This window comes from Streptomyces odontomachicola, from assembly GCF_039605595.1.
Classification (GTDB): Bacteria; Actinomycetota; Actinomycetes; order Streptomycetales; family Streptomycetaceae; genus Streptomyces.
On the sequence record NZ_JBCFOK010000021.1, the window covers coordinates 57,672 to 115,342 of the forward strand.

General features: G+C 72.9%; 45 protein-coding genes and 1 pseudogene (2 of these 46 cut by a window edge). 27 read left to right on the plus strand and 19 right to left on the minus strand.

The window, feature by feature from the left end; translation table 11 throughout:
- The 4 genes from ABEE00_RS31160 to ABEE00_RS31175 form a co-directional block, all read left to right on the plus strand.
- A protein-coding gene (locus tag ABEE00_RS31160) for an LAETG motif-containing sortase-dependent surface protein (RefSeq protein WP_345749108.1) crosses the window boundary here: on the plus strand, nt 1-127 show its final stretch. 1,535 nt of this gene lie to the left of the window's left edge; the window shows 127 of its 1,662 coding nt (coding positions 1,536-1,662); the start codon falls outside the window, past its left edge; the stop codon is at nt 125-127.
- Between the two features lie 283 nt (nt 128-410).
- Nucleotides 411-2,075 carry an energy-dependent translational throttle protein EttA gene (ettA, locus tag ABEE00_RS31165; protein WP_345749109.1) on the plus strand — a complete coding sequence of 555 codons (1,665 nt, stop codon included), beginning with the start codon at nt 411-413 and terminating at the stop codon, nt 2,073-2,075.
- A 13-nt stretch (nt 2,076-2,088) separates the two neighbouring features.
- Nucleotides 2,089-2,547, plus strand: coding sequence for an acyl-CoA thioesterase (locus ABEE00_RS31170; RefSeq protein WP_345749110.1), 459 nt, complete (start codon nt 2,089-2,091; stop codon nt 2,545-2,547).
- A complete protein-coding gene (locus ABEE00_RS31175; protein ID WP_345749111.1) occupies nt 2,492-3,190 on the plus strand; it encodes a DUF8185 domain-containing protein in 699 nt (232 codons plus the stop codon). Before ABEE00_RS31170 ends, ABEE00_RS31175 begins: the two co-directional genes overlap by 56 nt.
- A 113-nt stretch (nt 3,191-3,303) precedes the next feature.
- Here ABEE00_RS31175 and ABEE00_RS31180 read toward each other — a convergent pair whose 3' ends face one another.
- Nucleotides 3,304-3,708, minus strand: a complete 405-nt coding sequence (locus tag ABEE00_RS31180; protein ID WP_345749112.1) for a globin — start codon at nt 3,706-3,708, stop codon at nt 3,304-3,306.
- A gap of 140 nt (nt 3,709-3,848) precedes the next feature.
- Here ABEE00_RS31180 and ABEE00_RS31185 point away from each other — a divergent pair, with 140 nt between their 5' ends.
- From ABEE00_RS31185 to ABEE00_RS31220, 8 genes are all read left to right on the plus strand, one after another.
- Complete coding sequence (locus tag ABEE00_RS31185; RefSeq protein WP_345749113.1) at nt 3,849-4,910, plus strand: methyltransferase domain-containing protein; 1,062 nt, start codon at nt 3,849-3,851, stop codon at nt 4,908-4,910.
- A gap of 189 nt (nt 4,911-5,099) precedes the next feature.
- Nucleotides 5,100-6,575 (plus strand): hypothetical protein, encoded by a 1,476-nt coding sequence (locus tag ABEE00_RS31190; protein ID WP_345749114.1) that lies wholly within the window; start codon nt 5,100-5,102, stop codon nt 6,573-6,575.
- Nucleotides 6,572-7,780 carry a glutamate ABC transporter substrate-binding protein gene (locus ABEE00_RS31195; RefSeq protein ID WP_345749115.1) on the plus strand — a complete coding sequence of 403 codons (1,209 nt, stop codon included), beginning with the start codon at nt 6,572-6,574 and terminating at the stop codon, nt 7,778-7,780. The genes ABEE00_RS31190 and ABEE00_RS31195 overlap by 4 nt, the downstream gene beginning before the upstream one ends.
- 65 nt (nt 7,781-7,845) lie before the next feature.
- Nucleotides 7,846-9,273 carry a hypothetical protein gene (locus ABEE00_RS31200; RefSeq protein WP_345749116.1) on the plus strand — a complete coding sequence of 476 codons (1,428 nt, stop codon included), beginning with the start codon at nt 7,846-7,848 and terminating at the stop codon, nt 9,271-9,273.
- Between the two features lie 83 nt (nt 9,274-9,356).
- Nucleotides 9,357-12,137, plus strand: a complete 2,781-nt coding sequence (locus ABEE00_RS31205; protein WP_345749154.1) for a serine/threonine-protein kinase — start codon at nt 9,357-9,359, stop codon at nt 12,135-12,137.
- Between the two features lie 2 nt (nt 12,138-12,139).
- Entirely contained in the window at nt 12,140-14,098 is a 1,959-nt protein-coding gene (locus ABEE00_RS31210) for a PP2C family protein-serine/threonine phosphatase (RefSeq protein ID WP_345749155.1), read from the plus strand.
- 139 nt (nt 14,099-14,237) lie between these two features.
- Nucleotides 14,238-15,635: a vWA domain-containing protein gene (locus ABEE00_RS31215; protein ID WP_345749117.1), complete on the plus strand. Its 1,398-nt coding sequence runs from the start codon at nt 14,238-14,240 to the stop codon at nt 15,633-15,635.
- A 41-nt stretch (nt 15,636-15,676) separates the two neighbouring features.
- Nucleotides 15,677-17,149: an FHA domain-containing protein gene (locus ABEE00_RS31220; protein WP_345749118.1), complete on the plus strand. Its 1,473-nt coding sequence runs from the start codon at nt 15,677-15,679 to the stop codon at nt 17,147-17,149.
- Here the strand turns inward: ABEE00_RS31220 and ABEE00_RS31225 are convergent.
- From ABEE00_RS31225 to ABEE00_RS31240, 4 genes are all read right to left on the minus strand, one after another.
- Complete coding sequence (locus tag ABEE00_RS31225; RefSeq protein ID WP_345749119.1) at nt 17,130-18,155, minus strand: N-acetylglucosamine kinase; 1,026 nt, start codon at nt 18,153-18,155, stop codon at nt 17,130-17,132. The two genes, ABEE00_RS31220 and ABEE00_RS31225, sit on opposite strands and share 20 nt — an antisense overlap.
- Nucleotides 18,146-19,432 (minus strand): family 4 glycosyl hydrolase, encoded by a 1,287-nt coding sequence (locus tag ABEE00_RS31230; RefSeq protein ID WP_345749120.1) that lies wholly within the window; start codon nt 19,430-19,432, stop codon nt 18,146-18,148. The genes ABEE00_RS31225 and ABEE00_RS31230 overlap by 10 nt, the downstream gene beginning before the upstream one ends.
- A 64-nt stretch (nt 19,433-19,496) precedes the next feature.
- Nucleotides 19,497-20,828 carry an ROK family transcriptional regulator gene (locus tag ABEE00_RS31235; RefSeq protein ID WP_345749121.1) on the minus strand — a complete coding sequence of 444 codons (1,332 nt, stop codon included), beginning with the start codon at nt 20,826-20,828 and terminating at the stop codon, nt 19,497-19,499.
- A gap of 130 nt (nt 20,829-20,958) precedes the next feature.
- Nucleotides 20,959-21,960, minus strand: a complete 1,002-nt coding sequence (locus ABEE00_RS31240; protein WP_345749156.1) for a mechanosensitive ion channel family protein — start codon at nt 21,958-21,960, stop codon at nt 20,959-20,961.
- Nucleotides 21,961-22,255: 295 nt separating this feature from the next.
- Between ABEE00_RS31240 and ABEE00_RS31245 the strand changes: the two genes are divergently transcribed.
- Nucleotides 22,256-22,807: an HNH endonuclease gene (locus tag ABEE00_RS31245; protein ID WP_345749122.1), complete on the plus strand. Its 552-nt coding sequence runs from the start codon at nt 22,256-22,258 to the stop codon at nt 22,805-22,807.
- A gap of 52 nt (nt 22,808-22,859) precedes the next feature.
- Here the strand turns inward: ABEE00_RS31245 and ABEE00_RS31250 are convergent, their stop codons facing one another.
- Entirely contained in the window at nt 22,860-25,958 is a 3,099-nt protein-coding gene (locus ABEE00_RS31250) for a glycoside hydrolase family 84 protein (RefSeq protein WP_345749157.1), read from the minus strand.
- 353 nt (nt 25,959-26,311) lie between these two features.
- On the opposite strand from ABEE00_RS31250, the gene ABEE00_RS31255 reads away from it, so the two are divergent.
- The 5 genes from ABEE00_RS31255 to ABEE00_RS31275 all read left to right on the plus strand — a co-directional run bounded on the left by ABEE00_RS31255 (nt 26,312) and on the right by ABEE00_RS31275 (nt 31,615).
- Nucleotides 26,312-26,599 carry a hypothetical protein gene (locus ABEE00_RS31255; RefSeq protein ID WP_451918704.1) on the plus strand — a complete coding sequence of 96 codons (288 nt, stop codon included), beginning with the start codon at nt 26,312-26,314 and terminating at the stop codon, nt 26,597-26,599.
- Nucleotides 26,599-28,755: a 4-alpha-glucanotransferase gene (malQ, locus tag ABEE00_RS31260; protein WP_345749123.1), complete on the plus strand. Its 2,157-nt coding sequence runs from the start codon at nt 26,599-26,601 to the stop codon at nt 28,753-28,755. Before ABEE00_RS31255 ends, malQ begins: the two co-directional genes overlap by 1 nt.
- A gap of 108 nt (nt 28,756-28,863) precedes the next feature.
- The gene (locus ABEE00_RS31265) at nt 28,864-29,115 is read left to right on the plus strand and encodes a hypothetical protein (protein ID WP_345749124.1); all 252 of its coding nucleotides are present in this window, start codon (nt 28,864-28,866) and stop codon (nt 29,113-29,115) included.
- Nucleotides 29,116-29,270: 155 nt separating this feature from the next.
- Entirely contained in the window at nt 29,271-30,416 is a 1,146-nt protein-coding gene (gene alc, locus ABEE00_RS31270) for an allantoicase (protein WP_345749125.1), read from the plus strand.
- 161 nt (nt 30,417-30,577) lie between these two features.
- On the plus strand, nt 30,578-31,615 hold the full coding sequence (locus ABEE00_RS31275; RefSeq protein WP_345749126.1) for a hypothetical protein: 1,038 nt from the start codon (nt 30,578-30,580) through the stop codon (nt 31,613-31,615).
- Between the two features lie 23 nt (nt 31,616-31,638).
- Here ABEE00_RS31275 and ABEE00_RS31280 read toward each other — a convergent pair whose 3' ends face one another.
- Nucleotides 31,639-32,772: a serine hydrolase domain-containing protein gene (locus ABEE00_RS31280; RefSeq protein ID WP_345749127.1), complete on the minus strand. Its 1,134-nt coding sequence runs from the start codon at nt 32,770-32,772 to the stop codon at nt 31,639-31,641.
- Nucleotides 32,773-32,781: 9 nt separating this feature from the next.
- Nucleotides 32,782-33,792 (minus strand): DMT family transporter, encoded by a 1,011-nt coding sequence (locus ABEE00_RS31285; RefSeq protein ID WP_345749128.1) that lies wholly within the window; start codon nt 33,790-33,792, stop codon nt 32,782-32,784.
- Between the two features lie 74 nt (nt 33,793-33,866).
- On the opposite strand from ABEE00_RS31285, the gene ABEE00_RS31290 reads away from it, so the two are divergent.
- Nucleotides 33,867-34,763, plus strand: coding sequence for a LysR family transcriptional regulator (locus tag ABEE00_RS31290; RefSeq protein WP_345749129.1), 897 nt, complete (start codon nt 33,867-33,869; stop codon nt 34,761-34,763).
- Nucleotides 34,764-34,796: 33 nt separating this feature from the next.
- Here the strand turns inward: ABEE00_RS31290 and ABEE00_RS31295 are convergent, their stop codons facing one another.
- On the minus strand, nt 34,797-36,548 hold the full coding sequence (locus ABEE00_RS31295; protein ID WP_345749130.1) for a TIGR03767 family metallophosphoesterase: 1,752 nt from the start codon (nt 36,546-36,548) through the stop codon (nt 34,797-34,799).
- 342 nt (nt 36,549-36,890) lie between these two features.
- Here ABEE00_RS31295 and pepN (ABEE00_RS31300) point away from each other — a divergent pair, with 342 nt between their 5' ends.
- Nucleotides 36,891-39,482 (plus strand): aminopeptidase N, encoded by a 2,592-nt coding sequence (gene pepN / locus ABEE00_RS31300; RefSeq protein ID WP_345749131.1) that lies wholly within the window; start codon nt 36,891-36,893, stop codon nt 39,480-39,482.
- A 123-nt stretch (nt 39,483-39,605) separates the two neighbouring features.
- Here the strand turns inward: pepN (ABEE00_RS31300) and ABEE00_RS31305 are convergent, their stop codons facing one another.
- Together ABEE00_RS31305 and snpA are read right to left on the minus strand one after the other, a co-directional pair.
- Nucleotides 39,606-40,304 (minus strand): snapalysin family zinc-dependent metalloprotease, encoded by a 699-nt coding sequence (locus ABEE00_RS31305; RefSeq protein WP_345749132.1) that lies wholly within the window; start codon nt 40,302-40,304, stop codon nt 39,606-39,608.
- Nucleotides 40,305-40,536: 232 nt separating this feature from the next.
- Nucleotides 40,537-41,250 (minus strand): snapalysin, encoded by a 714-nt coding sequence (snpA, locus tag ABEE00_RS31310; RefSeq protein ID WP_345749133.1) that lies wholly within the window; start codon nt 41,248-41,250, stop codon nt 40,537-40,539.
- A gap of 201 nt (nt 41,251-41,451) precedes the next feature.
- On the opposite strand from snpA, the gene ABEE00_RS31315 reads away from it, so the two are divergent.
- Complete coding sequence (locus ABEE00_RS31315; protein ID WP_345749134.1) at nt 41,452-42,459, plus strand: LysR family transcriptional regulator; 1,008 nt, start codon at nt 41,452-41,454, stop codon at nt 42,457-42,459.
- Here the strand turns inward: ABEE00_RS31315 and ABEE00_RS31320 are convergent.
- Both ABEE00_RS31320 and ABEE00_RS31325 read right to left on the minus strand, forming a co-directional pair.
- On the minus strand, nt 42,379-42,705 hold the full coding sequence (locus ABEE00_RS31320; protein ID WP_345749135.1) for a DUF397 domain-containing protein: 327 nt from the start codon (nt 42,703-42,705) through the stop codon (nt 42,379-42,381). The genes ABEE00_RS31315 and ABEE00_RS31320 overlap by 81 nt on opposite strands.
- A pseudogene (locus tag ABEE00_RS31325) lies at nt 42,702-43,531 on the minus strand (helix-turn-helix domain-containing protein). The gene ABEE00_RS31320 and the pseudogene ABEE00_RS31325 overlap by 4 nt, the downstream one beginning before the upstream one ends.
- Before the next feature lie 135 nt (nt 43,532-43,666).
- On the opposite strand from ABEE00_RS31325, the gene ABEE00_RS31330 reads away from it, so the two are divergent.
- A complete protein-coding gene (locus tag ABEE00_RS31330) occupies nt 43,667-44,092 on the plus strand; it encodes an ATP-binding protein (protein ID WP_345749136.1) in 426 nt (141 codons plus the stop codon).
- Here ABEE00_RS31330 and ABEE00_RS31335 read toward each other — a convergent pair whose 3' ends face one another.
- Nucleotides 44,093-44,800, minus strand: a complete 708-nt coding sequence (locus ABEE00_RS31335) for a DUF6333 family protein (RefSeq protein ID WP_345749137.1) — start codon at nt 44,798-44,800, stop codon at nt 44,093-44,095.
- A gap of 214 nt (nt 44,801-45,014) precedes the next feature.
- Between ABEE00_RS31335 and ABEE00_RS31340 the strand changes: the two genes are divergently transcribed.
- Nucleotides 45,015-47,396 (plus strand): hypothetical protein, encoded by a 2,382-nt coding sequence (locus ABEE00_RS31340; RefSeq protein ID WP_345749138.1) that lies wholly within the window; start codon nt 45,015-45,017, stop codon nt 47,394-47,396.
- A 119-nt stretch (nt 47,397-47,515) separates the two neighbouring features.
- Nucleotides 47,516-48,055, plus strand: a complete 540-nt coding sequence (locus ABEE00_RS31345; protein ID WP_451918705.1) for a GNAT family N-acetyltransferase — start codon at nt 47,516-47,518, stop codon at nt 48,053-48,055.
- Nucleotides 48,056-48,085: 30 nt separating this feature from the next.
- Here ABEE00_RS31345 and ABEE00_RS31350 read toward each other — a convergent pair whose 3' ends face one another.
- From ABEE00_RS31350 to ABEE00_RS31360, 3 genes are all read right to left on the minus strand, one after another.
- The gene (locus ABEE00_RS31350) at nt 48,086-48,895 is read right to left on the minus strand and encodes an Fpg/Nei family DNA glycosylase (protein WP_345749140.1); all 810 of its coding nucleotides are present in this window, start codon (nt 48,893-48,895) and stop codon (nt 48,086-48,088) included.
- Nucleotides 48,895-49,383, minus strand: coding sequence for a ribose-5-phosphate isomerase (locus ABEE00_RS31355; RefSeq protein ID WP_345749141.1), 489 nt, complete (start codon nt 49,381-49,383; stop codon nt 48,895-48,897). Before ABEE00_RS31355 ends, ABEE00_RS31350 begins: the two co-directional genes overlap by 1 nt.
- A gap of 300 nt (nt 49,384-49,683) precedes the next feature.
- Nucleotides 49,684-50,292 (minus strand): biotin transporter BioY, encoded by a 609-nt coding sequence (locus ABEE00_RS31360; protein ID WP_345749142.1) that lies wholly within the window; start codon nt 50,290-50,292, stop codon nt 49,684-49,686.
- A gap of 267 nt (nt 50,293-50,559) precedes the next feature.
- Here ABEE00_RS31360 and ABEE00_RS31365 point away from each other — a divergent pair, with 267 nt between their 5' ends.
- Entirely contained in the window at nt 50,560-52,008 is a 1,449-nt protein-coding gene (locus tag ABEE00_RS31365) for an amino acid permease (RefSeq protein ID WP_345749143.1), read from the plus strand.
- A 137-nt stretch (nt 52,009-52,145) separates the two neighbouring features.
- Nucleotides 52,146-52,787 (plus strand): superoxide dismutase, encoded by a 642-nt coding sequence (locus tag ABEE00_RS31370; protein ID WP_345749144.1) that lies wholly within the window; start codon nt 52,146-52,148, stop codon nt 52,785-52,787.
- Nucleotides 52,788-52,918: 131 nt separating this feature from the next.
- Here ABEE00_RS31370 and ABEE00_RS31375 read toward each other — a convergent pair whose 3' ends face one another.
- Nucleotides 52,919-53,557: a mycothiol-dependent nitroreductase Rv2466c family protein gene (locus ABEE00_RS31375; protein ID WP_345749145.1), complete on the minus strand. Its 639-nt coding sequence runs from the start codon at nt 53,555-53,557 to the stop codon at nt 52,919-52,921.
- A gap of 175 nt (nt 53,558-53,732) precedes the next feature.
- Here ABEE00_RS31375 and pepN (ABEE00_RS31380) point away from each other — a divergent pair, with 175 nt between their 5' ends.
- Entirely contained in the window at nt 53,733-56,378 is a 2,646-nt protein-coding gene (gene pepN / locus ABEE00_RS31380; RefSeq protein ID WP_345749146.1) for an aminopeptidase N, read from the plus strand.
- A 128-nt stretch (nt 56,379-56,506) separates the two neighbouring features.
- Here the strand turns inward: pepN (ABEE00_RS31380) and ABEE00_RS31385 are convergent, their stop codons facing one another.
- Nucleotides 56,507-57,671 carry the 3' portion of a GNAT family N-acetyltransferase gene (locus ABEE00_RS31385; protein ID WP_345749147.1) on the minus strand. The gene runs 68 nt beyond the window's last position, so 1,165 of the gene's 1,233 nt are visible here — the last part of the coding sequence; its start codon lies off the right edge, out of view; it ends in the stop codon at nt 56,507-56,509.

Sequence of the window (57,671 nt, forward strand, 5' to 3'; positions counted from 1 at the left end):
GATCGCCATCGCGTTCGTGGTGGTCGGCGGCGTGGCGATACTCGTGGTGCGCCGCCGGGACACCGGGCCCGAGACGGGGACGGCCTCGGCGCCGGCCCCGGCCCAGGCGCCGGAGGACCGCGAGTGAGCGGAGGCGGCGGAGCGTAGCGGGAGCCGGTTTTCCGGCCGGTGCGGGCGGTGCGCGCCGGCCGGGAATCCGGGGCCGGGGCGGGGCTGGAAGCCGCCCCGTTTCGGGCCTGGCGGGGACGTGCGGCAAGATGGAGTGCGTATGCCTCCACGCGGTTGCGGCGCTCCGCTCGGTGATGCTCCCGGTGCAGCACGTAGACACCGATACGCAGACACGGACATCCGTTGCAGAGCGGCCGCGGCGCAGCCGCATTCGACACCTACTGATTGCCGGACGGTTCCTCTTGGCTGAGTTCATTTACACCATGCGCAAGGCGCGTAAGGCGCACGGCGACAAGGTGATCCTCGACGACGTCACCCTGAGCTTCCTGCCCGGCGCCAAGATCGGTGTCGTGGGGCCGAACGGCGCCGGCAAGTCGACGGTTCTCAAGATCATGGCCGGTCTCGAGCAGCCGTCGAACGGCGACGCGTTCATCACGCCCGGCTACAGCGTCGGCATCCTGCTCCAGGAGCCCCCGCTGGACGAGTCGAAGACCGTGCTGCAGAACGTCGAGGACGGCGCGGGCGAGACGAAGCAGAAGCTCGACCGGTTCAACGAGATCGCCGAGCAGATGGCGACCGACTACTCCGACGAGCTCATGGAGGAGATGGGCAAGCTCCAGGAGCAGCTCGACCACGCCAACGCCTGGGACCTGGACTCCCAGCTGGAGCAGGCGATGGACGCGCTGGGCTGCCCGCCCGGCGACTGGCCCGTCACCCACCTCTCCGGCGGTGAGAAGCGCCGCGTCGCGCTCTGCAAGCTGCTGCTCGAGCAGCCCGACCTGCTGCTCCTCGACGAGCCCACCAACCACCTGGACGCCGAGTCCGTGCAGTGGCTGGAGCAGCACCTCGCGCAGTACCCGGGCACCGTCGTGGCGATCACCCACGACAGGTACTTCCTGGACAACGTGGCCGAGTGGATCATGGAGCTCGACCGCGGCCGCGCCGTCGGGTACGAGGGCAACTACTCCACGTACCTGGAGAAGAAGCAGGCCCGCCTCAAGGTCGAGGGCCAGAAGGACGCCAAGCGGCAGAAGCGCCTCAAGGACGAGCTGGAGTGGGTCCGCTCCAACGCCAAGGGGCGGCAGGCCAAGTCCAAGTCCCGTCTGTCCCGTTACGAGGAGATGGCGGCCGAGGCGGAGAAGACCAGGAAGCTGGACTTCGAGGAGATCCAGATCCCGCCGGGTCCGCGCCTGGGCAACCAGGTCGTCGAGGTCGAGCACCTGCACAAGGCCTTCGGCGACAAGGTCCTCATCGACGACCTGTCCTTCACGCTGCCCCGCAACGGCATCGTCGGCGTGATCGGGCCGAACGGTGCGGGCAAGACGACCCTGTTCAAGATGATCCAGGGCCTGGAGGAGCCGGACTCCGGCAGCATCAAGGTCGGCGACACGGTCAAGATCTCCTACGTCGACCAGAACCGCTCCAACATCGACCCGAAGAAGACGCTGTGGGCCGTCGTCTCCGACGAGCTGGACTACATCAACGTCGGCCAGGTCGAGATGCCGTCCCGCGCCTACGTGTCGGCCTTCGGCTTCAAGGGCCCGGACCAGCAGAAGCCGGCCGGTGTGCTCTCCGGCGGTGAGCGCAACCGCCTCAACCTCGCGCTCACCCTCAAGCAGGGCGGCAACCTGCTGCTCCTCGACGAGCCCACCAACGACCTGGACGTGGAGACGCTCTCCTCGCTGGAGAACGCGCTGCTGGACTTCCCGGGCTGCGCCGTGGTCGTCTCCCACGACCGCTGGTTCCTGGACCGCGTGGCGACGCACATCCTCGCGTACGAGGGCGAGTCCAAGTGGTTCTGGTTCGAGGGCAACTTCGAGTCGTACGAGAAGAACAAGATCGAGCGGTTGGGCGCGGACGCGGCCCGTCCGCACCGCGCGACGTACAAGAAGCTGACCCGAGACTGAGGTTCCGCCGCACGTGCGTCATACATACGAGTGCCCGCTGCGCTGGTCGGACATGGATGCCTTCGGGCATGTCAACAACGTGGTCTACCTCCGGTATCTGGAGGAGGCGCGGATCGACTTCATGTTCCGGCTGGCGCGCGAGGCGGAGGCCGATTCGTTCGCGGGCGGCTCCGTCGTGGCACGGCACGAGATCGACTATCTGCGTCCGCTGGTGCACCGGCACGGCCCGGTGACCGTCGAGACGTGGGTGACCAAGCTCGGCGCGGCGTCGGCGACGTTCGCGTACGAGGTGAAGGACCCGGACACGGGTGTGGTCTACGCACGCGCGGCGACCGTCGTGGTGCCGTACGACCTGGAGTCGGAGCGCCCGCGGCGGCTGACCGCAGCCGAAAAGGCGTTCCTGGAGGACTACTTCGATGACAGCGCGGCAGCAGGCACGGCAGCCGGCGCGACAGCGGCTGACCTTCGCTGACCCGGGGGAGGCGACGGGCCTCGCCACCTTCCTCGGGCGGCTGCTGGGCTGGGAGAAGAACGCCGCCGTCCGGATGAGGGCGGGTGGCGGCGTGGTCGCCGTGTTCGCCAAGCCCGCACGCTTCGAGGTGCTGGCGGTGCGCACCGGGCGGCTGCTCGAACCGGCGGACGCGGAGCTGGACGTGACCGTCTCGGCCGGCGAGCTGCTGGAGGGCATCGACGAGGACGCCGAGTCGGTGACCGTTCCCGGGGAGGTCACGGGCCCGCCGTGGGCCGGAGTGCTGCCGCCGCGGGGTGGCTGGGAGGCGTTCGGTGAGGTTCCGCCGGACGCGGTGCGCTCCGTCGCGGCGGCCGCCGTGGGCGAATTCCGCGAGCGCGCCGAGAAGTTGGACCAGCGCAAGCGCACCCGCGAGACGCTGGACGCGCTCGCCGAGGAGATCTGGTCGCGGCCGCTGGGCCGCACCGGGCTGCCGCTGCGCGCCGCGCACGCCGCGCACGCGCTGGGCTTCCTCCGCGGCGATGGCCCCGTCGCGCTGCTGAGCGCGGCGGGCGGCGGCTGGCTGCGGCTGCGGACGCCGTACGGGTCCGTGGTCGTGCGCGGCAAGAGCGAGAGCGGCCCGGGGCTGAGCGTCACGCCCGTGTAGACCGCGGGAGCGCGAGAGCGCGAGAGCGCGGGAGCGCGGGAGTCGCGTGTCGGAGGGCGGTCCGGGAACGGGCCGCCCTCCGTCGTGTCGTACGCCGTACGGTGACCGGTCGCTCAGTCCGGGGAGTTGACCATGGAGGCGGCGGCGTAGACGAGGTAGTCCCAGAGCTGCTTCTCCAGCTCGGGCGCGAGCTCCAGCTCCTCGACGGCGACCCGCATGTGCCGCAGCCAGGCGTCGTGCGCCGCGCGGTCGACCTTGAAGGGCGCGTGCCGCATGCGCAGGCGCGGGTGGCCGCGGTTGTCGCTGTAGGTGCGCGGGCCGCCCCAGTACTGCATGAGGAAGAGGGCGAGCCGTTCCTCGGCGGGACCGAGGTCCTCCTCCGGGTACATGGGACGGAGCAGCGGGTCCTCGGCGACGCCCTCGTAGAAGCGGCGCACCAGGCGCCGGAACGTCTCTTCCCCGCCGACCTGCTCGTAGAAGGTCTGCGATTGCAAGCTGCCGCGCGGAATCTCCATCACCTCCCCATGGTCGCAGATGCCGCGCGGAGGCCCGTCGGAGCAGCGAACCGTGACCCGGGAACCGGGAACCGCGAACCGCGGACCGGGAACCGGAGCACGCGGTACTCGCATCCGCCGGCCGCGCGCAGGACAGTGGAGGCATGGGTGCAGCGGACCTCGTACGGGAGCTCGTCGCGCGCGGTGCGCTGACCGAGCCCGCCTGGCGGGAGGCGTTCGCCGCGGTGCCCCGCGAGCTGTTCGTGCCCTACTACTACGCGGCCGGGGCCGGGGGCGGCCAGGAGCGGCTGTGGCGCGAGGACGCCGACCCGCGGCGGCGCGAGCGCTGGCGCGAGGGCGTATACGAGGACGTTCCGCTGGCCACCAGGCTGCGCGACGGGGAGCTGCTCTCCTCCAGCAGCCAGCCCTCGCTGATGGCCCGGATGCTGGAGGCGCTCCAGGTGCGCGAGGGCATGCGCGTGCTGGAGATCGGTACGGGGTCCGGCTACAACGCGGCGCTGCTCGCGCACCGGCTCGGCGACGAGCGGGTCACCACCGTCGACCTGGAGCCGGAGATCACCGAGGCGGCCCGCCGGCATCTCGCCGAGGCGGGACGCCGGCCCCGCGTCGTCACCGGAAACGGTGAACTCGGCTGCCCCGCGCACGCGCCCTACGACCGGATCATCGCCACCTGCGCGCTGACCTCGGTGCCGCACGGCTGGCTGCCGCAGTGCACGCCGGGTGCGCTGGCGGTGCTGCCCGTGGCGACCGGGCTGCTCTCCCTGCGGGTGTCCGGAGCGGCCGGCGCCGAGGGCAACTTCCTGTCCACGCCGGCCTTCTTCGTACCGCTGCGGGGAGCCGTGACCGCAGATGTCGGCGATGCCGAGGACAACGGCGACGACCCCGGCGGGGCGGAAAGTGGGGCAGCGAGCGAGCCAGCGGAGGATTCCGGTACGCCGTCGGAAGCCGGGCCCGGACCCCGGACCGGACCCCGTCCCGGCAGCCCCGGGGCACGGACGTGGGTGCCGGCGGACGCGCGGCGGGACGACTCGTTCCGCTTCCTGCTGGCGCTGAGCGGCGGGCGGCTCGGGACGCGGGAGGCGTACGCGCTGTGGCGGGAGGCGGGGAAGCCGTCGCGGGAGCGGTACGGGGTGACCGTACGGGACGGTGCGCAGTGGGCGTGGCTGGACGAACCGGACGGCGAGCACACATGGCCGCTGGGGTGAGACAGGGGCCCGACGGAAAGGCGGCGGCGGGCGCAGAATCGGCCGACCGAGCGGCGTGAACTCCCCTGCGCGCGGCGGCGATCCGAACAAGATCCCGGCCAAACCGGTGCCACTGTCAGTGCTTGCGGCCATACTGCTCTGCATGGGCCCCGCGTGGCCCCGTCAGCGACCCAGGGGGAGGTCCCGACCGTGTCTCAGCCGCCGAGCGTGCGACCGCCGTCGCGGCCCGGGGCGCCTGCCACTCCGGCACAGGCGCCGCACGGGCGGACGCCGCATGCCGCGGCCGCCGCAGGCACCGCCGCGCCGCCTTCCCCGCAGGCCCCGCAGCCGCCCCACGGCCCCGCGCCCGCACGGCGTACGGCCTGGGCCGAGGGCGTGCACAGGGTGCGCGCCGCCGCGACCACCGAGCCCGGCAGGCTCCGCGGGCTCGGCGCGCTGCTGGCCGCGCTGATCCTGCTGTTCGGGCTGGTCACGGCGTGGCAGGTGAGCGCGCGGCAGGAGGCGGCGCGGGCGGTCACCGAGCACAGCCAGCCGCTCAGCGCCGACGCCGCGCGGATCTACCGCTCGCTGGCCGACGCCGACACGACGGCGGCCGGAGGCTTCCTGGCGGGCGGCGACGAGCCGCGGTCGGTGCGCCAGAGGTACGAGAAGGACATAGCGGAGGCGAGCGCGCTGCTGGCCAAGGCGGCGGCGAATTCCGGGGGTTCACGGTCGGCGCAGCAGCAGATCGCCGCGCTGAACGCCGGACTGCCGCGCTACACGGGCCTGGTGGAGTCGGCGCGCGCCAACAACCGCCAGGGGCTGCCGCTCGGCGGCGCGTATCTGCGCTATGCCAATGAGCGGATGCGGACCGACCTGCTGCCCGCGGCGCGGAAGCTCTACACGGCGGAGTCGGCGCGCCTGCGCAGCGACTACGGGGCGGCGCGCGAGTGGCCCTGGTTCGCGAGCGCGGCGGGCGTGCTGGCGCTGGGGGCGCTCGGCTGGGCGCAGCGGCGCAACTACCTGCGGACCAACAGGGTGTTCAGCCCCGGCCTGCTCGGCGCGACGGCGGCCACGCTGGCGGCGGCCCTCTGGCTGCTGGGCGGTCACACCCTCGCCGCGACCCGCCTCACGGCCTCCGACGAGAAGGGCGCGCGCTCGCTCCATGCGCTGAACGAGGCGTGGATCGGCGTGCTCCAGGCGCGCGGCGACGAGAACATGACGCTGGTCGCCCGCGGCGCCGGCAGCGCGTACGAGGACAGCTATCGCACACAGATGGCCAGGGTCGCGGGCTCCGGCGCGGGCGGGGCGGTGCACGGGCAGCTCGGCGGCGCGCGGGCCCTCGCGGACGACGCGGCGGGACGGAAACCGGTGGCGGACGCGGAGAAGGCGGTCGGCGCCTGGCGCGCGCAGCACCGCACGGTCCGCGAGCGGGACGACAGCGGGGACTACGAGAAGGCAGTGTCCGGGGTGATAGGCGGACGCGGCAGCACGGGGGAGAGCTTCGACCGGGTCGAGTCGGGCCTCGAGCGGGCGCGGCAGCATGAGCAGGCCCAGTTCGAGAGCGCGGCCGACAGCGGCAGGTCGGCGCTGACCGGGCTGGCGGCCGGTGCGGGCGTGCTGGTCGTGCTCGGCGCGGCGGCGGCGCTGTTCGGCATCGGGCGCAGGCTCGCGGAGTACCGATGAGGGGGCGGGCGGAGATGCAGGGCACGGCGAGCGGGGACGGCCGCGCGGGACCGCGGCGGGCCGCCGCCTGGCTGCGCGGGCCTACGACGCGCGCCCTGACGGTGGCGGGGGCCGGGCTCGCGGTGGTGGTGGCGGTGCTGGTGTCCACGGTGCTGTCGGTCACAGGCCCTGGCGGCGCGGCGCGCGACCCGTCGGGCGTGACGGGGGACGGGAGCGTGGCGGGCGACCGCTATCAGGGCCAACAACAGGGGCAACAGCAAGGACAGCAGCAGGGCCGACAGCAGGGCCAACGGCAGGCTTCCGCACGGAAGGCGATGGGCCAGGCCGCCCCGGCGCCGGCCCCCGCCGCGAATCCCGGGAAGTGCGAGGACGGCAAGGATCCCGCCGCGAGCCTCAAGCCCTCGGGGGCCTCTGGGCCGGCCGTGAAGCGGATCAAGGAGCGGAGGAATCCCGACGGTTCGCACGGGCGGCTGATCGTCGGCGTGGACCAGAACAGTTATCTGTGGGGGTATCGCGACCCGTCCTCCGGGCGCATCGAGGGCTTCGACATCGACCTCGTACGCGCCATCGCGAAGGACCTGCTGGGGAGCAAGCCGCAGATCACGTACAAGACGATCCCCACCGACCAGCGGATACCCGCCGTGCAGAAGGGCGAGGTGGACATGGTGGTGCGCACCATGACCGTCAACTGTGAGCGGATACGCCAGGTCGCCTTCTCCACCGCGTATTTCGAGGCGGGGCAGCAACTGCTCGCGCCGAAGCGGGGTTCGGGCGTGACCGGCTTCGACTCCTCGCTGCGGGGCAAGCGGCTGTGCTACGCGGAGGGTTCGACGGCGCAGGAGCTGATGCGCGGCGACGGGTACAAGGCACTCGGCGCCCGCCCTGTGGTGGTGGCCAACCAGCTCGACTGCCTGGTGCGTCTCCAACTGGGGGAGGCGGACGCCGTGGTGACCGACAACGCGCTCGCCGCAGGTCAGGCGGCGCAGGACCCGTCCGTGCACCTCATAGGCAAGGAGCCGGTCACCTCGGAGCCGTACGGGGTGGCGATGAACCTCAAGGACAAGGATCTGGTCAAAAGGGTCAACAAGGTCCTCGACGCGTACCGCGGTGGGGGCAAGGGCAGCAAGTGGCAGGCGTCCTTCGACAAGTGGCTGGCCGACAACATGACGCATACGGCACCGCCCAAGCCGAAGTACCGGGACTGACCGACCCGGTGGACGCGCGCACCGGGTGCGCGCCCGCCGGCCGAACGAGAGCAGCGAGGTGATCGATGGGCCCCGCGGGACCCACCGGGCCGGTGATGAGCCGGGAGGAGGTGGACCGTGCGCTGGAGAGGCTCGGCGCCGAGTACGAGGCGGTCGAGTCCTCCCTGTACGCGCTCCAGGACCACGCGGGGCGGCGGCTGCTGGAGGGCGCGGAGCTGACCGGCGCCACCGCCAGGCGCTGGGCGCGCGCCGAGCAGGCCATGACCCTCCTGTGGGAGAACTTCGAGGTCTACTCCCGCACCCTGCACCTCGCGCGCGAGACGCGGGAGCGTCGGCGCTGGCCCAGCCGCGACGACCTGACCGAGCTGACCAGGCTGCTGCGCCGCGGCATCACCGTGCCGGGCAACGCGCAGGCGGAGACGGCGGGTTCTGGCAGCGGGCCGCGGCTGGCCGAGGAGGTGACGCTCCCCGAGCTGGTGGAGCGCATGAACGGCTGGTACGCCGAGGCGCTGGACGTGGTCGCGGCGGCCGACTCGGTGTGGTCGGCGCTGCCCGCGCGCATCGACATGCTCGCGGCGGAGCTGAACAGGGTGCGGTCGCTGGCCCACTCGGTCGGCGTACGCCCGGGTGAGCACCCCTCGGGCGACGATCTGGAGCGGATCACCGCGGAGCTCACCGCGCTGCGCGCCGAGGTCATATCCGATCCGCTCGCGTTCTGGACCCCGGCGGGCGGCAGCAGCGCGCCGGGCGGCGGCAGCCCGGACACCGCGCGCTACGACCGCGAGGCGCGGGCCCTGGAGGACGTGCGGCGGGAGATCGACGCCGTGCTGAACGTGCGGCAGGACTCCGAGCAGCGGCTGATGCGGGTACGCGATGTGCTCTCCCGCGCCGACCGCACGCTCGCGGAGGCCCGGGAGGCGCGCGGCGAGGTGCTGGCGAAGATCGCGGCGTCCGAGGTGCCCGCGGTGAGCGGTCCGGCGAGCGCGCTGCACGAGCAGGTGGCCGCGGCGGCCGAGTACCGCAGGCACTCCCAGTGGCACCGGCTCTCGCCCCTGCTGGACAGCCTGGAGCAGGCGGCGCAGGACGAGTTGGAGCGGGCGAGGGACCAGCTGTCGGCGGTGACCGCGCCGTTGGCGGTGCGGGCCGAGCTGCGCGGGCGGCTCGACGCGTACAAGGCGAAGGTCACGCAGCACGGGCTGGCGGAGGACCGGCTGCTGATGGAGCGCTATGACCTGGCGCGCAGGATGCTGTGGAGCGCGCCCTGCGACCTGCGCGCGGCGGAGGACGCGGTGCTGCGCTATCAGCAGGCGGCGCAGCAGGCGCTGGCCTCGGGCCGCACCGAGGCACGGGCCGCCGATCAAGCGCAGGCCGCCGACCAGGCACGCGGCGCGGACCAGGCACGTGGCGCCAGCGAGCCGCGCGGCGCTGATCAGCCGCGCGGCGCCGGTGAGGCGCAGGGGGCCGATCACGGGGGAGCCAGGGGGGACGCGTGAGCACACAGACCGGGCCCGAGGCGGGGGAGGGGCCGCTGCACCACCCGTGCCAGCGCCCGTCCTGCGGCGGCCGGTACGAGGACATGGGCGGCGGCGAGCTGTTCTGCGACACCTGCGGGCTGGCCCCGGTGGTCGCGCCCGACGGGCTGCTCGGCGCGGCGCGTACGGGCGTGGCCGCGGCGGGCAGGGAGTCCGGCAAGGGGTCGGGCTCGGGGTCGGGTTCGGGCAGGTCGGGGCGGTCTTCGCGGACGTCTTCGCCCTCGCGTTCCTCGCGGCGTTCGGTCTCCGGGCGGCTGCTCGGGGGCGCCGAGGGTGGGGAGAGCGCGAGCACCGGGGCTGCGACGGCCCGTTCGGTGTCGGTGCGCAGTTCCTCGCGTACGTCGTCGCCTGGTTCGGGGCGCAACAGGCTGGGCGCCGGCCTGGTCACCGTCCCCGAGGTGCCCAGGGCCGACCCGGGCCGCGTGGTGCTGGAGGACCCCGAGGTGCCCGAGCGCAAGCGGTTCTGCAGCAACGCCGACTGCGGCGCGGCGGTGGGCCGTTCGCGCGGGGAGCAGCCGGGGCGCACCGAGGGCTACTGCACGAAGTGCGGGCATCCGTATTCGTTCGTGCCGAAGCTGCGGCCTGGGGACATCGTGCACGGGCAGTACGAAGTGGCGGGCTGCCTCGCGCACGGCGGGCTCGGCTGGGTCTATCTCGCCGTCGACCGCGCGGTCTCGGACCGCTGGGTGGTGCTCAAGGGCCTGCTGGACACCGGTGACGAGGACGCGATGGCCGCGGCGATCTCCGAGCGCCGCTTCCTCGCGGAGATCGAGCACTCCAACATCGTCCGGATCTACAACTTCGTCGAGCACCTGGACCGGCGCACCGGCAGCCTCGACGGGTACATCGTCATGGAGTACGTGGGCGGCAAGTCACTCAAGCAGATCGCCAACGAGCGCCGCACGCCCCGCGGCAAGCGCGATCCGCTGCCCGTGGAGCAGGCCTGCGCGTACGGACTCGAAGCGCTGGAGGCGCTGGGCCACCTGCACAGCCGCAACCTGCTCTACTGCGACTTCAAGGTCGACAACGCCATCCAGCAGGAGGACCAGCTCAAGCTGATCGACATGGGCGCCGTGCGCAGGATGGACGACCAGGACAGCGCCCTCTACGGCACGGTCGGCTACCAGGCGCCCGAGGTCGCGGCCGAGGGCGCCTCGGTCTCCTCCGACCTCTACACCGTGGCCCGCACCCTGGCCGTGCTGACCTTCGACTTCCAGGGCTACACCACGGTGTTCGCCGACAGCCTGCCGGAGCCCGAGCACATCGAGGTCTTCCGCAGGTACGAGTCCTTCTACCGCTTCCTGGTGCGCGCGACCGACCCGGACCCGCAGCGCAGGTTCGCCTCGGCGCAGGAGATGTCCGAGCAACTGCTGGGCGTCCTGCGGGAGGTGGTCGCGCTCCAGACGGGGCGGCCGCGGCCCGCGCTGTCCACGCTGTTCGGGCCCGAGGCGCGGGTGGTGGACACCGAGCTGCTGGACCGCACGACCGGCGACGCCTCGGTGCTGGGCGCGCGCGAACTCCGCTCGCCGCGCCTCGGCCTCGTACGCCGCCGACGGAACGGCGCAACCGCCGCGCTCAGCACGGCACATGCGCCCGCCGGGACGCCCGCGCCCGCCACGGCAACGGCACCCACCACGACAACGGCACCCACCACGACAACGGCACCCGCCACGGGACCCGCGGCCCCGGCGACCCTCGCCGCGCACAGCCCCACAGCCGGACACGCCGCGCCGCGGTACGGAGGCGGAGCGGGCGGTACGCCGGCCCACGTACGGCTCCCGCAGCAGGGCGGTTCTGGGGCACCGGCCGGCGAGGCGGGCGTGCGGCTCGCTCCGCTGCACCTGCGGGCCGCCGCGCTCGCGCTGCCGGTGCCGCGCGTCGACCCGGCCGACCCCAACGCCGGTTTCCTCGCGGCTCTGCCGGGCTCGGCACCCGCCGATGTGCTCGGCGCGCTGCGCGGCGCGCCGGCCGACTCGGTCGAGCTGCGCCTGCGCGAGCTGCGCGCCCACCTGGAGCTGGGCACGGCCGACGACCGCGAGGCGGCCGAACGCGCCCTCGCCGGGCTGGAGTCGGCGCACCCGGAGGACTGGCGGGTCGTGTGGTACCGGGGGCTGTGCGCGCTGGTGACCGGCGACAGGACGACGGCCGCCGTGTCCTTCGACGCGCTGTACGACGCGTTCCCCGGCGAGGCGGCGCCGAAGCTGGCGCTGGCCGTGTGCGCCGAGGTGCTGGGCCAGCTCGACAACGCCGCGGAGTACTACCGCCTGGTGTGGGGCACCGATCCGGCGTATGTCGGCGCCGCGTTCGGGCTGGCCAGGGTGCTGCTGGCGGCGGGCGACCGGCGGGGCGCCGTGGCGGCGCTCGAGTCGGTGCCCGAGGCGTCCATCCACTGCACGGCGGCGCGGGTCGCGGCGGTCCGTGCCCGTTTGCGGCAACGTTCCCCGAAGGAGCCGTTGTTGGGCGATCTGTACGCCGCGGCGCAGCAGACCGAGCAGCTCCAGGAGGCCGGCCTCGACGCGGTGCGGCGCGCCGAACTGACCGCCGAAGTGCTGGGCAGCGCCCTGGACTGGGTACTCGCCGGACGGAGCGGCGACCCCTCTGGCGTACCATCCGGGGCACCACCCGGCGCCCCGCCGGGCGGTGCCGGTGAGCCGCACGGGCGGACGCAGCACGCGCCGCTGCTGGGCAGCCCGCTGGACGAGGAAGGACTGCGCTTCGGCCTGGAGCGCTCGTACCGGCTGCTCGCTCGCCTCGCGCAGTCGGCCACGGAGAGGATCGAACTGGTGGAACGGGCCAACCGGTTCCGCCCCAGGACGTGGGTGTGACGATGCCACAGCTCGACCAACTGTCCACCTGCCCGCGGTGCGCCGAACCGCTGGAGGAGGGGGACCTGTTCTGCGGTGCCTGCGGCATCGACCTGTCCGCCGCGGCCCCGGCGGCGCGCGGCCCGGCAGGTGAGGGACGCGCCGGGAGCGCCGGGCGCACCGTGAACGGCGCCGAGGTGCCACCGCTGCCCGACCACCCGCCGGCCCCGCCGGCGCCTCCCGCCGCACCGGGTGCGCCCGCGGCGCCCGCCGCGCCGCACGGCCCCAACTCCGGCGCGCAGTACGGGGGTACGCCGTACGGGGCGCCGCCCATGCCCGTGCCGCCCTCGCCCACGCTGCCGGGACTGGCCGTTCCGGTGCCGCCCCCGCCGCCTCCGCCGCCGCTCCCCGGCACCCGGCTGCCCGGGGCGCAGGGCGAGGCGTACGGCGAGGTCCCGGGTGAGGCACCGGTCGAGACCCCGGTCGAGGCGGCGCACGCGCCGGAGGAGGGCGCGGCGGCCACCACGCGTACGCCCACCGAGCCGGACTTCGTGCTGCCGCCGCCCGAGCAGCAGCCGGGGCAGCACCCCGAGCAGCGGCCGGGACAGCAGGCGGCTCAGCAGGCTGAGGGCGCGGAAACGGCCGCGCCCGCAGGGGAGTTCGGGCCGCCGGTCACCCCGCCGCACCCCCAGCAGCAGACGGCGCCCTCCCAGCAGCAGGCGCCGCAGCCACAGCAGCAGGCGCCGCAGCCCCATCAGCAGGCGCCGCAGTCTCAGCCGCAGGCGCCGCAGGCGACGGAGGTCAGGCAGCCCACGTTGGCGGACCTCGTGGCGCAGGCGGGCCCGGCGCCGGAGACGCCTGCCGAGGACGTACGACCTGCCGACGGCGCACCGGAACCGGAGGGGGAGCCCGCCCAGGAGGAGGGCTGGGACCCGCGTACGGTCGCCCCGCACACGGTGCGCGACGACACCCCTCCGGAAGCGCCGGAAGCACCGCAAGCACCGGAAGCCCCCGAGACCCCCGCATCCGACGGCGCAGCCGACGTCGGCGGCGTGGGCTCCGGCGAGCCCGAGGCGCTGGGCCCGCGCTGCGTCGCCTGCGGCACGGGCGGCATCGACCCGGACGGCTACTGCGAGCACTGCGGCCACAAGCAGCCGCGCGAACGCGACCACATGGAGAGCGCGTTGGACGGCCTCGCGGCCGCGAGCGACCGCGGGCTGCGGCACCACCGCAACGAGGACTACTACGACGTGTCCGAGGCCGCGGCGGCCGACGGCTCCGCCGCGACCATCGCCGTGGTCTGCGACGGGGTGTCCTCGGCCAGCCGCTCCGACGAGGCGTCCATGGCGGCGGCGCGCGCGGCAGGCGAGGCCATGCGGGAGAGCGTGCCGCGCGGCACCGACCACCGGCAGGCCATGCACGAGGCGCTGATCGCCGCGTCCGAGGCGGTCACCGTGCTGGCGGCCGACGCGCCCAACGAGCCCAACAAGAACGCCCCCGCCTGCACCATCGTCAGCGCCCTGACCGCCGAGGGGATCCTCACGGTCGGATGGGTGGGGGACAGCCGGGCCTACTGGGTTCCCGAGGACCCGGACGCACCGCCGTCCCGGCTGACCGAGGACGACTCGTGGGCGGCGCAGATGGTGGCGGCGGGCCTGATGAGCGAGGCGGAGGCGTATGCGGACTCGCGCGCGCACGCCATCACGGGCTGGCTGGGCGCCGACGCGTACGAACTCGACCCGCACACCGCTTCCTTCAAGCCCGACAGGCCGGGTGTAGTGGTGGTGTGCACCGACGGTCTGTGGAACTACGCGGAGTCGGCGGAGGAGATGGCGGCCGCCGTGCCGCGGGACGCGCGCAGCCGCCCGCTGCACACGGCCCGCCACCTGGTGGGGTACGCGCTGGACGGCGGAGGCCACGACAACGTAACGGTGGCCGTGGTGCCGTTCCCCGCGCCCGCCGAAGGGGCAGGATCGGCCTGACCGGACGCGGCCGGGACCCGCGCCCGGTGAACCGGGGGAGTCGGACACGGGGAGCACGGGGGAGCGGCGCCGTCCGGCGCACGCGGTCCTCCGCCCCGGCCTCCTTCTCTCCTCGTCGCTGAGGGGCAGGGAGGGACAGATGGCCGGCATTCAGGCATCGCACACGCCGCAGTCCGGCGTGCCGCACTTCGCCGTGGACGTCTATCAGAACGAGTACCTGCCGGAGGGCGGGCGCGAGGTCAACGCGATCGTCACCGTGACCGCTTCGGGCAGCGGCACGGGCAGCGGCGCGGGCGGTGCGCCCGCTCCGGTGGGCGATCCGGCGGCCGTTCCCGATCCGCGGTCCGGCGGCGGTACGGAGCCCGGCGCCGCGGTCGTGATCATGGTGGACTGCTCGGGCTCCATGGACTATCCGCCCGCCAAGATGCGCAACGCGCGGGACGCGACGGCGGCAGCGGTGGACACCCTGCGGGACGGCGTGCGGTTCGCCGTGGTCGCGGGGACGCACCAGGCCAAGCAGGTCTATCCGGGCAGCGGGCGGCTGGCGGTCGCGGGCAAGTCGACCCGGGGCCAGGCCAAGGAGGCGCTGCGCAGGCTCTCGGCGGGCGGCGGCACGGCGATCGGCACCTGGCTGCGGCTGGCGGACAAGCTGCTCTCGGCGTCGGGCGCCGCGATCCGGCACGGGATCCTGCTCACCGACGGGCGGAACGAGCACGAGGAGCCGGAGGAGCTGCGGGCCACGCTGGAGGCGTGCGCGGGCCGGTTCACCTGCGACGCGCGCGGAGTGGGCACCGACTGGGAGGTGAAAGAAGTCACAGGGATCGCCTCGGCGCTGCTCGGCTCGGCGGACATCGTGGCCGATCCGGACGGCCTCGCCGAGGACTTCACGCAGATGATGCGGAAGGCCATGGGCAAGGAGGTCGCGGACGTATCGCTCCGGATCTGGACCCCGCAGGGCAGCGAGCTGGCCTTCGTGAAGCAGGTCGCGCCGACGGTCGAGGACCTCACCGCGCGGCGCACCGAGGCGGGCCCGCGCGCCGGTGACTACCCCACGGGATCGTGGGGCGAGGAGTCCCGCGACTACCACGTGTGCGTGCGGGTCCCCGCGGCCGAGGTGGGGCAGGAAATGCTCGCCGCGCGCGCCTCGTTGGTGCTTCCCGAACCGGGCGGGGGCGGCTCCGCGCGGACCCTCGCGCAGGGGCTGATCCGCGCCGTGTGGACCGCCGACATGGAGGCCACCACCACGATCAATCCGCAGGTCGCGCACTACACGGGGCAGGCCGAGCTGGCCCAGGCGATCCAGCAGGGACTGGAGCTGCGCAAGGCCGGGGACACGGCGGGAGCGACGGCCCGGCTGGGTCGCGCCGTACAGTTGGCGGGCGCTTCAGGGAACGCGGATACAGCGAAGCTGCTTTCGAAGGTGGTGGACGTCGTGGACGAGTCGACGGGTACTGTTCGACTGAAGGCACAGGTTGCCGAGGCCGACGAGATGACGCTGGAGACGCGGTCCACCAAGACGGTCCGCGTGAAGAAGTAGCGAGCAGGACGAGCAGGAGTACGGAGGGGGAGGCATTCACCATGCCTACTTGCCCGAACGGCCACCAGTCGGCGGCCGACGACTGGTGCGAGGTGTGCGGCCACCGCATGGCCGACGGCGCATCCGCGCCCGCGGCCGCGGGTGGTGCCGCGCCGCCGCCTCCCGCCCCGCCCGCGCAGGGCGGCTACGGATACCCGGGTCCGCCGCAGGGCGTGCCGGGACCGCCCGCCCCCTCCGAGGGCCAGGGGTACCCGTACCCCGGACCGCCCCAGGCCCCCCAGCAGCAGGGCCCGCCGCAGCCGCCGGGACCGCAGGGCCCGCCCCCGCCGCCTCAGCAGCAGGGCCCGCCGCCCCCGCCGCACCAGCAGGGGCCTCCGCCGCCTCCGCACCAGCAGGGTCCGCCCCCGCCGCAGCCCCAGCAGCAGGGCGAGCTGTGCCCGCAGTGCCGTACGCCGCGTGAGGCGCAGGCGCCGTTCTGCGAGGAGTGCCGCTACAACTTCCTCACCAACACCCCGACCACGTACGTGCCGCCGCACCAGCAGCAGGCGCCGCAGCAGTTCGCCGGCGGGCCGCAGCAGGGGCAGCAGCCGCAGGGCCCGCCGCCCCCGCCGCAGCACGGCGGCTTCCCGCCGCCGCAGCCGGGTCCGGGACAGCCGGGGCCCGGTCAGCCCGGTCCCGGTCAGGGGCTTGATTACGAGAGCTCGCGGCCGTCCCAGGTGAACCGCCCGGCGGAACCGCTCTCCCCGGAGGGCGGGTTCGGCGGCGGCCAGGAGTCCGGCGGCCAGAGCGGCGACTGGATGCTCTCGCCGCCGCAGCAGGAGCAGCCGCAGGCCGCCCCGTACCAGCAGGGGCCGCCGCAACAGCAGCCTCCGCAGGGGCCGTTCCCCGGTCCGCAGGGTCCGGGTCAGCAGGGTCCTGGGCCGCAGGGTGACTTCTCGCAGGGCGGTCAGGCCCAGGGGTTCCACGGCGGGCCGCCGCAGGGCCAGGGCATGGGCCAGGGTCCTGGTCAGGGCCCCGGCATGGGCCAGGGCCCCGGAACGGGGCAGGGCGACTTCTCCCAGGGCGACTTCCGGGAGGGCGGCGTACCGCAGCAGGGCGGCGCGGGCACCGGCGGCTGGACGGCCGTGGTCGCGCCGGACCGCGAGTACTTCTCCGCGATGATGGGCCGCAGCGGCCCCGAGGCGGCGAACCTCGCGCTCCCCGCCTACTCCCCCCAGCAGGAGCTGGAGCTCTCCGGGCACCAGATCACCATCGGCCGCCGCCGCCAGTCCACGGGCGAGGCGCCCGACATCGACCTCGGCCGCTCGCCCGAGGACCCCGGCGTCTCGCACCAGCACGCGGTGCTGGTCCAGCAGCCGGACGGGAGCTGGTCCGTGGTGGACCAGGACTCCACCAACGGCACGACGGTGAACGGCTCGGAGGACCCGATCCAGCCCTACGTGCCGGTGCCGCTCCAGGACGGCGACCGCGTCCATGTGGGCGCCTGGACGACGATCACGGTGCGCCGCTCGTAACGGAGCACTGGTCAGAGGCCTTCCGGTAGTGCCCCCTCAGGCGCGCGTGCGCGTGAGGGGGCGCTCCTGTGTGGTCGAGCGCCAGCAATCCCGCGCCGAGCACCGGCGGTTCGGTGACCACCCGCAGTACGGGGAAGCGCTCGGCGAGCGTCTCGTGCAGCAGCGGATGGCGCGCGGCCGCCACAGCGCCGCCGAGCACCACGGGGGTGCTCTCCGCCGGCAGCCCGAGCCGGTCCATGGAGACGGTGGCCATGGACGCGATCTCCTCGGCCTGCCGCAGCACCAGCCGCCGCGCGACCGGGTCGCCTCCTTCGGCCACCCGGAAGAGCACCGGCACCGCCTCGTGCCGCCGCGCCCCGGGGAGCTCCCCCATGTGCAGCGCCTCGATCAGCGCGTACATCGAGGGCAGCCCGTAGTGCGCGGGCAACTCCTTCGCGAGCGCGGTCCGTTCGCCGCGGCCGTCCTCGGCGCGCGCCGCGTGCCACAGCGCGGCGCGCGCGAGGCCGCCGCCCCCGCCCCAGTCGCCCGACAGCTCGCCGATCGCGGGGAAGCGGTGGGTACGCCCGTCGGCCGCGCGGCCCACGCAGTTGATGCCCGCGCCGCACACCACGCCGACGCCGCTGCCGTGCCGCTCCTCGGCGCCGTCGGCGAGACCGGCGCGCAGCACCGCGAAGGTGTCGTTGGCCACCCGCAGCTCCTCGCCCCAGCCGTACGCGGCGATGCGCTGCTCCATCGCGCGCTCCTCGCGCGGCAGATCGGCGTTGGCCAGGCAGGCGGTGACCAGCGCGAACCGGTGACCGCTGCCACCCGCGGCGCCGACGGTGCGGGCCAGTTCGGCGACCGCCGCCTCGGGGCCCGTCGCCTGCGGCTGGAAGCCGCCGCCGCGCGCCGCGCCCAGCACCGCGCCGTCGGGGCCGAGCACCGCGGCGTCGGTCTTGCTGTTGCCCGCGTCGAGCGCGAGCAGGGCGCCGGACGGGAGGCTGTTCAACGAGGCGTTCACGCCCACGCCAGGTGCTCCCTGTTGTGCTCCAGCAGCAGCCCGGTGAGCCGCTCGGCCTGTTCGTACTGCCCGATCAGCGGGTGGGCCAGCAGCGCGCGGAAGACCCGGTCGCGGCCGCCGCGCAGCGCCGCGTCCAGCGCCAGGCGCTCGTACCCGGCGACGTGTGACATCAGGCCCGCGTAGAGCGGGTCGAGGTGGGGAGCGGGGAGTGGTTCGGCGCCGTGGGGCGAGACCCGCGCGGGGAGCTCCACGACCGCGTCGTCGGGCAGGAAGGGCAGGGTGCCGTTGTTGTACGTGTTCACCACTTGGATCTCTCCGGCGTCCGGGCTCTCCGCGCCGCCCAGCAGCCGGGCCGCCAGCGCCACCGCGGCCTCCGAGTAGAACGCGCCGCCGCGCCGTGCCAGCAGCTCCGGCTTCTCGCGCAGCGCGGGATCCGCGTACATCTCCAGCAACTGGCGCTCCATCGCGGCCACTTCGGCGGCCCGCGACGGCTTGCCGCGCAGCTCGCTGACGACGGCGTCGTGCGCGTAGTAGTAGCGCAGGTAATAGGAGGGCACCACGCCCAGGCGCTCCAGCACCGGCAGGGGCAGGTGGAGGTCCTCGGCGATCCGGGGCGCGTGCCGCTCCAGCAGGCCCGGCAGCAGGTCGGGGCCCTCGGGGCCGCCGGAGCGCACGGCGAGCTCCCAGGTGAGGTGGTTCAGCCCGTAGTGGTCCAGGTGCAGTTCTGAGGGGCTCATGTCGAGCAGCGCGGCGAACTTCCGCTGGAGGTGGATCGCCACGTTGCACAGCCCGACCGCGCGGTGCCCCTCCTCCAGCAGGGCGCGCGTGACGATGCCGACCGGGTTGGTGAAGTCGATGATCCAGGCGTCCGGGCTGACCCGGCGCACCCGCTCCGCGATGTCCAGGACCACGGGCACGGTGCGCAGCGCCTTGGCGAGACCGCCCGCTCCGGTGGTCTCCTGCCCGACGCAGCCGCACTCCAGCGGCCACGTCTCGTCGCGCCCGCGCGCCGCCTGGCCGCCGACCCGCAGCTGGATCAGCACCGCGTCGGCTCCCTCGGCCCCCGACTCCAGGTCCGAGGTCGTACGCAGCCGGGCGGGGTGCCCCTGAGCTGCGAGGATGCGCTGTGCCAGGCCGCCGACCGGCTCCAGGCGCCCGGGGTCGGTGTCGATCAGCACGATCTCGTCCAGCGGCAGCGCCGTGCGCAGGCGCGCGAAACCGTCGATGAGTTCGGGCGTGTACGTCGACCCTCCGCCGACCACCGCGAGCTTTCCCGCCGCCATGCCGTCCCCTCCTGTCGGATGTGCCCGTGTGTCCTGCGCGTTCTCCCGTGCGTGCCCCCGCCCCTCAGCGCGCCGAGGTGTCGAACACCTCGTCCCGTACCGTGCCGAGCGCGCTCTCCAGCGCGCCTGCCAGCACCGGGTACGCGGTGACCGTGCCCAGTGCCAGCCGGGGCCGCCGCACGGCCAGTTGGTCCAGCTCGTCGCGCACGAGACCGCGCACCCGCTCGCCGCCCGCCGCGTACAGCGCGCCGGACAGCACGATCAGCGGCGGGTCCAGCACGGCGGTCAGCGCCGCGAGGCCGACGGCCGTGCCGTGCGCGAAGCGGCGCAGCAGCTCCCCGTACGGCCCGGGCGCGGCGGGGCGCCCGGCGTGCTCCACGTGCTCGACGGCCTCCACCAGCAGGGCGGCCGCCGCCTCGCGCGCGGGCGCCCCGGTGTCGTGCTCCAGGCCGAGTTCGCGGGCCACCCGCAGGATCGCCGTGGACCCCGCGAGCTGCTGGAAGCCGCCGGTGTTCGCGCGCTCCGGGTGCCGTACGAGCGGGGTGCCCGGCACCGGCAGGAAGCCGACCTCGCCCGCGCCGCCCGTGTGCCCGCGGTGCGGCCGCCCGCCGAGGACCAGCGCGGCGCCGATGCCCTGCTCGTTCCAGAGCAGTACGAAGTCCTCGTGTCCTGAGGCCGCGCCGAGCCGGCTCTCGGCCACCGCGGCGAGGTTCACGTCGTTGTCGTACTCCACCGGCGCCGACAGCGCGGCCGCCATCTCCTCGCGCAGCGCGGGGGAGTGCCATCCGTCCAGGTGGGAGGCGTAGTTCAGGCGTCCGCTGCGCGGGTCGAAGGCGCCGGGGGTGCCGATCACGGTCCGGCGCACCCGCTCGCGCGGCACGCCCGCGGCGCGCGCGGCCCCGTCCAGCGCCCGCACGACCTGCGCCACGGCGTCACCGGGGCCGTCACCGGAGCCGTCACCGGAACTCTCATCGGCGGCGGATTCCGTACGAGGCCCCGGCACACACCCGCGCGGCCCCGGCACCTCCGCGCTGCCCACCGTGCGCCCGGTGAGATCGGCGACAGCGGCGCGGATGCGGGAGGTGTCCACGTCGACGCCCGCGACGTATGCGGCCTGCGGATTCACCGCGTACAGCCGGGCGTTGGGGCCGGGTCGTCCCTCGCTGCTGCCGGTGGCGACCACCAGTCCCGCGGCCTCCAGGCGCGCCAGGAGCTGGGAAGCGGTGGGCTTGGACAGGCCCGTGAGGCCGCCGATCCGGCCGCGCGAGAGCGGGCCGTGCGCGAGCAGCAGCTCCAGCGCCTTGCGGTCGTTCATCGCGCGCAGCACCCGGGGCGTGCCCGGTGCCGTGCCCCCGTCCGCCGCCGTTCCCGCATCCGTGCCGTCCGCAGCACCCATGCGCCGCCCCCGCTCCGAGAACTGTCAGGAAAGTTTCCTGTTGTGTGCCGGGAACAGTAGGGCCCCCGCACGCCGGGGTCAACGCCCGGCGCCACGGGGGCCGTTGGGGGCTCGTCGGGGCCGCGGGGCGCTAGCCCTTCTGTTCCACGTCCACGCGGGGCTGGGGCACCCTGCCGTTCTCCAGCGCCAGCGAGTCCTCGTCCACGATCGGTATGCCGCGTCCGTCCAGCGTCCGCTTGATGCGCCAGCGCAGTTCGCGCTCCACCGCGAGCTTCTTGCCGGGCATGGTCTTCGCGGAGACCCGGATGACCATGGCGTCGAGGGTGACCGAGTCCAGGCCCAGCACCTCGACCGGCTCCCAGAGCATCTCGTCCCACGGCTCGGTCTTGCCCAGCTCCTCGCCGGCGGCCTGGACGGCGGCGCGCACCGCGTCCAGGTCCTCCGAGGCCCGCACCTGCACGTCGAGCGAGGCAGTTGACCAGCCCTGGCTGAGGTTGCCGACCCGCTTGATCTCGCCGTTCCTGATGTACCAGATCTCGCCGTCGTCGCCGCGGAGTTGGGTCACCCGCAGCCCGATCTCCAGCACGGTGCCGCAGGCCTCACCCGCGTCGACGCGGTCACCCACCCCGTACTGGTCCTCCAGAAGCATGAACATCCCCGCGAGCAGGTCCTGCACCAGATTGCGCGCCCCGAAGCCCAGCGCCACGCCCGCGACTCCCGCGCTGGCCAGCAGCGGGGCGAGGTTGATGCCCAGGTTGGAGAGGACCATGAGGACGGCGGTGCCCATGATGACGAAGGACGCCACGTTGCGGAGCACCGAGCCGATCGCGGCGGACCTCTGGCGCCTGCGCTCCCTGCTCACCAGGAGGCCGCGCAGCGCGTTGCCGCTGTCGGCGGCCTCGGCGCGGCGGTTCATCCGCGTGATCAGCTTGGTGATGGAGCGTCGTATGACGTAGCGCAGCACCACCGCGACCGCGGCGATCACCAGGATCTTCAGGCCTGCGCCGACCCAGTCCGACCAGTTCTCCTCTATCCAGCCCGCGGCCTCGGTGGCGGTCCTGTGCGCCTCGTCGAGCGAGGGCGGGCGCTCCGCTCCCGGTGCCGGGTTTGCGGCGGCGGTCAGCCAGTACACAGCGGAACCTTCCGTGCGGGACAAGCGCGCGCCTCGGTGGCGCGCACGAGGGAACCACACTAACGGCGCACCGTCTTCACATTTCGCGTCATCAGAGGGCCCGGCGCCCCATCTTGCCCCAGCTGTGCGGGTGTTCGAGGGACAGAAGCGGCCGGTGCGGGGATGTAGTGCGTGTGGTGGAAAACACGCTCGGTGCGTTACCCGGCCGTGGTGGCGAAGTCAGCACGGCACGGGACACACTGAGGAGAGATCGTCCCGGCGCGAGCCACGCGCCGCCGACGTACAAGGAGGCACCGTGCCACATGTCCTGGTCCTCAACGCGTCGTACGAGCCGCTCGGCGTCGTACCGCTCCGCCGTGCGCTCATCCTCGTCCTCAACGACAAGGCCGTCAGCCTCGAGGATTCCGGCGCCCTGATGCACAGCGCGACCCACGTCATACCCGCCCCCAGCGTCGTCCGGCTCAAGCGGTTCGTGCGGGTGCCCTTCCGGGGCGCCGTCCCCCTCACCCGCCGCGCGCTCTTCGCCCGGGACGGCGGCCGCTGCGCCTACTGCGGTGGCGTCGCAACCAGCGTCGACCACGTGGTCCCCCGCAGCCGCGGCGGGCAGCACACCTGGGAGAACGTGGTGGCGGCCTGCCGCCGCTGCAACCACGTGAAGGCGGACCGCCATGTGGCGGAGATCGGCTGGCGGCTGCGCCATCAGCCGGCACCGCCGAGCGGCCTCGCCTGGAGGATCATCGGCACGGGGCATCGCGACCCGCGCTGGATGCCCTACCTCCAGCCATACGGCGCGGATGACGCACTGGCCCGGATCGACGGCAGACCACCTGCCCGAGACCGGGCTTAGTTGTTGGGTGCGGCGTTCTCCGGCGCTTCCTCCCGGGCCGCCGCCCCTTCGGTCATCGCCCGCTGTCGTCCTCCGCCACCGCGTAGACCTCGACGGACCACAGCGAGATGCCGAAGCGGGTGGCCCGGCGGTCGCCCTGCACCCGCACATAGCGGGTGTCCTCCGGCGCGTCCATCCGCACGGACTCCTTGCCTCCCTTTCCGTCCCGCACCGCGGCCGCCGTGCGCCAGCGCCTCCCGTCGGGGGAGACCTGCACGCGGTAGCGCTCCGGGTAGGCGTCCTGCCAGCGCAGCACCACCTGGCCGACCCGCGCCTGGCGCTTCAGCGCGAGCTGCACCCACTGCCCGTCCTCGGCCGGTGAGGACCAGCGGGTGCCCGCGCGGCCGTCGTTGACCGCCGAAGCGGGGAAGTCCGCCGTCTCGTCCGCCGAGGACGAGGCCCGCGCCTCCCGCGCCAGGTCGGGCCCGCCGGTACGCGGGAAGGCGTGCACCGTCAGGGTGCGCCGCTCCCCGCCGAAGGACACCGGCACCCGGTAACTGCCCGAGTCCACCGAGGAGTCCACCGTCACGCGCAGCGGCACCCGCGCCTCCCCGCCGCGCGGCACCGCCGTGTGCCCCGGGGCCTTCACCTCGATCCCCTTCGGCGCCTTCGCGGTGACCCGCCCGCTGACGTCGTCGGGGTGCTCGGAGCGCAGCGTCGCGGGCACCTCGGTCGCGCCGCCGATGGGCACCGCGGTCTCCGTACGGGACAGGCCCAGGGACGCGGCGGGACTGTCCGCATACCACGGCGCGATCTCGTGCACCACCGGAGGCTCGGAGCCTGAGGCCCAGCTCAGCCGCATCGCGTCGGCGCGGGCGCCCTTCGCGTCCGCCTGGGTCCAGCCGCTCGGGGACAGCGCGCCGATACGCCGCCAGCCCTCGCCCGGGACGTGGACCTCCACGTCCCCGCGGGTGCCTGAGTGCGGTCCCGTCTGCACCGTGACCGCCTGGAGCGGGCGGGCGGCGCGCAGCGGCACGGTGAGCCCGCCCGAGCGCCCCCGCTCGCCCGCTGCGCGCTGCGCGGGAAGGCCGGGCACCGCGGAGAGCGCGGGGCCGGAACGATCCGCCTCAGGGGCCTTGCGCGCCTCGTACGCGGTGGCCGGGTCGCCGTCCACGGCCGCTCCGGGCCCGTGACCGCCGCGGCCCGAGGGCTCGGCGCGCGCGGTGCCGGTGCCGCCGTGGCCGCGCCCCCGCGCGCCCGACCAGCCCTCGGCCTCCTTGAGCGCGCGCTCGGCGAACGGGCCCAGCACGCCCTTGCCGACCGTCGCCTTGTGGCCCTGCGCGTCCTTGTGCAGCCGGCGCACGTCCAGTTGTGCGGCCCAGGCCGCCGCGCCGTCGCCGCGCGCCTGCGCCAGCAGCATGTCCACGGCGCGCTCGCCCGCCTCGCCGTACCGCGCCAACTGGTCCAGCCACGGCCCCACTTCGGCGCGCAGCCGGTCGGGCGCATGCTCGCGTGCGGTGCGCACGGCGCCGAAGGCGGCGCGCAGCTCCGAGCCCGCGCGGCGCAGCCGCTCACCGCCCGCGCCGCCGGCCCGCTCCTCGTACGCCGTCCAGAACTCGCGCAGCAGCGGGCGCAGATACGCGGATTCCTTGCCGCCCAGCACGGAGGAGGAGTCGTTGCCCGCGAGGGCGAGGACCGCCTCCCTGGCGCGGCGGCCGCCGTCGCCCGCGGCCTCGCCGAGGGCGGCGCGCCAGGAGTCGGCGGCCCGGTAGCCCTTCGGGTTCCAGGCGTAGTCGGCCGAAGTGAACAGCGGGATGCGGGAGGCCACGGCGTGCTCCATGGCGTTGGCCAGCAGCCCGGCCGAGCCGCCCGCGACGGCCGGCTCCCTGCCGCGGTAGGGGCCGAGGAAGACGCGGTCCCTGGCGTAGTCGTTCACCGGGTAGTTGTCCTGGGTGAGCAGCGGCTGGCCGCCGAAGGCGGCGCGTGCGCGGGTCAGTTCGCCGCCGGTGATGGTGCGCGGCACGACCCCCACGCCCGTCCAGGCCACCTGCACGCGGTCGTCCAGCGCCCCGGCCAGCGCGCTCCGGTATTCCGTCGCACCGTCCTGGTAGAACTCCGTGGGCAGCACCGACAGGGGCGCCGCGTCCGGGTGCCGCTCCCTCAGGTGGCGGGCCAGCGCGTCGGCGGTCTCGGCCTGGGCCTTGGCTGCCGCGGCGGGGCCGCCCCCGTACGCGTCGGAGTCCGCGTCGCAGTGCCACTCGCTGTAGCTCACGTCGTCGAACTGGAGCTGGAACGCGCCGAACCCGAGCGCCCGCATGGCGTCCACCTTCTTCAGCAGCGCCTTGCGGTCCTCCGGCGAGGAGAAGCAGAAGCCCTGGCCGGGCGAGACGGCCCAGGCGAGGGTCACATGATTGCGCCGCGCGCGCTCGGCCAGCTCCCTGAAATCGGCGCGCTGCGCGGCCGGGTAGGGGTCGCGCCAGTGCGCCGCCTGGCGGTACGGGTCGTCGCCGGGGGCGTAGAGGTACCGGTTCTGCTTGGTGCGGCCCAGGAAGTCGAGCTGCTCCAGGCGCTCGCGCTGGGACCACGGCGTCCCGTAGAAGCCCTCGCTGATCCCGCGCACGGGGGCGACCGGCCAGTCGCGCACGGTCACGCCCGGGAAACCGGTGCCGCGGCCGTGCCGTGTGCGCAGGCCGCGGAGGGTCTGCGCGGCGTGGAAGAGGCCCGCGCCGTCCACCGAGTCGAAGGCCACGGTGTCCCGCTGGCCCACCCGCCCGGCCGCCAGGCGGTAGCCGCCGGCCGGCAGGTCGCCCTTGGCCGGCACGCGCAGGGCGTGCAGCGCGTCGGCGGCGGCCACGTCGCCCGCGTACACCACAAGACCCGTCGTGTCCCGCAGGTGCTCGCCGGGGTGCAGCTCGCGCACCGTGCGGGCGCCCGCCTCGCGCAGCGCGGAGCGCACCACGTCCAGCGCATAGCGGTCGGCGCCCTCGTCGGCGACCAGGGTGACCTCGCGGCCCACCGGCACGAACTCGCCCTGTGCGCGCATGCTCTGCGGCCGCGGCCATACGTCGGGGAGCGGGGCGTGTGCGGCCTCGCCGTCCCGCGCGGTGTCGTCGCCCTGCGGGGGAGGGGGCGCGGCGTGCGCCGCCGGCGCGCCGCCGAGCAGCCCTCCCATGACCGCGGCGACCAGGGCACTCGCCCTGACCCGCCGACCGGATGCACCTGTGCGCACTTCTCCCCCTCCCGGAGTGGCGTGGTCCGCCGCCAAACACGAAGTCGGGGACAAGTCTGCGGCACGAGGGACGCTCCGTGCGGCCGTTGTGACCGCTTCGCTCCGAGGCGGAAGAACTTTCATGGGTTCTCCGTCCCACACGGCGGAACTCCGCCTCACGGAGCGTCGTACAGCGAATTCGCCTGTGTGAGCGCAACGTGAGCTGGGCCACGTTCCCCGGGAAATTACGTCTGTGCCGGTGTCCACTGGGTAAGGCACGTCGTGACCATCCATTAGTCAACGAACGGAGGCCCACCGTGGCCGCGTCCGCTGCTCCGCTGATCTCACCCCCGCTGCCGCACCAGGTGCTCTCCAAACGAGGACTCTCCAAACGAGGGCACGGGCCGGTAGACCTGTCCGGTGTCTCGCACCCGGATTCCGGACTGGACGGCTCGTGCACCTGCGGCTGCATCGAAGCTCCGCTCACCAGCGAGCCCCCGCTCGCCGACGTCGCTCCGCTGACCAGCGAACCGCCCCTCGCCGAACTCCCGCTCACCAGTGAGCCGACCGGGACCGGCTTCGGCACGGAGTCCCCGGACATCTGATGAGCCGCCTCGCGCGGCTCGCCGCGGCGCACGGTGTCTCCCCCTCCTACGAGCCCTCACCGGGCCGTACGGCCTTCGTCCCCGACGCGACGCTCGTCGAGGTGCTGGCCGCGCTCGGAGTGGACGCCGGTACGCCGCAGGCCGTGCGCGAGGCACTGCGGCGGCACGAGCAGGAATCCCTGCGGCTGCTGCCGCACACCGTGGTGCTCCGTACCAAGGCGCGCACCGGGGATGCCGGAGACCCCGAACGGGCGGCTCCTCCCCCTGCGCTGCGCGCCCTGCCCGAGGGCACCGCGCTCCGAGTGATCACCGAGGGCGGGCAGGCACGGGACTGGGGTCCCGGTGCCGCCCTGCCCCCGGGCGTTCACACCCTGCACGCCCAGGCACCCGACGGGCGCGCCGCGCACGCGGTGCTGATCGCGGCGCCCGGGCGGCTGCCCGCGCCGCAGGCCCGCCCCGGCACCGGCCGCGGCTACGGCCTGCTGGTCCAGCTCTACTCGCTCCTCTCGTCCCGCTCCTGGGGCATGGGCGACCTCGGCGACCTCGCCGACCTGGCCTCCTGGGCCGGACGCTCGCAGGGCGCCGACTTCCTCCAGCTCAACCCGCTGCACGCGGCCGTGCCCCGCGCCCCCGGCGAGCACACCGACCCCTCGCCCTACCGGCCCTCCTCGCGCCGCTTCCCCGACCCCGTGTACCTGCGCGTCGAGGACGTGCCGGAGTACGCCTACCTGCCGGAGCCCGAGCGCGCGCGGGCCGCCGCACTGCTGGGGCGCGCCGCCGCGCTGCGCGAGGGGGTGCTGCGGGAGGGCGCGCTGATCGACCGGGACGCGGTCTGGGACCTCAAGCGGGAGGCCCTGGAACTGGTGCGGGAGGTGCCCCTCTCGCCGGGCCGGCGCGCCGCGTACTGCGACTACCTCGCGGAGCGCGGCCAGGCGCTGGACGACCACGCGACCTGGCACACCCTCGCCGAGCTGCACGGACCCGACTGGAGCCGCTGGCCGGCGGGTCTGGATGACCCCCGCTCGGCGCGCACCGCGCGGGCCCGCGCCGAACACCTGGAGCGGGTCGACTTCCACTGCTGGCTCACCTGGCTCGCCGACACCCAGCTCGCCGCGGCGCAGCACACGGCGCGCGAGGCCGGGATGCCGGTGGGGCTCGTGCACGACCTCGCCGTGGGCGTGCACCCGCGGGGCGCCGACGTGTGGTCGCGCCAGGACGCCTTCGCGCGGGGCATCTCGGTGGGGGCGCCGCCCGACGCGTTCAACGCCCGCGGCCAGGACTGGGGCCTCCCGCCGTGGCGGCCCGACACCCTCGCGGAGACCGGGTACGCGGCGTACCGCGAGGTCCTGGCCGGGCAGTTCCGCACGGCCGGCGCGCTGCGCCTTGACCACGTGATGGGGCAGTCGCGGCTCTGGTGGATCCCGGAGGGCCGCCCGCCCACCGAGGGCGCCTATGTCCGGTACGACACCGAGGCCATGCTCGGTGTGCTCGCCCTGGAGGCGCACCGCGCGGGCTCCGCCGTGATCGGCGAGGACCTGGGCACCGTCGAGCCCGGCATGCGCGAGGACCTGGAGCGGCGCGGGGTGCTGGGCACCTCGGTGCTGTGGTTCGAGCGCGACTACGAGGCCGAGGGGGCTCCTCCCTTGCTCCCCGAGCGGTGGCGGGCCGACTGCCTGGCCACGGCCACCACGCACGATCTGCCCAGCACGGCGGCCCGGCTGACCGGCGAGCACGTGGAGCTGCGGCACCGGCTCGGGCTGCTCGCGCGCTCCGCCGCCGCCGAGCGCGCGGCCGACGCGGCGGAGACCGCCGAGTGGCTGGAGCTGTTCACCCGCCTCGGGCTCATCCGCCCCGGGAGGCGCCTCGGGCCGGGCGGCGGACCCGGCGCCGAGGAGGAGGGGGTGACCGCGGTGTACCGCTTCCTCGCCCGCACCCCCGCGCGGATGCTGGGCATCTGGCTGCCGGACGCGCTCGGCGACCGGCGCCCGCAGAACCTGCCGGGCACGCTCGACGAATACCCCAACTGGCGCCTGCCGATCGCCTCTTCGGACGGTACGCCGGCGTCGCTGGAGGAGATCGTGGCGGCTCCGCGTGCGCGGGCCCTCTTCGCGGCCGTACGGGAGGCGCTGGCGGAGCATCCCCCGGTGCGGGCCTGACCGGTGCGGGCCTGACCGGTGCGGGCCTGACCGGCGCGGACGCCGGGCGCCCGGGCCCCGGCGGCACCCGCGCGCGCGGGGCCTTCACCCGTCCGATATCTTGAGCGCGTGAGCAACAAGGTATCCAAGAACGCCCTGCGCGCCGGCACGGTCACCGCCGGCTCTTCGCTGCTGCTGCTGATGTCGTCGCCCGCCTTCGCGCTCACCCGCGACGACGGCGACGACCCGGGCAAGGGACTCAGCGTCATCGAGACGCTGGGGCTCTATGTCGCCGCTCCCATCGTGCTGTTCCTGGTGATCGCCGGGCTCGTGATGGTGACGGACAAGTCGCGGAAGCAGCAGCGCACGCCACAGAGCTGAGCGCTGAGCCGACGGCGGACCTGACGGCGCCGACCGGTTCGGCGCGGCCTATTGTTCAGCGGCGCTGAACAGAGGTCTCGGAAACTTTAGATGGACCTGCCCGTTCGGGCGCTGCGAAGGTCGAGAGCGACCCCGCAGCCCCGAGCGAAAGGCGAATGGTGTCCACTTCCTCTTCTCCGCAGACCTCCGCGCAGTCCTCTCCGCAGGACTATGACGCGCCCCCGTACGGCGGCGGCGATCCGTACGCCGACTACCGCGGCGCCGATCTCCCCTTCACCACGCTCGTCGACCTCGCCGACCGGCGCTTCGGCGCGGGCGTGGTCGCGGCGAACGACGAGTTCTTCGCCGAGCGCGAGAATCTGCTCAAGCCGCACGCCGCGGTCTTCGACCCGTCGGCCTTCGGGCACAAGGGCAAGGTCATGGACGGCTGGGAGACCCGCCGCAGGCGCGGGCCCGGCGCGCGGTCGCCGCACCCCGGCGAGGACGACCACGACTGGGCGCTGGTGCGGCTCGGGGCTCCCGGCGTGATCCGCGGCATCGTGGTGGACACCGCGCACTTCCGCGGCAACTACCCGCAGCGCGTGAGCATCGAGGCCGCGTCCGTGCCCGGTACGCCGGGTCCAGAGGAGCTCCTGTCCTCCGAGGTCACCTGGCACGAGCTGGTGCCGGCGACACGGGTGCGCGGGCACGCCGCGAACGGCTTCGCCATCGAGGACGGCCGCCGCTTCACCCACCTCAGGCTGCGCCAGCACCCCGACGGCGGGATCGCCAGGCTGCGGGTGCACGGCGAGGTGCTGCCCGACCCCGAGTGGCTCGCGCTGCTCGGCACGTACGACCTGGCCTCGGTGCTCAACGGGGGGCGGGTCGAGGACGCTTCGGACCGGTTCTTCTCGCAGCCGGTGAACATCACGCTGCCCGGCATCTCGCAGAAGATGGACGACGGCTGGGAGGTGCGGCGGCGCCGGGACACCGGGCACGACTGGGTGCGGCTCGGCCTGGCGGCCGAGGCGGTGCCGCGCGCGGTGGAGATCGACACCGCCAACTACAAGGGGAACGCGGCGGGTTGGGTCGCGCTGCACGGTTCGTCCGACGGCGGGTCGACATGGCGCGAACTCCTGCCGCGCACGGAACTCCAGCCCGACGCGCTCCACCGCTTCGCGCTCCCCGACACGGGCGCGGTCACCCACGTACGCCTCGACGTCTACCCCGACGGCGGAGTGGCCCGCCTCCGCCTGCACGGCGCGCTGACAGAGGCCGGCGACCAGAACCTCCGCAAGAGGGTGGCGGCCGCGGCCGCATGACCAGCGCTGCGGCGGAGAGGATATTCGCCTGCGGTGCGGCAGATGTTCGGTGACCCTACTCGGCAGTCGAACTCCCGTACTTTAGTGCGGAGTTGTCCTGGTTCGGCGACGAGCGCGTAACAGAGGTTGGGTGGGTGGGTGGGGGAGGGAATCCGCCCCGCATGACGCACAATCCCCGTACCTCCCCCCGCCCCCTCAGCGAGCTCTCCGACGCCGCGCGGCAGCGCGTGCTCAGCAGTCGCGCGCTGCGCGAGCACGGAGTGTCCGCTGCCGAGGCCAACGCGCGCTGCCGCCCCGGCGGCCCCTGGCAGATGCTGCTGCCCGGCGTGTACCTGCTGCACCCAGGCCCACCCACCAGCGAGGAGCGCCTTCGCGCCGTACTCCTCTACGCGGGGCGGCAGTTGATCCCCGAACAGGCGGGGCCCGGCGGCCGTCTGCCGGGCCCCGCACCCCGCCGCGAAGCGATGATCACCGGCCGGGCCGCGCTGAACCTGCACGGCTTCGCCTCCGTACCCCCGCTGCGCTCGCTCGACGAGATCGACGTGCTGGTGCCGCGTACGAGGCGACTGCGCTCGGTCGGCTGCGCGCGGGTCGTGCGCGGCCACGTGCTGCCCAGCCCCCAAGAGGTCACCGGGCTCCCGGTGGCGCCGGTGGAACGCGCGCTGGCCGACGCGGCGGGCGAGTGCTCCGACCCCGTCACGGTGCGCAGGATGCTCACCGAGGCCGTGCGCGGCGGCCACTGCGAAGCGCACGCGATCGTGCGGGAGTTGAACCAGGCGCGGCTGCTCACGGTCCCGCACGTGGTGGATGCCGTGGAGGGCCTGATCGCGGAGAGCAGGGCACTGGCCGAGGGCGCGCTGTACGAGATGGTGCTGCGGTACGGCCTGCCCGACCCGTGCTGGAACGTGGACCTGCGGCTCCCCGGCGGCCCCCCGCTGGGCGGCGTCGACGCGTACTGGCCCGACCACGCGGTGGCCCTGGAGCTGGACACCCGCACCTCGCCCGGCCCGGGCGACGAGCGGTGGTCGGAGTACACGCGCAAGCGGGAGGCGCTGGAGGGCCTCGGGCTCACCGTGGTGCACCTGACCCCGCGCAAGCTGCGCGAGTCGGCCGAGCAGCAGGCGGCCGTGGTGCGCACGGCCCTGATGGCGGCGCAGGACCGCGAACCGGCCGAGTACGTCGTGGTGCTGCCCCGGTGAGGGCGCGCGGGCCCGCCGGGGAGCTACCCGCAGAACTCCGCGTCGACCATCGTGCGCGTGTCGCCCGCCCAGTCGCCGTTGACGTTGAAGGCCGCGGCGTGCGCGCCGTCCGGCGTCGTGACCGCGACCGAGCGGGAGCCCAGGATCGTCCCCTCGTGCCCGAGCACCGTCACGCCGCAGGGCAGCTTCCGTTCGCTGAGCCCGAGCCCGTAGCCCTCGCCGCCCTCGGCGGGAACCGTGCGCCGCATCTGCGCGAACTCCCGCTCCGGCAGCAGCCTTCCGCGCGCCAGCGCGCGGAAGAACCGCACCAGGTCGCCGGTGCTGGACACCATCTCGCCGGAGGCGCCGGCCACCGAGGGGTTCATGGCGGTGACGTCGTACACCTTCTCGTTCTTCTTGTTCCCGCCCGTGCCGAACAGCGTCGAATACGCGCGGCCGCTGGGGCGCGGTATGCGCGGCGAGCGGCCGGGCAGTGAGGTGTCGCGCAGCCTGAGCGGCCGCACGACGCGGCGCTCGATCTCCTCGCCGTACGGCCGCCCGGTGACCCGCTGGATGATCATCCCGGCGAGTACGTAGTTGGTGTTGGAGTAGTGCCACCCCCGGCCCGGCGCGAAGTCCGGCGGATGGCCGAGGGCCGTGCGCACCAGCCCGCCGGGGGAGTGCGGGCTGAAGCGGTGGGACATGAACGCGGTCCCGGTGTACGCGCGTTGGATGCCCGGGTCCAGGGTGTAGTCGAAGACGCCGCTGGTGTGCCCGAGGAGCTGGCGCACCGTGATCCGCCGCCCGTCGTTGCCGCGCCCGCGCACCTCGCCCGGCAGCCAGCGCTCCACGGGATCGTCGAGCCGGATGCGGTGCTCGGCCTCCAGCTGGAGGAGTACGACGGCCACGAACGGCTTGGTGAGCGAGCCGATCCGGAATCTGTCGCGTGAGGCACGCGGCCGCTCGGTGCGCCGGTCGGCGACCCCCGAGGCGCCGGTCCAGCCTCCGCTCTCGTCCTGCGCACGTCCCAGAACGCCCGGCACACCGTCCTGTTCGACGGCCATGTCCATCGCCGCCTGGGTCGCCGGATGCCCCCGGTCATCGGCGGAAACGGAACTTATCGCCACACCGACGAGCACCGTGACCACCAGGGCGACGACGGTGGGGCGAGCGGGCATGCGGGGACCCTAGCGATCAGCACGTCCCGCGCGCCACACGACGAGCACGACCAGGGCGCACCCGGCGTACTGGGTGAGTCCGGGGCGTTCCCCGAGAAAACCGATGCCGAACAGCATGGCCAGCACGGGCTGGAGGAGCAGCAGCGCGGACCCGGCCGACGGACTGAGCCTGGGCAGCGCGGGGTTGATGAACAGCCAGGCCAGCACCTGCCCGAAGAGCGCCATCGGCACCAGCCACCCCCAGGCGGAGGCGGCGGGCGCGAAGTCGAGCCCGGTCCACAGCGAACCCAGCACGGCGGCCGACACGGCGGCGCCGGCAGTGGACACGCACACCGGCTGGATGGGCCGCCCCTTGCCGGGGCCGCGCACCTCGCCGCCGAGCCGGATCAGGAACAGGTACCCGGCGAAGGCCACGCCCGCCGCCGTCCCGTACAGCACGCCGGCGCCCGGGTCGCTGCCCGGCTGCGGATCGCCGATCGCGCCGCCCGCCAGCGCGACGCCCAACAGCATGAACGGGACGGTCACCCAGTAGCCGCGGGACAGCGCCGTGCCGGACAGCAGCCTGGCCAGCAGGGGGAAGACCACGAGCTGGATGTTGAGCAGCACCGTGGCGATGGAGGCGCCGAGCGCGTCGATGCTCTGCGCCCAGCACACGAAGTCCACGCCGAGCAGCAACCCGGCCGCCAGGTCGATGAGTTGGAGCCGCGGCGGCCGCGCGCCCCTGCGGCGTATCTCCCGGTAGGCGAGCGGGGCGAGGACCAGGAGCGCGATGACGCACCGGTAGAAGGCCGCGGTGCCCGCGCTCACCCCGGAGAGCTTGATCAGACCGCCGGAGGAGGAGGTGCAGGCGGAGCCCAGCACGACCATCAGGGCGGGGCCGAGGGGCTGGGAGCGCGGGGCTTCCTCGCCGGGGGCTTCCGTACGGGGAGGCGCGGCGTCTGCTCCGGCCTCGGGATCGGGGCTGTACGGGGCCTCGTACGGGGTCTCGGTGGCCTTTCCGGGCTGCGCGGGGGTGTCCATGCAGCTCAGCCTGCCTGCATCCACCAACAACCAAAAGCGACCATTTATGGGGGGTATTCATTAGCATCACTTGTGTGTTGCATCTCGAACGCCTTCGCGTCCTGGACGCCGTCGCGGTGCACGGCTCGCTCGCCCGCGCGGCCCGTGCCCTGCACATCACCCCCTCCGGCGTCTCCCAGCAGCTCGCCAGGCTGGAGCGCGAGTCGGGGCACCGGCTCACCACGCCGCACGGCCGCAGCGTCCGGCTCACCCACGCGGGCCGGGTGCTGGCCGAGCACGCCGCGCGGGTCGTCGCCGAGGCGCGGGCCGCCGAGTCCGACCTCGCCGACCTGGGCGAGGAGATCCTGGGCCCGCTGCGCCTGGGCGGCGTGGGCAGTCCGCTGCGCGCGCTGCTCCCGTACGCGCTGGCCGGGCTCACCGCGGCGCACCCCCGGCTGATCCCGACCCTGGTGGACGGCGAGGTCGTGGACCTGTTGCCGCGGCTGCTCAGCGGCGAGCTCGACCTGCTGATCATCGAGAGCTGGACCAACCGCCCGATGCCGCTCCCCGAGGGCCTGGTGCTCAGCCCGCTCGCCGACGAGCCGGTGCACGCGGCGCTCAGCGCACACCACCCGCTCGCGGACGCGGACTCCGTGGAGCTGGGCGCGCTGGACGGGGTGCTGTGGACGAGCTGCCCGGCCGGCACCGAACCGTACGAGGCGCTGGTACAGGCGGTGCGCGCGGCGGGTGGCGAGCCCGAAGTCCGCTACACGGTCACGGAGTTCGCCACCCAGCTCGCCCTGGTCGCACAGGGCCTGGCGGCTGCCCTCGTACCGGAGATGGGGCAGCGGCCCGCGCCGCCCGGCGTCCGCTTCGTGCCGACGGACCCGCCGCTGCGCCGCGAGGTGTACGCGGCCTGGCGCGCCGGCGCGGAGAGCCCCTCGGTGCGGGCGTGCGTGGACGCGCTGACCGAGAGCGCGGCCCGGGCCTGAGGGGGGGGGAGCGGCCCGGGCCTGAGGGAGGGCTCACGGCTTGCGCAGCAGCAGCTCCGTGTTGCGGTCGTTGGCGTCGCCCATCAGGCCTGGCCGCTTGCCGGGGTCGTTGAAGCCCAGCTCCCGGTAGAGGGAGGCGAGTCCGGTCTGCGAGAGGTCGGTGTAGTCGGTCTCGGCCGGGGCCGCCGACTCGATGAGGGTGGTGAAGAGGGAGAGCGTGCCGTCCTGGTTGTCGGTCAGCTCCACCACCCGCGCGAGCTGCGGGAAGTCGATGTGCGAGGCGGTGGACACCTCCCAGAAGGTGTCCTGCGCGCGGATGGTGTTCTTGTGCGTGTGCCCGTTGATCCAGGCCACCGCGTGCGGGTGCTTGTTGAGCAGCGCGACCACCTCGTCGCCGCCCTCCGGGGTGGTGGTGCTCGTGTGGTGGCTGAAGACGATCACGTACTTGCCGTCCTTGCGGTGCCTCTTCAGCTCCCGCTCCAGCCAGCCCAGTTGCTCGGTGCCGACGCGGCCCTTGAAGTTCCCGTCCTTGCGGGTCGTGTCCAGGCTGATGCCCGCGACGTCCTCGGACACCTCGAAGCTGTAGTAGAGCTTGCCCCCGTCCAGGTGCTGCTGCCCGTACCCGTGGCCCACGGGCCCCGCGCCGGCCCACCGCGGGTCCAGGTGCTTGCGCACGTACTCGGTGCGGGTGAAGGGCCGGCGCTTCTCGTCGGGGGTGACCCGGCGCATCGTCCCGCGGCGGGACTTGAGCAGCTCGCGGAAGTTCTCGCCGCTGGGGTCGCTGCCGTCCTCGATGGTCGCCCACAGCTTCTTGGCGTCGGAGGAGTCGTCCAGCTCGATCATCTTGCGGCCGCCGAGCGCGAAGTCGGTGAAGAAGTCGTCGCCCGTGGCGAAACAGCCGCCGGGCAGCGCGTCGTGGTTGCCCACCGTGGAGTACCAGGGCAGGCCCAGGCCCGGGCTGTTGACCTCGCGCAGCGCCGCCTCCAGCAGGCCCTTGACGCGCGGGTAGCCCGCCTGCTTGTCGCGGTCGCGCAGCGCGGAGTCCGGGTGCCAGTACAGCTTGGAGTCGCTGTTCTGCACGCCCTCGTACCCCTTCGGGTCGCCGGTGTTGGGCGTGATGCGGCCCCCGCTCATCACGGTCAGGAACCACTCCAGCTCCGCCGTGCAGTTGTTGTCGGTGTTGTCCCCCGTGGTGATCACGAACGAGAGCGGCGCCCCGGTGGCCGGGCCGCCCTTGAGTCTGTTGACGCGCTCGATCAGCGCGACCGCGCCGGCCACCGAGAGGGTCTCGTGCGGGCGCCAGGCGCTGGGCGTCTCGGTGCGCAGGTACTCGTAGCGCAACGGGTGCTGCACATCGACCAGATGCAGGTCGGTGAGCTGCACGAAGGAGGCCAGCGGGGTGCGCTTCTCCGCCCGCTTGTCCTCGCTCGACTTCGGGTCGGCCAGCTTGGTGCGCACCAGGCGCTTCCAGCCGGGCGAGGCGGTCAGCCGCCGGTAGCCGCCGGGGCCCGCCTGGCCCGGCAGCGCGACGGAGTCCAGCGTGGTGCCCTCGGCCGAGGGCGCGCGCACCGGTGCACGCCCGGAGAGCACGTGCGAGGCGGTGGCGGTGCGCGGCCGCCCGGTGGGCCCGGCGGCCGCGGTGTCCCCGCTGAGGCCGAGCCCCGCGCCGAGCCCGGCGGCCGCCCCCAGCGCGGCGGTGGCCAGCACGGTGCGGCGGTCCGGTGTGCGGTCGTCGTGCGGCGAGTGGGATCCGGCCGGGCCGTGCGGGCTGCTGCTGCGGAACATCTGCGGCTCCCCGAGTGCGAAGCGGTGCGAGTGCGAGCGGTACGGACGCGGTACGGGCGGGCGGAAGGGGCGGCCGCCCCGGGCCCGTTGCCCGGGGCGGAGAAGATGCCCCCTCCAACCGGATGCTTGGCAGCGGGAATGACCTGCGGCTGAACGACGCAGGAACGCCGCACGCCGAAAACCGTTCATCGGAGCGGGCGATCAGGAGAAGGCGGAAGTAAGCCGAGAATGTGTAGTGTTCAGGACATTCACCATGAAGGGGGCCAGCGGCGCGCACCCGGACGCGAGTGGAAGGATGGCGGAGGTACGCATCACACTCCGGCCACGAATGGGAGATACCAGGTGCCTGGCACGAATCTGACGCGCGACGAGGCCCAGGAGCGGGCACGGCTGCTCACCGTGGACTCCTACGACATCGAGCTGGACCTCAGCGGGGCGCAGGAGGGCGGCACCTTCCGCTCGGTGACCACGGTCCGCTTCGAGTCGGCCGAGGCGGGCGCCGAGACCTTCATCGACCTGGTGGCGCCCGAGGTGCACGGGGTCGTGCTGAACGGCGAGGCGCTGGACCCCGGCGTCGTCTTCGCCGACTCGCGGATCGCGCTGTCGGGTCTCCGCCAGGGCCGCAACGCGCTGACCGTGACCGCCGACTGCGCGTACACCAACACCGGCGAGGGCCTGCACCGCTTCGTCGACCCGGTGGACGAGCAGGCGTATCTCTACACCCAGTTCGAGGTGCCGGACGCGCGGCGGGTGTTCGCCAGCTTCGAGCAGCCGGACCTCAAGGCGAGCTTCCGCTTCACCGTGAAGGCGCCCGAGGGCTGGTCGGTGATCTCCAACTCGCCCACGCCCGAGCCGAAGGCCGAGTCCGGCGCGGTGGTCTGGAGCTTCGAGCCGACGCCGCGCATCTCCAGCTACATCACCGCGCTGATCGCCGGCCCGTACCACGCGGTGCACAGCACCTGGCAGGGCACGGTGAACGGGGAGCAGCGCACGGTGCCGCTCGGCATCTACTGCCGCCCCTCGCTGGCCGAGTACCTGGACGCGGACCACATCTTCGACGTGACACGGCAGGGCTTCGACTGGTTCCAGGAGAAGTTCGACTACCCGTACCCCTTCGCCAAGTACGACCAGCTCTTCGTGCCGGAGTTCAACGCGGGCGCGATGGAGAACGCCGGTGCGGTCACCATCCGCGACCAGTACGTCTTCCGCTCCAAGGTCACCGACGCGGCGTACGAGGGCCGGGCCGAGACCATCCTGCACGAGCTCGCGCACATGTGGTTCGGCGACCTGGTGACCATGGAGTGGTGGAACGACCTGTGGCTGAACGAGTCGTTCGCCACGTACACCTCCATCGCGTGCCAGGCACACGCGCCCGGCAGCCGCTGGCCGCACTCCTGGACCAGCTTCGCCAACCAGATGAAGACCTGGGCCTACCGCCAGGACCAGCTCCCCTCCACCCACCCGATCATGGCGGAGATCCGCGACCTGGACGACGTCCTGGTCAACTTCGACGGGATCACCTACGCCAAGGGTGCGTCCGTTTTGAAGCAACTGGTCGCGTACGTCGGCATGGACGAGTTCTTCCAGGGCGTGCAGCGGTACTTCAAGCGCCACGAGTGGGGCAACACGCGCCTCACCGACCTGCTCGGCGCGCTGGAGGAGACCAGCGGGCGCGACCTGACCGCCTGGTCGAAGGCGTGGCTCCAGACCGCGGGCATCAACGTCCTGCGCCCCGAGATCGCCACCGACGACACCGGCGTGATCACCTCCTTCACCATCCGCCAGGAGGCCCCGGCGCTCCCCGAGGGCGCGACGGGCGAGCCCACTCTGCGTCCGCACCGCATCGCGATTGGGGTGTACGAGCTGGAGTCCGGCAAGCTGGTGCGCAAGGACCGCGTCGAACTCGACGTGGACGGCGAACTCACCGAGGTCCCGCAGCTCGTGGGCCGCCGGCGCCCGGCCGTCCTGCTCCTCAACGACGACGACCTCTCGTACGCGAAGGTCCGCCTCGACGCGGAGTCGCTGGCCACCGTCACCCAGCACCTCGGCGACTTCACCGAGTCGCTGCCGCGCGCGCTGTGCTGGGCCTCCGCGTGGGACATGACCCGCGACGCGGAGCTCGCCACCCGCGACTACCTGGACCTGGTGCTCTCCGGCATCACCAAGGAGTCCGACATCGGCGTCGTGCAGACGCTCCAGCGGCAGGTGAAGCTCGCGCTCGACCTGTACGCGGCGCCCGAGTGGCGCGAGGAGGGACTGCGCCGCTGGTCGGAGGCGACGCTGGAGCAGCTCCGCGCCGCCGAGCCCGGCAGCGACCACCAGCTCGCGTGGGCCCGCGCCTTCGCTGCCACGGCCCGTACGTCCGACCAACTGGACCTGCTCCAGGCCCTGTTGGACGGCACCCAGGCCGTGGATGGTCTCGTCGTCGACACCGAGCTCCGCTGGGCGTTCCTCCAGCGGCTCGCCGCGACCGGGCGCGCGGGCGAGGCGGAGATCGCGGCCGAGCGGGAGCGGGACAACACGGCGGCGGGCGAGCGGTACGCGGAGATGGCGCTGGCCGCGCGGCCCACCGCAGAGGCGAAGGCCGAGGCGTGGTCCCGGGTCGTGGAGTCCGACTCCCTCCCCAACGCGGTGCAGGAGGCGGTCATCGGCGGTTTCCTCCAGACCGACCAGCGCGAACTCCTCGCCCCCTACAGCGAGAAGTACTTCCAGGTGGTCAAGTCCATCTGGGACCAGCGCAGCCACGAGATGGCCCAGCAGATCGCCGTGGGCCTCTACCCGACCCTCCAGGTGAGCCCGTCCACGCTCTCGGCAACCGACACCTGGCTGAGCACCAGCGAACCGACCCCGGCCCTGCGCCGCCTGGTGACGGAGTCCCGCGCGGGCGTCGAGCGCGCGCTGAAGGCCCAGCGGGCGGACGCCGAGCGCGCCTGACCCCGCGCACGACCGCGCCCCGGACCCCCGCGCAACCACGCGAAAACGGGGGTCCGGGGCGCACCCGGCTCACGACTGAGGAGGAGAGCTGACCGGTGGGGGGCGGTCAGCTAGAGGTGGGGGCTAGGGGCGGGTGGTGGGGGCGTAGCCGTTGGCCCACAGTTCGTCGACCTTCTGCTTCTCGGCCGCGTTGGGCTGGTCGTTCTTGCAGGAGGGGCCGGGGCCGCCGCCGGACATCAGTTCCTCGCAGGGGCCCTCGTAGTGGTCCGGGAGCCCGAGGACGTGTCCGGTCTCGTGGGCGACCACGCGGTTCGAGTCGTACTCCTCGTTCTGCTTGTAGTCGAGGAACACGAAACCCTTGCCGTGTCCGTCGGTCGAGGCGTACGAGCCGCGCGGGTCGTCGCCCTCGCGGTACTCGAAGCCGCCGCTGCCCTCCTTGAGCTGCACGTTCTTCTGCGCCCCGTTCCACACGGACGCGGCGTTGGCTATCTGGCTCTTGAACTTCGGCGCCTTGCTCGGGTCGTAGTTGACCGTCACCTGCTGGATGCCGGGATGCGCGGCCTGCTGCTTGGCCACCTCGGCGCGGATGGCGTCCATGAACGCCTTCGTCGCCTTGCGGTCCTCGCCCTTGTAGCCGCCGTGACCGCCCTGCACGAAGCCGAGCGCGTGCGCCTGCGCGGCTCTCGCCGGGGAGGCGGCGGCCTGGCTGCCTTCGCCGTGCGCGGTCGGTACGGAGCCGAGCGCACCGAGACCCAGGGCCGCGGCGAGCCCGAGCGCCGAGGCGCCGGCGAGGGCCGACTTGCGATAACTCTGGTGTCGCATGTGGGGGTTCTCCTTCATTCAGGGCACCGGCAGCCACCACGGTCGTGGGGGAGGGGGCCGCCGGTGCACGCCTGCTGACGGAGAGTCTGGGCGAGGCCCATGGGGCGCGTGATGATGGCAAGTGCCGATAGCCCGGGGCTATCGCCTCCCGGGCCATCGGTTCACGACCTGCTCACTCAGCGGTGCCCGTCGCGGCGCGCTGCGTGGCTCACTGCGCGGTTCACCGCGCGGCTCACTTCGCTCCGAACGCCGCCTTCTGCGCGAAGAGCTGGGCGAAGCCGTTGCGCCATAGCTGGTTCACGCGGGAGCGCTCGGTGGCGTTCGGGCGGTCGTTGGTGCAGGAGGGGCCGGGGCCGCCGCCCGACATCAGCTCGGAGCACGGGCCCGAGTAGTGGTCGGGGAGGCCGAGGACGTGCCCGGTCTCGTGTGCGACCACGCGGTTGGAGCTGTACTGCTGGTTCTGCCGGTAGTCCAGGAAGATGTAGCCGCGGCCGTGCCCGTCGGTCGAAGCGTACGAGCCGCGCGGGTCGTTGCCCTCGCGGTAGGAGAAGCTGGCGCCGCTGCCCTCCTGGAGCTTCACGTTCTGCACCGAGCTGTTCCACACGGCCGTGCTGTTGGCGATCTGCTGGCGGAACGAGGGCGCGCCGGCCGTGCTGTATCTGACCGTCACGACCTGGATGCCCGGCTTGGCCGCCTGCTTCTTCGCCGCGTCCTTCATGACCGCCTCGAAGAACGCGCGGTTCTGCGCGGAGTCCTCGCCGCGGAAGGCGCCGGGGGTGTAACCGGCCGCCGCTGCCGGGGACTTGGCGGCGGCCGTCTCCTGTACGGGGGCCGACTGCGCCGGTAACGCGGCCAGCGCTCCCAGACCGAGCGCCGCCGTGAGCCCGACGGCCGAGGCCCTGGAGAGGGCGCGTCCGCGGTGGTGCGGGTGTCGCGTGGATCGCATGGGGGGTCTCCTCACATCCGGTGTGGCTGTGCTGAGGCCGCAGTCTGTTCGCCCCCATAGCGACGGCGGAATGATGCCATCTCCCGATAGCACTGGACATATCACCGCTCTCCGGCATCGGCGCATCGGTGGTGCATCGGTGCATGAACGGCGCGTCACAGGTCTGGCTGGCATGCTCACGCCCCGCTAAGCTCCGCAAACGTGGAGCTCGAAGTCAGGCACCTCCGCGCTTTGTGCGCGATTGCCGACACCGGCAGCGTGCACAAGGCGGCCCGCCAACTGGGCATGACGCAGCCCTCGTTGACCACCCAGCTCCGCCGGATCGAGCAGACCGTCGGCGGCCAGCTCTTCTCGCGCGAGCGCACCGGAAGCCGGCCCACGCCGCTGGGCCGCTCCGTGCTGAGCCGTGCGCGGCCGATAGTGGCCGAGATGTCCGCCCTGGTCAGTGAGGCGCGAGAGGCGGCGGGGCGGTCGAGCTGCGACGGTCCGCGGCTGCGCATCGGGAGTACGGGGAGCCGCGCGGTCTCCGGATGGCTCCGCCGCGTACGGGGGCGCCTGCCCGACACGGACACCACCATCCACATGGACGTGTCGGCCAACACGCTGCTGCGGATGGTCGCGGCGGGGCAGTTGGATGCGGTGTTCGTGCACGAGGTGGAGGGCGCGCCGCTGTGCTACCCCGAGGGGCTCGCGGTGCACGTGTTACTCGACCGGGAGCCGCAGTTCGTCGGGCTGCCCGCGCACCACCCCGCGGCCGCGCACAGCGAGGTCACGCTGCGCGAACTCGCCTCCGAGCGGTGGATGGTGGACCCCGCGGTGGACGGCGACTGGGCGGGACTGCGCCGGGTGTTCGCCGAGGCGGGGCTGTCGCCGCGTGTGGTGTTCGGCGACTATCTCGCCGCGGGCGACCTCGTCGCGGGCGGCGAAGTGGTCACGCCGTGCCAGCCCACGTCGCGGCCCCGCCCCGGGATGACCGTCCGGCCTTTGCGCGGAGACCCGCTGGCCGTGCGCCTTCTTCTGGTCACCAGGGCGGGAGCCGACCTGGACGTGCCCGCGCTCCTCGCCGACCTCAGCGCGGCGTACGAGGAGGTCGCCGGGGAGGCGGAGCACTATCGCGCGTGGCGCGCCTCACGCCTGACGAACGAACTCCACGAAGGTCCCCCACTGCGGGGCCCCGAACGAGAGCACGGCCCCCGCGTGCTTCTTTGAGTCCCGCACGTGGATGAGGCGTTCGCGTGGGGCGACCTCCACGCACTCGCCGCCTTCGCCGCTGCTGTGCGAGCTCTTCTGCCAGCCCGCGTACGAGGCTTCGAGGCACTGCCCGCCTTCGGACCCGCTGCGCGTGCTCTTGTGCCAGTCGAAGGCGGCTTCTACGCAGTCGCCGCCTTCCGGGCCGCTGTAGCTGCTCTTGAACCAGGTCAGTTTGTGAGCGTGCGTGGTGTCTTCGGCGTTCATAGCTCTCCCAGCAACTGCTCGATGAAGCCCAGCGACTCACGTGGGGTGAGCGCCTGTGCGCGGATGATGCCGTATCGGTTGGCGATGGAGCGGACCTCTTCTCGTGCCGTGACCGTTGTACTGCGGCCTTGGCCCTCCATGTAAGCGACCTGGTCGCCCCTTTCGGGCTGAGCAGACTGAACGGGCCGCCCATGCCTGCGTTGTCCTCCAGAGCCAGTGGTACGACCTGGATCTCCACGTTGGGGTTGCCGCCCACGAGGAGCAGATGCTCCAACTGGCCTCGCAGCACGTGGGGCCCGCCGAGTGGCCGCCTCAGGACGGACTCGTCAATGACGAAGCTCAACGTTGGGGCAGGGCGCCTGGTGAAGATGCTTTGCCGCTCCATGCGAGCAGACAGCCGTTCTTCGACCACCTCGTCGCTCGGCAACGGGCGGGCCATGCCGAGGAGCGCCCGGGCGTACTCCTCGGTCTGCAACAGCCCTTTCACCACGAGGGTGTCGTAGGAATGCAGCTCGACTGCTGACGCCTCGATCTTCACCACATCGCGGAAGAACGCGGGGTAGCGCGCCCGCGCTACCTCCTCCTTCATCGCGATGAGGACGCCGTTCGCCCCCAACACGCGATCCAAGGCCTCGATCATTTCTGGCTTGGCGATCCTGCGTCCGCGTTCCACCGAAGCCACCAAGTCGGCGCTGTAGCCGATTTGGGAACCCAGGTGCGCCTGGGTCCAGCCCAGCCGCTCGCGCAGCAACTTCACTTGGCGTCCGAAGCACCGCAAGAAGGTGCCGGATGTTCCATCCTCGACGTGTGCCACGAGTTCCTCCACTCGCTGGGCGGTCGTACCCCCACGGCGAGGTAACGACCGACACTCCGGCCAGCACACCCGTCGTACCGGTACAGCTCCACTCCGTACCCCGGACCCTGCTGGTCAGCGTAGGGACCGCAGGTCAGGCTCGTGGCCGTGACCACAGAAACGCGGCGCTTCTCCATGCGCTTCACGTCCACCCCGCGCGGCGCGCGCCTCGCGCGGCGGCTCGTGGCCCAGCGGCTGGCCGAGTGGGGGCACCCCTACGGCTCGGACACCCACGACACGGCCACCCTCATCGCCGGCGAGCTCGCCGCCAACGCCGTACGCCACGGCCACGTACGAGGCCGCGACTTCCGCCTCGCCCTCGCGGCGCAACCCGGCACCGTACGCGTCGAAGTCACCGACACACGGGGCGAGTCGACCCCCGTACGCAGGGACGGCGGGCCGGACGCGGAGTCGGGCCGCGGGCTGCTCCTGGTCTCCCGGCTCGCGTGCCGCTGGGCCGTGACGTCCGCTGGACCCGGCGCACCGGGCAAGACCGTGTGGGCTGAGGTGTCCACACCCGTGGCACAGGCGTGATCACTCCGGAAGCCACACCTCCTCCAGGTTCTCCCGTATGTCCTCGGGTCGGGACACCCGGAAGACCGAGACCTCCAACGGCTCGTCCGCGAGCGGGAGATGCAGGCCGCAGGCGATCAGGTCGAGATACGCGCTCCAGTCCAGACGGTCCGGATCGGCGAAGTCGAAGTCGAAGTCGACACGAGGCCGCGCGGGATCGTCGCCGCACGCCCGCAGCGCCTCCGCCGGATCGCCCGCGACCGTCATCTCGTCCCAGCCCTCCACGCTCACCGGCGGCGCGCCGGGGACATGCGCGAGGTACTTCGCGTACGTAAGGGAGAAGTCCATCTCGCACGCGGCCGTTATCCGCGCCTCGGGATGCGCCTTGACCTGCGCGTCGAAGACCGGGTCGAGGTTGAACGACGCGGTCCCGTCCTCCCCGAACGCGGGGTCGTGGATCTGCACGACCCCGCCCCAGCACCCGACGGCGACGCAATCCAGATCCCCGGGCTCCGAAGGAGAACCCAGATCACCCCGCGCGACCTGCGGCAACTCTTCCAACACCGCGGAGACAGTGGAGAGTTCGCCTATCACCTCTCGCGCGCGAGCCGAGTCGTGCGCGGGGACGCCGCCGACGGTCCGGGGCGTGACGTGGGCCGGTGGCGGCGGGTGCACGCGGGTGATTCGCGTGACGCTGTGGGTGCAGGCGAGGGCGAGGTCGAGGCTCATGCGTCCGAGCCTAGGCGAGCCCACTGACAACGGCGGGGCGCCCGACGGCTGGACAACGATTGGGACGCGAGTGGCCAACAACCGGTCATGAGGCGCGAGTTGAGGAACTACTCTGCTCACTTGGCAGTGTCATGTCACGGGGGCCCACTGCCGCATCTGTCTCGCATGCCCCCATGGACAAGGGACAGGACAGTTGAGACCCATACGTTCCCGCGTGAGGGCGCGCCTGGCCGCGGCGGCCGCCGCAGCAGCCGCCGCGTGCCTCGCGTTCACCGGACTGCCGGCGCTGACCGACCAGGCCGGAGCCGCGCCCAGGCCGCCGAACCCCGGCGTGCCGTGCCGCGACTACTACAAGCTCGCCGACGACCTCGACGCGATCGCCCAGCTCCCCGAGTTCGACGCCTCGCGCGCCAAGTCCCGCTGGGACACGTACGAGTACGAGAACCCGGGCAAGAAGTGGGACGGCCTCCAGGCGCCCTCGGCCGACGACGTGAAGCGGCTGGAGAACCTGGAGAAGCAGCCGCCGAAGTCCAAGCCCGTCGACCGCGTCTACTGGACGTGGCTCCAGGCCAGGAAGAAGAACCCCAACGCCTGGGGCGACTTCACGTACTGGCGGGACATCCGGCTGATCAAGAACGCCGGGAACACCCCGCGCGGCAAGGCGTTCGAGAAGAAGGTCATCAAGGACCACGGCCTGGTCGGCGACGACTGGATCTGCCAGAAGGAGTTCGACTTCCGCGACCCCGACACCGGGCGCACCGAGCGGCGCCAGATGGACGCCTACAACCGGCGTACGGGGCAGATGCTGGAGATCAAGTCCAACGGCCACCCGGACCCCAAGCAGGTACCCGGTGACATCGCCTGGTCGAAGGACCCCAAGCACCGCGACAAGAGCCTGAAGTACGTGTTCGCCGAGAAGCAGGAGAAGCCGGCGCGCGACCACCTGGCCGAGCTCAGGCGGAACGCGGGCGGCAACAGGGTCACCGAGTACAACTACCGCACGCGCAAGATTGAGAAGGCTCCGACCGGCGGCGTGCGCTACACCTCCAACACCATGCAGCCGCCCGGCAGCAAGGGGACGGTCGGCGGCGGCGCCTCGGACCTGATCCGCGAATCGCGGCCGAACCCGAAGCAGATGAAGGAGTTCCTCGACCGCAAGAACGCGGCCGATCCCCGCAGGCTCCAGCCCAAGGGCCCCGGCGGCGTGGACTTCTCGACCCTGGAGCTGCGGTACGTCGGCAAGCCGCAGAAGGGCAAGGGGCTCGACTACAGCTTCTCCGCCAAGGAGGACCCCACGGAGCAGTCCGGATGGGGCGGGCAGGCCAAGTCGCGGCTGCTCAACGACGCCTTCTTCACCTGGCTCGCGCTGACGCCCGACAAGTTCTGGGTGAACCTCAACCCGGACCAGCCGGACAAGATCATGGACGCGCGGTTCGGGAAGACCGACGCCGGCCGGGTCCTGCTCGAATCCGACATGGAGCTCAAGAAGGACTACGCCGACGCGCTCAACCCCAACAAGCGGCCCGAGGCGGACGCGTACTGGAAGTCCCTGCCGCGCAACGACAAGGGCCAGCCGTGCTGGTTCCCGGTGCGGAACTGGATCGAGCCGGACACCGCCGTGGTCCGCGAGGAGAACGGCGGGATCCACATCCTCGACACCCCGCTCAAGGTGAAGACCCAGTACATGAAGTTCGACAACATGCCGGGCACCTACACCTGCGACTTCGACGAGGCGGAGAAGCGGCGCACCGAGGACAAGCTCAACACCCTGATCACGCCCGAGGTGGAGAAGCGGGTGAACAACGACCCGCGCTACGCGGACCTGCGCAGGGTCTACACCGCGCGCGTCGCCGCCGAGTTCATCCGCAAGCAGGACGCGGCCTCGCCGACCGACTACCGCAAGATCATCAACAGCAATGACGTCAGCGCCTGGCCGCTGCGCGCCCCGCACCAGGACTGGACGAGGGAGCAGGTCTACCGGACCTATCTCAAGTCCCTGCGGAACGGCGAGGCACACTGGGAGCACGACGCCGGGGGCGGCCCGTACACGTACAGCGTCGGCGGCGTCGACTTCTCCAAGCAGCCGAAGCGGAACATGAACTCGCTGCGGTTCAAGGCCGAGCACCGCTATCTCCCGCGCGAGACGCAGACCTCGGTCCGCACCCTCACCGACAACACCAAGGACGACGACGCCAACCTCCTGCTGCTGGGCGGCAACACCGCGCAGAAGGACACCGGAGGCGGTGGCGACGACGGGGGCGGTGACGGCGGCGACGACAACGGGGGAGACCCGAAGCCCACGCCCACCCCGACGCCGAGCGCACCGGACGACCAGCCCACCGACGGGCCCTCGGACAAGCCCACCGACAAGCCCACGGACCACCCGGGCAAGCCGGACCCGACGCCTCCGGCGACCGGGAGCCCGCAGCCCGCGCCGCACGGTCCCGGCGGTCCCGAGGACCCGGGCGGCGACCTGGCCGACACCGGCTCGCACGCGCCGGTCGGGCTGATCTCCGCGATCGCGGCCACTCTCGCGGCGGCCGGCGGCGGCCTGGTCTGGTGGAAGCGGCGCCGGACGGCGGGCGCCCGCCAGTAGAAGCCCGACGCGACCGTACGAACGCGGCCCCGCACCCTCGGAACTCCGGGGTGCGGGGCCGTCGTTGACACGGCACCGGCGAGAAAAGCCCGGTGCGGGCCGGTGGAGCGGATGCCAGGATGCCGCACATGACGGAAATCCGGATCCGCAGCGCCCACACCGCCGACCTCGACGCCGCCGTGCTGAAGGCCGCGCGGTCGCTGCTGGACGACGTGTTCGAGGGCGGGTTCAGCGACGACGACTGGGACCACGCGCTGGGCGGCATGCACGTGCTGGCGTGGCAGGGCGACGCGCTCGTCGGCCACGCCGCCGTCGTACAGCGGCGGTTGACCACCCGCGGACGCGCCCTGCGCACCGGGTACGTCGAGGCCGTCGGCGTACGCGACGACCTCCAGGGGCGCGGCATCGGCGCCGCGCTGATGGCCGAGGTCGAGCGCCTCGTGCGCGGCGGATACGAACTCGGGGCGCTCTGCGCCTCCGAGGAGGCCATCGACTTCTATCTCGGCCGCGGCTGGCAGCGCTGGAGCGGCCCGAACTCCGCCCTCATGCCGGACGGGCCCGAAGCCACCGACGAGGAGGTCTTCGTCCTGCCGGTCGCGCCGGGCCTCGTGCCGGAGGGCCCGCTGGCCTGCGACTTCCGCAACGGCGACGTGTGGTGAGCGAGGTGTGATGAGCCCGCAGGAGGCGGCTCAGCGCTTCTGGCAGCGCGGGCACCAGAAGAGGTTCCGCGCCGCGAGCTCGGCCGTCCGCACCTCGGTGCCGCACACATGGCAGGGGCGGCCGTCACGGCGGTAGACGTAGACCTCCCCGCCGTGGTCGTCCACGCGCGGGGCCCGGCCCATGGCCTCGGGGGTGTGCTCGGGGCGCACAGTGTCGATGCGGTTCAGGCGCACGCCCTCGCGCATCAGGTCCACCAGGTCGCCCCAGATCAGCTCCCATTCGGAGCGGTCGAGGTCGCGGCCGGCGCGGTACGGGTCGAGGCCGTGCCGGAACAGCACCTCGGCCCGGTACACATTGCCGACCCCGGCGACGATCTTCTGGTCCATGAGCAGGGCCGCGATGGTGGTGCGGCTCCGGGAGATCCGCTCCCAGGCCCGCTCGGGCTCCGCGTCGGCGCGCAGCGGATCGGGGCCGAGCCGCTCGCGTACGGCCTCCCGCTCGGGGTCGGTGATCAGCTCGCAGCGGGTGGGGCCGCGCAGGTCCGCGTACCCCTCCTCGTTCGCCAGCCGCAGCCGCACCTGCCCGACGGGTGCGGGCGCAGGCCCCTCGCCGAAGCCGAACTTCCCGTACAGACCGAGGTGTACGTGCACCCAGCCGACCGGCCCGAAACCCAGGAACAGGTGCTTGCCGTGCGCCTCGGCGCCGGTCATCTCCTGGCCGTCGACCAGCGCGGCGCCGTCGGAGAACTTCCCCTGCGGACTGGACGCGCGAACGGACCGGCCGCCGAACCACTCCTCGTGGTCGGCGGCCAGCCGGTGAATCGTGTGCCCCTCCGGCATCAGTCCTGCTGGGGGTGGTGCTCAGGGATGGGGGGAAGGGTGCCGGCGGTCTCGTACAGCGAGAGCATGTCGATGCGGCGCTGGTGCCGCTCGCCCTCGGAGAAGGCCGTGTTCAGGAAGGTCTCCACGAACTTCACGGCCTCGTCCGTGGTGTGCATGCGCGCGCCGACGCTGACCACGTTGGCGTTGTTGTGCTCGCGGCCCAGCGCCGCGGTCTCCTCGCTCCAGGCCAGGGCGCAGCGCACGCCCTTCACCTTGTTCGCGGCGATCTGCTCGCCGTTGCCGGAGCCGCCGATGACGATGCCGAGCGAGGTGTCGTCCGCCGCGGTGCGCTCGGCGGCGCGCAGGCAGAACGGCGGGTAGTCGTCCTCCGCGTCATAGATGTGCGGCCCGCAGTCGACGGGCTCGTGCCCGGCGGCCTGCAGCCACTCGACGAGATGGTTCTTGAGTTCGAATCCGGCATGATCAGAGCCGAGGTACACGCGCATGCAGCCGAGTGTATGACGCACGCCGAGCCGCCCTGCGGGCGAGTCGTCCGCCGCGTGGTTGCGGGCTTCGCTCCCGTACGAGGTTGTGGGCCACCCGGCTCCGCCCGCTTCCCCTCCCCACCGAGGTGTGGGCAATCGTTCCGCCCGAGGGGCGAGGGGGGTACCTCCCTGCTCCGAGCGAAGCCGAGGAGCTTGGGGGAGGGTGGGCACACCGGAACCGCAGCCCCCCACCCCTCGCGCCCAGCACGCAAACGGGGCCCGGGGCGAAGCCCCGAACCCCGTCGCGAAGCGAAAGCGGCGTCAGCCGCGACGCCCGGCGAGCCGCCACGCAGTGGGCAGCGCCCCCATGGCGAGCACGGCCTTCAGCGCGTCACCGATCAGGAAGGGCACGAGCCCCGCGACGACAGCCTGCGAAAGCGACATCCCCGTGGCGAACGCCAGGTAGGGAACGCCGATCGCGTAGATCAAAGAAAGCCCGAGCACCATGGTCCCCGCGGTCCGCAGGACACCCCGATCACCCCCACGCCGCGCCAGCGCCCCCACAGCGACAGAGGCCAGCAGCATGCCCAGCACGTAACCGAAGGAGGGCGCACCCATCCCGGAGCCGCCCTCGGCGAACCACGGCATGCCGGCCATCCCGGCCAGCGCGTACAGCGCGAGGGAGAGGAAGCCGCGCGAGGCCCCGAGCCCCGCCCCGACCAGCAGCGCGGCGAAGGTCTGCCCGGTGACCGGCACCGGCGATCCCGGCACCGGCAGTGCTATCTGCGCGGCCACCCCGGTGAGCGCGGCACCTCCGGCGACCAGCGCGGCGTCCCGTACGCGGGCGCGGGCCGGCGATCCGGCGGCGGGCAGCAGGTCGGCGAGTACCGCGCCGGGGCGCGGAGTGGCGGCGGACGTGAGGGCGCTCATGCGGGGCGACTCCCTGTCATACGACGTGGGTACGGGGACCGTTCGACGCTAGCCCACGTGGCCGGTGGTGGAGGCGTGACTTTGGCGACAAAGCGCGGCGGCCACCCTTGGTGAGACCCCGACAGGCCGTCCGTGAGGATCACGTCCGTATGCCGGAACGTTATGACCGGCTATTGAAGTGGTGTGCGCGGCTGGTGGAGGCTGTCCCATCGGAAAATGAAGTGACCGCAACAAACCCTGCCTCCCCCACCGAGAAACGGTCCAGTCATGACGCGTACTGAGCTGTCCGACGTTCCACCACCACAGGAACCGCAGAGCAACGGCCCGTCACCGGGACGCAACGCTCTCTCGCACGGTCTCAAACAGCGTCATCTCTCCATGATCGCGCTGGGCGGCGTGATCGGGGCCGGTCTCTTCGTCGGCTCCGGCAAGGGCGTCGCCGCCGCCGGCCCGGCGATCGTGCTCGCGTACGCGGCCTCCGGGCTGCTCGTGATGCTCGTGATGCGCATGCTCGGCGAGATGTCAGCGGCCAACCCGGCCTCGGGCTCCTTCTCCGTGCACGCCGAGCGCGCGATGGGGAAGTGGGCCGGCTTCACCGCGGGCTGGATCTACTGGGTGCTGCTGTGCGTGGCCATCGCCACCGAGTCCACCGCAGCCGCCGACATCCTCACGAGCTGGATGCCGGGGACCGAGAAGTGGATGTGGGTCCTGCTCACCATGGCCCTCTTCTGCGGCTCCAACCTGATCGCGGTGAAGAACTTCGGTGAGTCGGAGTTCTGGTTCGCCTCGCTGAAGATCTTCGCGATCACCGCGTTCCTGGTGCTGGGCGTGCTCGCGATCATCGGGGTGCTGCCGGGCACGGAGGCCCCGGGCTCCAGCAACCTCACCGGTCAGGGCGGCTTCTTCCCGAACGGCGCCAACGGCCTCGTGCTCGGCCTGCTCGCCTCGGTCTTCGCGTACGGCGGCCTGGAGACGGTGACCATCGCCGCCGCCGAGTCGGAGAACCCGGTGAAGTCCGTGGCCAAGGCCGTGCGCACCGCGGTCTGGCGCATCGGCGTCTTCTACGTGGGCTCGATGCTGGTGATCGTCACGCTGATCCCGTGGGACGACAAGACCGTCGCTGACGGCCCGTACGCCGCCGTGCTGGACCACATCGGCATCCCCGCCGCCGCGCAGGTCATGAACATCGTGGTGCTGGTCGCCCTGCTCTCCGCGATGAACGCCAACATCTACGGCGCCTCGCGCATGTCCTACTCCCTCATCCAGCGCGGCGAGGGCCCCGCCTTCATGGGCCGGGTCAGCGCCTCCGGGGTGCCCCGCTGGACCGTCGTGGCGTCCTCCTGCTTCGGCTTCTTCGCGGTGCTGCTCAACTTCTGGTGGCCGGACACCGTGTTCCTGTGGCTGCTGAACATGGTCGGCGCCGCGACCCTCGTGGTCTGGGGCTTCATCTCGCTCAGCCAGCTCATCCTGCGGCGCCGCCTGGAGCGCGAGGCCCCCGAGAAGCTCGTCGTGAAGATGTGGGGCTTCCCGTGGCTCACCGGGCTGGCCATCCTCGGCATCATCGCCGTGCTGGTCATGATGCTGACCGAGAAGGACACCAGCCAGCAGCTCGCCGCGACCGCCGTGCTCACCGTGGTGCTCTCGGTGGTCGGCGTGGTGCGCCAGAAGCTCGCGCCGCGACGCGCCGAGCCGGACGCGGAGACGCACAGCGTGTGACCGGGAAGGACTGACCGGCACGCGGTCAACGCTTAAGGCGGGGCGGCCCCTTGGGGAGGGGCCGCCCCGCCTTCGTATGTTCTCTTGCTGCTACGTTCTTTCTGCAAGTAATGTGCAATAGCGGAGGAGAGAGCACAGTGGCTACCTACACACTTCCGGAATTGCCCTACGACTACGCCGAGCTGGCGCCGGTCATCAGCCCCGAGATCATCGAGCTGCACCACGACAAGCACCACGCGGCTTACGTGAAGGGTGCGAACGACACCCTGGAGCAGCTCGCCGAGGCCCGGGACAAGGAGCAGTGGGGTGCCATCAACGGGCTGGAGAAGAACCTCGCCTTCCACCTGTCGGGGCACATCCTGCACAGCATCTACTGGCACAACATGTCCGGCGACGGCGGCGGCGAGCCGCTGGAGAAGGACGGCACCGGCGAGCTGGCCGACGCGATCGCGGAGTCCTTCGGCTCCTTCGCCGGCTTCAAGGCCCAGATGACCAAGGCCTCGGCCACCACCCAGGGCTCAGGCTGGGGCGTCCTCGCCTACGAGCCGGTCACGGGCCGCCTGATCGTCGAGCAGATCTACGACCACCAGGGCAACGTCGGCCAGGGCAGCGTCCCGATCCTGGTCTTCGACGCCTGGGAGCACGCCTTCTACCTGCAGTACAAGAACCAGAAGGTGGACTTCATCGAGGCCATGTGGCGGGTCGTCAACTGGCAGGACGTCGCGAAGCGTTACACCGCCGCGAAGGAGCGCGCCAACAACCTGCTGCTGGCGCCGTAACGCGCGCACGCTCCTGTCCTCGTGATCGTCTTCTCACCTTTCGCGGCGGACAGGGAACAGAGGGAGGGCCCCGTACGGACGTGACGTACGGGGCCCTCCTGCGTACCGCCGCATGGCAGCGGCCCGGTGCCTCAGTCGAAGGCCGGCGGCTCCGTGCGGGTGCGCTTGAGCTCGTAGAAGCCCGGCGTCGAGGCGACCAGCAGGGTGCCGTCCCACAGCCTGGCCGCCGCCTCGCCCTTCGGCGCGGGGGTGACCACGGGGCCGAAGAAGGCCGTCTGGCCGCCCTCGGCGCCCGGCACCGCGATCACCGGGGTGCCGACCTCCTGCCCGACCAGGTCGATGCCCTCCTTGTGGGAGGCGCGCAGCCGGCCGTCGTACGCCTCGGACTCGGCGGCGTCGGCGAGTTCGACGGGGAGGCCGGCCTTCTCCAGCGCCTCGACGTACGTCTCCCGGGTCCGCTCCTTCTTCTCCAGGTGGAAGAGGGTGCCCAGCGCGGTGTAGAGCGGCCCCAGGACCTCGGGCCCGTGCTTCTGCTCGGCCGCGATGCACACCCGGACCGGGCCCCAGGCGGTGGACAGCAGCTCCCGGTAGCTCTCGGGGAGTTCGTCGAGCCTGTCCTCGTTCAGCACGGCGAGGCTCATCACGTGCCAGCGGACCTCGACGGGCCTGACCTTCTCCACCTCCAGCATCCAGCGGGACGTTATCCAGGCCCAGGGGCACAGCGGGTCGAACCAGAAGTCAGCGGGAGTCTTCGCAGCCTGCTCGGCCATGGTCGCGTTCTCCTCGTCAAGGGTGGTGACGGGTGCGGATGGAACGGGGAACGCGTGCGCGGCCACGGCAATTCCCCGGTACTCGTTGTCTGTACCGCATGCGATGCTGACGAACGGCGTCCGACATGCGATACCGAGACGCGATACGAGACGTTCGAGACGAGGGAGTGGCGTCGTGCCCGGAGAGAACCTGACCCGTGACGAGGCCCGGCGACGGGCGGGCCTGCTGACCGTCGACGGGTACGAGGTGGCGCTCGACCTGAGGTCGGCGACCGCGCCACCGCCGGCGACCGGGCCGCGCACCTTCCGCTCGACCACCACGATCCGCTTCCGCTGCGCCGAGCCGGGCGCGTCCACCTTCGCCGACCTGATCGCCCCTCAGGTCCACTCGGTGACCCTGAACGGCCGCTCGCTGAACGTCGACGCGGTCTTCGACGGCGCCCGCATCGCCCTGGACGACCTGCAGGCGGAGAACGAGCTGACGGTCGACGCCGCCTGCGCCTACAGCCGCACCGGCGAGGGCCTGCACCACTTCCTCGACCCCGAGGACGGCCTCACCTATCTCTACACGCAGTACGAACCGGCGGACGCGCGCCGCGTCTTCGCCAATTTCGAGCAGCCCGACCTGAAGGCCCCGTTCGACTTCACCGTGACCGCGCCGGCCGACTGGCTGGTGCTCAGCAACGGCGTGGAGGAGGGCGAGCCGCGGCTGATCGACGAGGGCGCCGCCGCCATCCGCCGGTTCGCCAGGACCCGCCCCATCTCGACGTACATCACCGCCGTCGTCGCCGGGCCCTACCACTACGTCACCGACGTCTACCGCCGCACCTTCGAGGACGGCACCGAGCTCGAAGTGCCGCTCGGCGCGCTCTGCCGCAAGGGCCTGGCCCGGTATTTCGACGCGGACGACATCTTCACGATCACCAAGCAGGGCCTGGACTTCTTCCACGACCACTTCGCCTATCCGTATCCCTTCGGGAAGTACGACCAGGCCTTCGTCCCCGAATACAACATCGGCGCGATGGAGAACCCGGGCTGCGTCACCTTCCGCGAGGAGTTCGTCTTCCGCGGCAAGGTCACCGACGCGTCGTACGAGGGCCGGGCGAACGTCATCCTGCACGAGATGGCGCACATGTGGTTCGGCGACCTGGTGACCATGGAGTGGTGGGACGACCTGTGGCTCAAGGAGTCCTTCGCCGACTTCATGGGCGCCTTCGCGCTGGTCGGCGCCACCCGATTCAAGGACGGCTGGATCACCTTCGCCAACCGCCGCAAGTCCTGGGCCTACAGGGCGGACCAGCTTCCCTCCACCCACCCGGTCACCGCGGACATCGGCGACCTGGAGGACGCCAAGCTCAACTTCGACGGCATCACCTACGCCAAGGGCGCCAGCGTCCTCAAGCAGCTCGTCGCGTATGTGGGCCAGGACGCCTTCCTGGAGGGCGCCCGCCGCTATTTCCGCCGCCACGAGTACGGCAACACCACCCTCGCCGACCTGCTGTCCGTGCTGGAGGAGACCTCGGGCCGCGACATGGCGGAGTGGTCGGGCGCCTGGCTCCAGACCGCGGGCGTCAACTCCCTCACCCCGCAGGTCACCTGCGACGCCGAGGGCCGCGTGACGGAGCTCGCCGTGCTCCAGGAGGCTCCGGCTGCGTCTGATCAGCCGACTCCGTCGGCGGGGCACCCGACCCTGCGCCCGCACCGCGTCGCCGTCGGCCTCTACCGCCGCGAGGAGCCGGACGGCCGCCTGACGCGGTACGCACGCGCCGAGGCCGACGTCACCGGCGCCCGCACGGTGATCCGCGAGCTCGCGGGGGAGCGCCGCCCCGAGCTGGTCCTGGTCAACGACGAGGACCTCACCTACTGCAAGACCCGCTTCGACGAGACCTCGCTCGCCGCGCTCCGCTCGGGCATCGGCACCCTCGCCGACCCGCTCTCGCGCGCCCTGTGCTGGTCGGCGGTGTGGAATCTGACCCGCGACGGCCTGATGCCCGCGCGCGACTTCCTCGACATGGTGCTGCGCTTCGCCGGTGACGAGACGGACATCGGCGTGCTCCAGATGCTGCACACCTGGTCCCGCACGGCCGTCACCCACTACGCCGCGCCGCAGTGGCGCGAGGAGGGCGAACGGCAGCTCGCCGAGGGCGCGGTGAGCCGGCTGCGGGCCGCCGAGCCCGGGAGCGGCCACCAGCTCGCGTGGGCCCGCTTCTTCGCCGGGGTCGCGGTGCGCGAGCAGGACCTGCGGCTGCTGAGCGGTCTTCTGGAGGGCACGGCCCGCATCGACGGCCTGGAGATCGACCAGGAGCTGCGCTGGACCCTCCTGGAGACCCTCACCGCACAGGGCGCCGCCGATGAGACCGCGGTCCGCGCCGAGCTGGCCCGCGACGACACCGCGTCGGGCAAGCGCCACGAGACCCGCTGCCTGGCCTCCCGCCCGCTCGCCGCGGTCAAGGCGCAGACCTGGGCCTCGGTCGTGGAGTCCGACGCGCTGTCCAACGCCATGGTGGAGGCCAGCATCTCCGGCTTCGCGCAGTCCGGCAGCGAGCAGCGCGAGCTCACCGCCCCGTATGCGAAGCGGTACTTCGAGGTGCTGGAGGACGTCTGGCAGTCCCGCTCCATCGAGATCGGCATGGCCATCGTGCGCGGCCTCTATCCGATGCTCCAGTCCGACCAGGCCACCCTGGACGAGACCGACGCCTGGCTCACGGCGCACCACGACGCGCCCCCGGCCCTGCGCCGCCTCGTCCTGGAGTCCCGCGACGACCTGGCCCGCGCCCTGCGGGCCCAGCGCTGCGACGCGACGGCCTCGGCTTCGCACTGAGCGAGTACGCCGCCTCGCACTGATCCCGGTACGGCCTCGTACCGACCCCGTACGGAGCGGCCCCGGCACACATCGCGTGCCGGGGCCGCCCCCGTAGCCGGGCCCTCGGAAACCCGGCCCTCAACCCCTCAGAACCCGTGCGGCAGCCACGGCGCCACCGCCCCCGCGAAGGCCGCCGACGCCTCGGCCACCGCGCCGCCGCGCAGCTCCCTTACCCGGCCCGCCATCGCCAGCGACAGCAGCGACTCGCCGCCCAGATACGCCGCGCCCAACTCCCGTACGGACAGCGCCAGATCGGGCCGCCCCGTGGTCCGCTCGCACACCGCGCCCTTGGCGTCCCCGCTGAGCCGCCACCGGCCCGCGTTCCACGGGCAGAACGCGTCCTCCACGTCCAGCACCATGTCCACCGGCACGGCGTACGTACGGGCCGCCAGCGCGGCACCCACCTCAACGGGCCGCAGGAACATGCCGTCCCGCACCCGCATCCGGCACTTGCGCACGTCGCTCACCAGGTGCGCCAGCGGATCGTCCACGGGGCGGTTCGGCGACCGCAGCACCGTGGTCAGATCGACCCCGCCGAGATAGCGCCACAGCTCCGCGTACGCCACCGGGTCCAGCGCCTCCAGGTCGCGCAGCAGCACCTCGCCGCACGGCACGCCCCACGTGTCGGAGGCGTCCTTCATCGCGTACCGCGCATAGCCCACCGTCTCCCCGTCCCGCTCCGCCAGCACGCAGCGCAGCGGCGAGGCGCCCTCGCGCTCCTGCTCGGGGTCGAGCAACGGCCAGCGCTCCCAGCCCGGTTGGCGCGCCAGCATGCCGGGGCGTCCCGGGACGCGGCGTGCGTAGACGGCCTCGCACCGCTCCAGTACGGAGGAGGGGTCGTCCACCACCCGCAAATTCACCGCATCGCCGTCCGGCACCTCGAAACGCGTACGGGACGTGTCGATCTCCACGCCCATCTGCCGCGTGGCCAGGCCGTACCCGAACCGGCCGTAGATCTCCGGCTCCGAGGCGGTCAGCACCGCCAGCGGCTCGGCCCCCGCCTCGCGGACGTCGTCGAGCTGCCGCCGCATCATGGACCGCAGGATCCCGCGCCGCCGGTGCGTCGCCGTCACATGCACCATGGTCACGCCCGCGGCCGGCACAGCCGAGCCGCCTGGCACCGTCACGCGGAAGCTGGAGGCGCTCGCGCTGCCGACCACCGCGCCGCCGTCCCACACCGCGAGGGAGCGGTCCACTTCGGTCAGCTCGCGGATCAACTCCCGTTCCTCGCGCGACTCCACACCGCCGAAG

Excerpts from the sequence above, each read along its gene's own strand:
- ABEE00_RS31250 (WP_345749157.1), bottom strand. The coding sequence starts at position 25,958 with ATGGGAGGGCTGCTCGGCGGCGCGCCGGCGGCGCACGCCGCGCCCCCT.
- ABEE00_RS31215 (WP_345749117.1), top strand. The coding sequence starts at position 14,238 with ATGGCCGGCATTCAGGCATCGCACACGCCGCAGTCCGGCGTGCCGCAC.
- ABEE00_RS31345 (WP_451918705.1), top strand. The coding sequence starts at position 47,516 with ATGCCGCACATGACGGAAATCCGGATCCGCAGCGCCCACACCGCCGAC.
- ABEE00_RS31275 (WP_345749126.1), top strand. The coding sequence starts at position 30,578 with ATGACGCACAATCCCCGTACCTCCCCCCGCCCCCTCAGCGAGCTCTCC.
- ABEE00_RS31335 (WP_345749137.1), bottom strand. The coding sequence starts at position 44,800 with ATGAGCCTCGACCTCGCCCTCGCCTGCACCCACAGCGTCACGCGAATC.
- ABEE00_RS31280 (WP_345749127.1), bottom strand. The coding sequence starts at position 32,772 with ATGCCCGCTCGCCCCACCGTCGTCGCCCTGGTGGTCACGGTGCTCGTC.
- snpA (WP_345749133.1), bottom strand. The coding sequence starts at position 41,250 with ATGCGATCCACGCGACACCCGCACCACCGCGGACGCGCCCTCTCCAGG.
- alc (WP_345749125.1), top strand. The coding sequence starts at position 29,271 with ATGGTGTCCACTTCCTCTTCTCCGCAGACCTCCGCGCAGTCCTCTCCG.
- ABEE00_RS31360 (WP_345749142.1), bottom strand. The coding sequence starts at position 50,292 with ATGAGCGCCCTCACGTCCGCCGCCACTCCGCGCCCCGGCGCGGTACTC.
- ABEE00_RS31305 (WP_345749132.1), bottom strand. The coding sequence starts at position 40,304 with ATGCGACACCAGAGTTATCGCAAGTCGGCCCTCGCCGGCGCCTCGGCG.
- ABEE00_RS31285 (WP_345749128.1), bottom strand. The coding sequence starts at position 33,792 with ATGGACACCCCCGCGCAGCCCGGAAAGGCCACCGAGACCCCGTACGAG.
- ABEE00_RS31350 (WP_345749140.1), bottom strand. The coding sequence starts at position 48,895 with ATGCCGGAGGGGCACACGATTCACCGGCTGGCCGCCGACCACGAGGAG.
- malQ (WP_345749123.1), top strand. The coding sequence starts at position 26,599 with ATGAGCCGCCTCGCGCGGCTCGCCGCGGCGCACGGTGTCTCCCCCTCC.
- ABEE00_RS31295 (WP_345749130.1), bottom strand. The coding sequence starts at position 36,548 with ATGTTCCGCAGCAGCAGCCCGCACGGCCCGGCCGGATCCCACTCGCCG.
- ABEE00_RS31200 (WP_345749116.1), top strand. The coding sequence starts at position 7,846 with ATGGGCCCCGCGGGACCCACCGGGCCGGTGATGAGCCGGGAGGAGGTG.
- ABEE00_RS31365 (WP_345749143.1), top strand. The coding sequence starts at position 50,560 with ATGACGCGTACTGAGCTGTCCGACGTTCCACCACCACAGGAACCGCAG.
- ABEE00_RS31210 (WP_345749155.1), top strand. The coding sequence starts at position 12,140 with ATGCCACAGCTCGACCAACTGTCCACCTGCCCGCGGTGCGCCGAACCG.
- ABEE00_RS31185 (WP_345749113.1), top strand. The coding sequence starts at position 3,849 with ATGGGTGCAGCGGACCTCGTACGGGAGCTCGTCGCGCGCGGTGCGCTG.
- ABEE00_RS31175 (WP_345749111.1), top strand. The coding sequence starts at position 2,492 with ATGACAGCGCGGCAGCAGGCACGGCAGCCGGCGCGACAGCGGCTGACC.
- ABEE00_RS31235 (WP_345749121.1), bottom strand. The coding sequence starts at position 20,828 with ATGGGTGCTGCGGACGGCACGGATGCGGGAACGGCGGCGGACGGGGGC.
- ABEE00_RS31375 (WP_345749145.1), bottom strand. The coding sequence starts at position 53,557 with ATGGCCGAGCAGGCTGCGAAGACTCCCGCTGACTTCTGGTTCGACCCG.
- ABEE00_RS31220 (WP_345749118.1), top strand. The coding sequence starts at position 15,677 with ATGCCTACTTGCCCGAACGGCCACCAGTCGGCGGCCGACGACTGGTGC.
- ABEE00_RS31195 (WP_345749115.1), top strand. The coding sequence starts at position 6,572 with ATGAGGGGGCGGGCGGAGATGCAGGGCACGGCGAGCGGGGACGGCCGC.
- ABEE00_RS31355 (WP_345749141.1), bottom strand. The coding sequence starts at position 49,383 with ATGCGCGTGTACCTCGGCTCTGATCATGCCGGATTCGAACTCAAGAAC.
- ABEE00_RS31230 (WP_345749120.1), bottom strand. The coding sequence starts at position 19,432 with ATGGCGGCGGGAAAGCTCGCGGTGGTCGGCGGAGGGTCGACGTACACG.
- ABEE00_RS31205 (WP_345749154.1), top strand. The coding sequence starts at position 9,357 with ATGGGCGGCGGCGAGCTGTTCTGCGACACCTGCGGGCTGGCCCCGGTG.
- ABEE00_RS31320 (WP_345749135.1), bottom strand. The coding sequence starts at position 42,705 with ATGAACGCCGAAGACACCACGCACGCTCACAAACTGACCTGGTTCAAG.